We start from the raw sequence: 57,671 nt of genomic DNA on the forward strand, positions 1-57,671 counted from the left end.
AGGAACGCGTGAGGGCGTCGACACGCTCTCCGAGATCATTGCGGAGGGCTGACCGTGCACGACACGACTGCACTGCTGGTGGAGCTGGGCTCCGTCATCCTGGGGCTCGGCATCATCGGCAGGTTCGCCGGGCGGATAGGCCTCTCGCCGATCCCCCTGTACCTGCTGGCGGGTCTCGCGTTCGGGGAGGGCGGGCTGCTGCCGCTCGGCGCCAGTGAGGAGTTCACCGCCATCGGGGCGGAGATCGGCGTCATCCTCCTGCTGCTCCTGCTCGGGCTGGAGTACAGCGCGTCCGAGCTCGTCACCAGTCTCAAGACGCAGTACCCGTCCGGGGCCGTCGACTTCGTGCTCAACGCGACACCCGGCGCCGCCGCCGGCCTGATGCTCGGGTGGGGGCCCGTGGGAGCCGTCGCGCTCGCCGGGGTCACCTGGATCTCGTCGTCCGGCGTGATCGCCAAGGTGATGACCGACATGGGCAGGCTCGGTAACCGCGAGACGCCCGTCATCCTCGGTGTCCTCGTCATCGAGGACCTGGCCATGGCCGTCTACCTGCCGCTGCTCACCGCGATGCTGGCCGGTGTCGGTCTGGCCGGCGGCAGCATCGCCCTGCTGATCGCGCTCGGCACCGTCGGATTCGTGCTGTACCTGGCGCTGCGCCACGGCAGGCTCATCAGTCGCGCGGTGTCCTCCGACAACCCGGAGATGCTGCTGCTCGTCGTCCTCGGACTGACCGTCCTGGTGGCCGGGGTGGCCCAGCAGCTGCAGGTCTCGGCGGCCGTCGGCGCGTTCCTCGTGGGCATCGCCCTGTCCGGCGAGGTCGCGGAGGGCGCGCGCAAGCTGCTGACGCCGCTGCGGGACCTGTTCGCCGCGGTGTTCTTCGTGTTCTTCGGGCTGTCCACCGACCCGGCGGAGATCCCGCCCGTGCTGCTTCCGGCGGCGCTGCTGGCGGTCGTCACGGTCTTCACGAAGATCGGCACCGGCTGGTACGCCTCCCGGCGGGCCGGGATCGGACCGCGGGGCCGTTGGCGTGCGGGCGGCACACTGGTCGCGCGCGGCGAGTTCTCCATCGTCATCGCGGGTCTCGCCGTGGCGACCGAACCGCGCATCGGGCCCATCGCGACGGCGTACGTACTGATCCTGGTGATCGTCGGTCCGCTCACCGCCCGGTGGACGGAGCCGGTCGCCTCGAAGCTGCAGGCGCTGCTCGCGGGCAAGCGGAAGAAGCCGGCCGTCGCGGCCGACCAGCCGATGCCGTCGCACGACGACCTCACTCCGGAGCATGCCGGGCGCGACTCCCGCGACTCCGGCTGACGGGCGGTCGCCGACGGGTCAGAGCGGGGTGGCCGCGTGGAGGATGCCGACGAGCGTCACCGTCGCGTTGAGCGACGACAGCGCCGAGGCCGCCGTCCCCACCGTCGCGGTCACCGCCGCCAGGGCCAGATGCGCGGAGGCCGGTGGCCAGAGCACGGCCGAGGGTTCGGGGTCGAGCAGCGCGGCCACCCGGCGCGGCACCGGGCCGGCGGCCGCGAAGGCGGGGAGCACGGCGGGACCCGGCGGGCGGTGCGAGAACAACGCCGCCTTGCCGACCGCCGTGGCCACGGCCCGGCGGCTGCCGACCTCGTACGCCGCTTCCTCGTCGGCCCAGCGTTCGGTGCTGTACGCCACCGCCGTGCGCAGGGGCAGGAGGAACGGGTTGGCGCGCGCCGCCAGTTGCGTCACCAGCAGATAGCGGTGGTGACGTCCGGCCAGGTGCGCGCGTTCATGGGCGACGAGCGCGCGGCGCTCGCGGGCGTCCAGGCAGTCCATCATCGCGGTGGACACGACGACCCGGCCGTCGCGCCCGCGCCGCCCCGGCAGGGCGTACGCGTACGGGTCGGGGGACGGGACCAGCGTGAGGCCGTCCGCCGCCCCGTCACCGGGGGACGGGGGCAGGGCGCGAGCGGCGCGGGCGCGGGTCCTGGTGTGCCTCAGCAGAGTGCCTCCCCAGGCCACCAGCACCGCTCCCAGGACGCCGATCGCGATCAGGCCCGCCTTCTCCTCGTACGGGACCGCGGCGCGCACCTCAGGGTCCGACCAGCCGTCGGGCAGCGGATTCCCGGGGAGCTGGGCGGTGCCCACGACCATGAGCAGGGCCAGGCACAGCGTGCTGCACAAGGCCAGCGTCGAGCCCACGGCGGCCAGCAGCCGGGTGGCGCTCCTGGGGTGCAGGTGCTGTTCGGCGAGGCGGGCCATCGGCAGTGCGGTCAGCGGCAGGACGAGTGGCAGGTAGACGAAGACGCCCATCGTGGTGGCTCTCAGCCTTCCTGAGCGGTGGCGTCGTCGGGGCGGCCGTCGTCGCGGGGGCTCCCGGAACCGTCGTCCGGGCCGTCCGCCGCGCGGGAGAGCAGTGCGCGCAGCCGGGCCTCGTCGCCCGGGGACAGCGCGGAGACGAAGCGGGCCAGGACCGCCTCCCTGTCGTCCTCACCGTCCAGGACACGGCGCATCCGCAGGGCGGCGAGGCCCGCCTCGTCGGAGGCCGGGGTCCACGCGTAGGAACGGCCCTGCCGGGTGCGGGTCACGGCCTTCTTCGCGTAGAGGCGGGAGAGGATCGTGATGACCGTGGTGTAGGCCAGGTCCCCGTCGAGGTGCTCCTGCACCCAGCCGGCCGTCGCGGGTCCGCCGGCCGAGCGCAGCACGGCCAGGACCTGGGACTCCAGCTGTCCCTGGCCGCGCCTGGGCAGCCGTGGGCCGTCCCGGGTCCCGCCGTCGTCCGTACCTGTGGGCCTGTTCATCCGCCGCATCCTACTGAGTGGCCGCGTCACGGGCCCGTCGGCCGCCGTGCTGCCCGCGGCCGCCCACGCTTCTTCTACACAGCTGTAGAGTTCGACTGGTTCCCGCACCACAGGCAACGCAACGTATGGAGACGTCATGGCCCTTTGGGATCGGATCAAGGAATCCGCGTCGACGATGCAGACGCAGCTGGAGGCGAAGAAGAACGACCTGAAGAGCGGGGCGTTCCGGGACGCGAGCATGGCCATGTGCGCCCTGGTCTCCGCGGCGGACGGCACCATCGACCCGTCCGAGCGGCAGCGCGTCGCCTCGCTGATCGCCACCAACGACGTGCTGCAGAACTTCCCCGCGGACGATCTTCAGCGTCGCTTCAACGACTACGTGAACAAGCTGACCGCGGACTTCGCCTTCGGCAAGGTCAGCGTCCTCCAGGAGATCGCCAAGGCGAAGAAGAAGCCCTCCGAGGCGCGTGCCGTCATCCAGATCGGCATCGTGATCGGTGGCGCGGACGGTGACTTCGACAAGTCGGAGCAGGCCGTCGTGCGCGAGGCGTGCTTCGCGCTCGACCTGCCGCCGCACGAGTTCGACCTGTAGAAGCTGTCCGCGAAGTCCCGCCCGCCCCGCGACGCCCGCCGGGCGCACGGCGGGACTTCGCCGTACGGCCCCCTCCTCGGTGGGCGTCGCGGGCGGTCGGGTGGTGTCAGAGCTGCGTCGCCGGCCAGTCCATCAGCCGGGCGCCGATCACCGCCGTCTGCAGCGCGTAGCGGTGCGCCGGATCGGACGGGTCGGAGCCGGTCAGCTGGTGTATCCGCTCGAGCCGGTACGTCAGCGCGCGCACGCTCAACGACAGCCGGCGGGCCGTCTCGGCGGCGACACATCCCGCGTCGAAGTACACGGACAGTGTCCGCAGGAGGGGCTCCGCGCCGCCCCTCGCCTCCCTGAGCGGGCCCAGCTCGCTGCGCACCAGATCGGCCATCGCCTGCCGGTCCCTGGTCAGCACGGGATAGACCAGCAGGTCGGCTGCGTACAGCACCGGGTCGTCGAGCTTCATGCGCTCGGCGAGATCGAGGGCTTCGAGCGCCTCGTCGTACGAGTGGACCACTCCGCCAGGACCGCGGTGCGGGCGGCCGACCGCGACCTGGTGCCCGTCCGTCGCGGCGTGGGCCTGCTTGGCGAAGTACCGCAGAACGTCGGGCTGGCTGCCGGGGGCTATGCAGACGAGCCGCCCGTCCTTCGTCGTGAGCAGGATCTTCCGGCCGCTGAAACGCGCGAGCAGCGCCGCCTCCACACTGCGGGGCACGGTGTCGGACTCGGTGTACGCCTCGGGGCCCGCCGCCACCGCGACGGCATGGGCACGAGAGAGCCGCAGCCCGAACCGGGTGGCGCGCTCCGCGAGCCTGCCCAGGTCACTGCGCCCGTACAGCAGGTCGTCGATGAACTCCCGCCGCGCCGCCTCCTCCCGCCGCACGGTGAGGCGCTGCGCCCGCTCGTAGCCTTCCGCGAAGGCGTCGACCGCCTGCTCCACGGCGCCCAGCACGGCGTCGCCGGCCGACGCGTCCCACGCGGTGCGCGGCCAGGCGGTGCGGGTCTCCGAGAGATGGCGCCGCACCAGGGCCCGCAGCTGATGTCCGGCCTCCGCGGCCTCGCGGCCGAGGGTGCGCCGCGTCTCCAGCTCGTCCCTCGTGAGCCGTCGGCCCGTCTCCGCGACCTCGGACAGGATGCGGGTATAGCCCCTCAGGAACCTCTCGGGGATCTCGGGCTCCGCCACCGCACACTCCTCCGCGCTCGAATCGACTGTCACCTCACCAACGCACGAGGACCTGTGCCGGTGCCCGGCAGACGGGACCGGCGAAGCCTGCCGGATTCCGGCAATGCGCCCGAGCCGCCCCGACTGGCACGATCACCTCAGCAACACACGGGGGAAGCACGGGGGTCACGGGGGATCACGGGGGAAAGGAACCGGCTGCTGCGGACCGTTCGCGGTGTCGCAGCGCCGGCGCCCCGCCCAGCCGTCGCCCGGGCTCCCGAAGCGCAGGGCGTCAGGTGGGACGGGGGCAGGACCGGATGAGCGAATTCCTCTCCGCGGCGGTCACGTTCCCCGCCGTCGTCCTCGGCGCGGCCCTGGTGGTCGTCGTCTGCTTCTGGCTGCTGGTGCTCGCCGGAGCGGCCGGACACGACTCGTTCGACTCCGACCTGGACACCGGAGCCGTCGGCTTCGGCGGGGTGCCCGTCTCCGTGTCGGTGTCGCTGTTCGTCGTCGTCTCCTGGTTCGCCTGCCTGACCGGCTCCGTCCTGGTGCTCCGGAGCGGAGCCACCGGCACCCTGCGGGCCGTTCTCCACCTCACCGTCCTGGCCGGGGCGTTCCTGATCGCCTGGGGGGTGATCCGCATGCTCGTACGCCGGTTCCGCAGGTACTTCCCCGCAGAACCTCCTCCATCGCGGGAGGACTTCGTGGGTCAGGTGTGCACGATCCGTACGGGATCCGTCGGTGCCGACTTCGGGCAGGCCGAGGTCGCGGCCGTCGACGGATCGACCGCGATCGTGCAGGTCCGGCAGCCGCTGAGGCAGTCCGCTCCGGGTGACGCGTTCACCTACGGCAGTACGGGGCTCCTCTACGCCTACGACGCCGACGGCGAGTTCTTCTGGGTCTCGCCGTACGACGCGGCGCTCGCCCCGCGCCCGCTGCCGCGCAAGGCCGTCTGACCCGCTTTCCCACCCCCCGGGCCCCGGGCCCGTGGTTCCGCGCGCCGTCACTCGGGCGCGCCCTCTTCTTCGTACGTCCCACCAGCCGTCAAGGACTGTCATGGAAGCCATCTCCTTGGGCATCGGCGTGCTCGTCGCCGTTGTCCTGCTCGTCACCATCGCCCTGGTCTTCGTCATCACCCGCCTCTTCCGCAAGGTCGAGCAGGGGAAGGCGCTGATCATCTCCAAGACCAAGAAGGTCGACGTCACCTTCACGGGCGCGGTCGTCCTGCCCGTGCTGCACAAGGCCGAGACCATGGACATCTCGGTGAAGACCATCGAGATCCGCCGTACCGGGCGCGAGGGCCTGATCTGCCAGGACAACATCCGCGCCGACATCCACATCACGTTCTTCGTCCGGGTCAACAAGACCGTCGAGGACGTCATCAAGGTCGCGCAGGCCATCGGCACCGAGCGGGCGAGCGACAAGGCCGCCATCCAGGAGTTCTTCGCCGCGAAGTTCTCCGAGGCGCTCAAGACCGTGGGAAAGCAGCTCGACTTCGTCGACCTCTACACCAAGCGTGAGGAGTTCCGGGACCGGATCATCCGGGTCATCGGGACCGACCTGAACGGCTACCACCTCGACGACGCCGCGATCGACTTCCTCGAGCAGACGCCGATGGCGCAGCTCGACGGCGCGAACATCCTGGACGCGCAGGGCATCCGGAAGATCACCGAACTGACGTCGATCGAGCACGTGCGGACCAACGAGTTCCAGCGCACGGAGCAGAAGGAGATCACCCGCCAGGACGTCGACGCCCGCGAGACCATCCTGGAACTGGAGCGGCGTCAGGCCGAGGCGGAGATCAAGCAGCGCCGCGAGGTGGAGACGCTGCGGGCCCGGGAGGAGTCGGCCACCGCCCGGGTGCAGGAGGAGGAACGGCTCGGTTCGCAGGGCGCGTTCATCCGTACCGAGGAGCAGCTCGGCATCCAGCGCGAGAACCAGGCCCGCGAGGTCGCCGTCGCGCAGAAGAACCGTGAGCGGGTCATCGCGGTGGAGAACGAGCGCATCGAGAAGGACCGGCTCCTGGAGGTCATCGGGCGCGAGCGCGAGACCGAGCTGAACCGGATCGCCGCGACGAAGGAGGTCGAGGCCGAGCGCCGTGAGGTGGCGGACGTGATCCGGGAGCGGATCGCGGTGGACCGTACGGTCGCCGAGCAGGAGGAGTCCATCCTGACGCTGCGGGCCGTCGAGGAGTCGGAGCGCACCCGCAGGTCCGTGATCATCGCGGCGGAGGCGGAGGCCCAGGAGAAGCTGGTCAAGGACATCAAGGCGGCCGAGGCCGCGGAAGCCGCGGCGGTCCACCTGGCGGCCGAGCAGCTGACGCTCGCGGACGCCCGGCTGAAGACCGCCGACCTCGACGCGCAGGCGAAGCTGCGGCTCGCGGAAGGCGTCCAGGCGGAGAGTGCCGCGGCCGGACTGGCCGAGGTCCAGGTCAGGGACGCGGAGGCCGAGGTCATCGAGAAGGCCGGCCTGGCGGAGGCCCAGGCGACCGAGGCCCGGCTCCGGGCCGAGGCGGAGGGCGCGCGCCTCAAGGCGCTGGCAGCCGCCGAGGGCACGCAGGCGCAGGCGACGGCCGACGCCGCCGTGATCGGCGAGAAGCTGAAGGCGGAGGCGGCCGGTCTCACCGAGAAGGCCGCGGCGATGGCCGCGCTCGACGAGGCGTCCCGTGGGCACGAGGAGTACCGGCTGCGGCTGGACGCGGAGAAGGAGATCCGGCTCGCGGAGTTCGACGTCCAGCGGCAGGTGGCCGAGGCGCAGGCGACGGTCCTGGCGACGGGACTGGAGAACGCGGACATCGACATCGTCGGGGGCGACTCCGTCTTCTTCGACCGGCTGGTGTCGTCGGTCTCCCTGGGCCGGAGCGTGGACGGGTTCGTGAAGAACTCGAAGACCGCGCAGGCACTGGCCGGGCCGTGGCTCGACGGGCGTGGGTCGTTCACGGACGACCTGACACGGGTGCTGGGTTCCGTGTCCACGGGGGACGTGCAGAACCTGACGGTGTCGGCGCTCCTGATGCAGCTGATGCGGTCGTCGGGGGCTGCCTCGGGGCAGGTCGAGCAGCTGCTCGCCGCGGCGGAGGAGCTGGGGCTGGCGGGGATGACGGTCACCCCCACCGCGGGAGCGGCCTCGGCGGACGCGCCGGCGGCACCCGCGACGAGCGGTACGGGGGCGCTGCCGGCGAACACGACGGCCTCGCACAACGGGACCGCCGTCGTCTGAGGGGGCCGGTGCCCGTCCGGTGGGTGAGGAGGTCCTCGGCCCGCCGGAGGGGCCCCGGCGGGTCTGCCTCCGGCCGCCGGGGCGGGACCGCCATGAGGAGGGGGCCGCCGGCGGCGGGCGGCCCGGCTTGTTGAACGTCATCTCGTAGGGAGCCTTACGCATGGACCGCGACATCACCCTCACCGATGCCGATGCGGATGCCTACGAGGTGCTCCGGCGAAGGCTCCGCGAGCAGGCCGACGAGCTGGTCCGGCGGGCCGAGGAGCTCAACGGCAGGCGGACCGAGGAGTTCGGCTCCACCGGGCTGCGCCTGCTCGCCACCGAACAGGTGCACACGGAGCACGCCTCGGTGGCCCGCGACCTGGTCGCCGTGGGAGGACGCCTGCTGTTCGGCTTCGAGCGTGGTCCGGGTGCGCGAGCCGACGCCGGGGTCGGTGACGTGCTCGCCCTCCGCGAGCCGGGCCTCGAGGAAGCGGAGGCCGGTCTCCTGGACGACGAGGCCTTCGTTCGGGAGTTCGCCGGCCTGCACCGCTACTACCGCGACGCCCGGCTGCTCCGGCTGCGGCGCGTCAACGGCCGGCTGCTCGCCGTCTTCCGTACCGGCGAGACCGCCGAGGACATCCGTGTCCTGCGCTGGGCGCTGGGCCCCGACGGTGCGCCCGGGGCCTTCCTGGACGCCCGGGGCGACCGCGACCACGTCTTCCCGTCGTCGCACGACTTCGACTGGATCCCCGTGGGGCGCGACGCCCATGTGCCCGGCCGGCACCCGCACATCGCCGTCCTGGACACGGTCTTCCTGGACACGCTGGGAGGCACCCTCACCGTCAGGACCTCCGGCGGCACCGAGTCGCCCGACGGGATCTACGAGGAGCCCGTCGACGAGCCGCTGCAGTCCCTGGCGGACGCCGCCGTCGAGTACGCGGTGGCCGGGCCGCTGATCCTGCTGCGGGTCCGCCCGTACAAGGAGGAGGCCTGGCGTCACCTGGTCTTCAACACGCTGCTGTCCACGGTGCTGCGCCTCGACGCGATCGGCCCGTCCTGCCGCCGACTGCCCGAGGACCAGGGGATCATCTTTCCCGGCGGTTACTACCTCACGACCGGCACGGCCAGGACCTTCGACACCGCCGGGGAGCTCGGCGACCCCGTCTTCGAGGACGCGGTCCGCTCCCCGAACGGCGAGGACGTGCTGTACGTCTTCCGGTCCCGGGACGGAAGCCGCACCCTGCTGCTCCCCTACAACCTGATCCGCCAGGAGGTCGCCACCCCACTGGCCGGCCGGGGCCACGCCCTCCTCGACGACGGCACCCTGGTACTGCTCAAGGACGGTGCCGACGGGCCTGGGCGGGTCCATCCGCTGCAGCGCTGGGCGACCCCCTACGTGTCCGACACCCACGCCGCCTCCCGCCCCGCCGGAACGGGCCCGCTCGCCCGCACCGGCAACGCCGACCTGGTGCGCGGGATCTCCGACTGCCTGGCCCTGGCGCACGGCGTACGGGACATGCCACCGACGGCCGCCGTGTACGACCGGCTCGTCGCCGACTGCGGCCGGGCGGGCGACCGCTACCACTGGCTCACCGACCCGGGGCTGGGCGCGCTCGCCGAGCCGCTGGACGCGCTGCGGGCCACCGCGGTGCAGGTCCTGGCCGAGTTCGAATCGGTCCAGGAGCTGACCGGGCAGGCCGCCGAAGCGCTCGACGAGGCGGCCACCGGGCTGACCGCCCTGGTCCGTCGCATCCGCGGCGAGGCCCCGCGCTCGGCCGCCGCCTGGGTCGGCCGGCTCACCGAACTGCGCCGCGCACACGGCCATCTGGCCACGCTCGCCGAGATGCGGTACGCCGACACGGACCGTGTCGCCGCGCTCCGCGAGGAGACCGAACGGGATCTGGCATCGGCCGCCCAGCGGGCGGTCGCCTTCCTCGCCCGCGAAGACGCGTTCGCCGGTTACCACGAGGACCTCGCGCGGATCACCGAAGACGCCGCAGGACTGGACACCGTCGCCGACGCCTCCTCGGCCGGGGACCGGCTGACGGAGATCACGGACGGCCTCGGGACGGTCACGGACGTCGTCACCGGCCTGGACATGGGTGACGCGACCGTGCGTACGTCGGTCCTGGAGCGGATCGCCGAGGTCCTGGGGGGTGCCAACCGCGCCCGCGCGGCCCTGGGCGCCAGGCGCAGGGAGCTGGTGGCCCGGGAGGGGCTGGCCGAGTTCGCCGCCGAGTTCGCCCTGCTCGGGCAGGCCGTCACGGGGGCGCTCGCCTCGGCGGACTCCCCCGGTGCCTGCGACGAGCAGCTGTCCCGGGTGATGCTCCGGCTGGAGGACCTGGAATCACGCTTCGCGGAGTCCGACGACTTCCTGGCCAGGCTGGCCGAGCGCCGCACGGAAGTGTACGAGGCGTTCTCGGGCCGCAAGGAGATGCTTCAGGATGCCCGCGCCCGGCGTGCGGAGCGGCTCGCGGACTCCGCGGCCCGGGTCATGGAGACGGTCTCCCGGCGGCTGGCGGGGCTGGAGGACCTGGACGCCGTCCACACGTACTTCGCCTCCGACCCCATGGTCGCCAAGGTCCGCCGCACCGCCGACGAGCTGCGCGCGCTCGGCGACCCGGTCCGCGCGGAGGAGCTGGAGGGACGGCTGAAGGCGGCCCGGCAGGAGGCGGGGCGGGCCCTGCGTGACCGGGGTGAGCTGTACGCGGACGGCGGGTCGGTGATCCGGCTGGGCCGGCACCGGTTCGCGGTGAACACCCAGCCGTTCGACCTGACCCTGGTCCCGTCCGGTGACCGGCTGGCCTTCGCGCTGACCGGCACGGACTACCGGGCCCCCGTCACCGACCCGGAGTTCGCGGCGACCCGCCCCTACTGGGACCAGCTGCTGCCCTCCGAGACGGCGGCCGTCTACCGCGCCGAGCACCTGGCCGCCCGGCTCCTCGACGAGCACGGCGCCGACGCCCTGGGCGACGTGCCGGACCTCGCCGCGCTCGTACGGGAAGCGGCGGCGTCCGCGTACGACGAGGGCTACCGGCGCGGTGTGCACGACGAGGACGCCACCGCGATCCTCACCGCCCTGTTGCGGCTCCGCTCCGGCGCGGGCCTGCTGCGCTTCCCGCCCCCGGTGCGCGCGGCGGCGCAGCTCTTCTGGGCGCACGAGGCCGACGATGCCCTGCGCACGTCCTGGCGGCGTCAGGCCCGGTCGCTGGCGCGCGCCCGCGACACCTTCGGTCCCGCCCCCGCCGTCGCCGTGCTCCAGGGGGAGTGGGCGGCGGCGATGGGAGCGCGGGACGACGTCGCCGAGTACCTCTTCGAGGAGCTGACCGGTGGCCCCGCCGGGTTCGTCACGAGCGCCCCGGTCCGCACGTTCCTGGACAAGTTCCGTCGTGCGGTGGGCACCTCGGCGTACGACGAGGATCTGGCCGCCCTCTCCGCGGACCTCCCGGCCCGGCGACGGCTCGTGGAGGGCTGGCTCACCTCCTACGCCGCCGCGAGCGGCTCCGACGCGGACGACGGGGACCTCACGGAGGCCGTCGCCGTTGAGCTGTGCCCGGAGCTGGAGCGGTACGACTGCGAGGGCCCCCTCACCGCCACGGTCGAAGGGCTCCTCGGCGACCACCCGCGTACCGCCGGGGGAAAGCTGCCGGTGCGGCTGGACGAACTCCTCGCCCGTACGGCCGCGTTCCGGACCGGTACCGTGCCCGGCTTCCGTGCCTACCAGCGGCTGCGCACCACGCTGGTCGCCGCGGAGCGCACCCGGCTCCGGCTGGACGACCACCGGCCGCGCGTCATGCCCGCGTTCGTCCGCAACCGGCTGCTCGACGAGGTGTACCTGCCACTCATCGGAGACAGCCTCGCCAAGCAGCTCGGCACGGCCGACGCGGACCGGCGCACCGACTCGCAGGGGCTGCTGCTCCTCGTGTCGCCGCCCGGCTACGGCAAGACGACGCTCATGGAGTACGTCGCCGAACGGCTCGGCATGGTCCTCGTCAAGGTCAGCGGGCCCAACCTCGGCCATGACGTGACGTCCCTCGACCCGGCGCAGGCCCGCAGCGCGACCGCGCGCCAGGAGGTCGAGAAGATCAACTTCGCGCTGGAGTCCGGCAACAACACCGTTCTGTATCTGGACGACATCCAGCACACCTCACCCGAGCTGCTCCAGAAGTTCATTCCGCTCTGTGACGCCACCCGCCGGGTCGAGGGCGTGCGGGACGGCGAGCCGCGCAGCTACGACCTGCGAGGGAAGAGGTTCGCCGTGGTGATGGCGGGCAATCCGTACACCGAGTCCGGCGACCGCTTCCGGATCCCGGACATGCTCGCCAACCGGGCGGACGTCTGGAACCTCGGCGAGGTCCTGAGCGGCAGGGACGAGGTCTTCGCCCTGAGCTTCGTCGAGAACGCGCTGGCCGCCAACCCGGTGCTGGCCCCGCTCGCGGCCCGCTCCCGGAGCGACCTCGACCTGCTCGTCCGCCTCGCCTCGGGCACGGGTCCCCCGGCCTCCGCCGGCCGACTGGAACACTCCTACGCTCCCGCCGAACTCGACCGCGTCCTCGGCGTCCTGCGGCATCTGCTGACCGCCCGGGACACCGTCCTCGCGGTGAACGCGGCGTACATCGCGTCGGCCGCACAGTCCGACTCGGCGCGCACCGAACCGCCGTTCCGCCTGCAGGGCTCGTACCGTGACATGAACAAGATCGCGGAACGGATCGTGCCCGTCATGAACGACGCCGAGCTCGCCGCCGTCATCGACGACCACTACGCGGGCGAGGCCCAGACGCTCACCACGGGCGCCGAGTCCAACCTGCTGGCACTGGCCGCCCTGCGGGGCACGCTCACCCCCGCGCAGGCTGAGCGCCGGGCGGCGGTCAACTCCGCCTACGTACGCGCCCAGGCCCTCGGCGGACCCGATGGCGACCCCGCCGCCCGTGCCGTCGGGGCGCTCGGACTGCTCGCGGACCGGATCGCGGCGGTCGAGGCGGCCATCGAGCGGGCCGCAGGCCCACGCCACCCGGACGCGGATGCACGCACCCGACACGCGATGATCACCGACACGCCCGACTGAACCGGAGGGACCAAGGCATGCTGGGTTACGTGTCATCACTTCCTCAACAGCCCCAACGCCCCCCGAGCAACAGCCACATGGTGGTCTGCGGCGACGACACCCTCGCCCGCCGGCTCGCCGTGGAGCTGCGTTACGTGTACGGGGAGCGGGTCACCCTCCTGGTCCCGCCGGGGCCCGACACCACCGGGCCCGACCTGCCGCTGACCCAACGTGCCCGCGCCGGTGCCCTGTTCGGGCGGATGTCGGCGGCGATGAGCCGCAACGGGACGGCCAACGGCGGCGGCGACACGAACGCCGGGGTCGAGGCCGTCCGCATCATGGAGGCCCGCGAGCCCTCCGACGACGTACTGGCGGAGGCGGGCGTCGACCGGGCCGCCGCGCTCGCGCTCGTCTACGACGACGACGAGCTCAACATCCGCGCCGCCCTGACGGCCCGCCGTCTCAATCCGCGCCTGCGCCTCGTCATCCGGCTCTACAACCGCAAGCTCGGACAGCACCTGGAGACGCTGCTCGACCAGGCGGCCGCCGTCTCCATGCCCGGTCTCGACGCGGCCGCGATGGACGCCTCCACCACCGTCCTGTCGGACGCCGACACCGCGGCCCCCGCCCTGGCGGCCACCGCGCTGACCGGCAGCAGCAAGGTCATCCAGGCCGAGGGCCTGCTCCTTCGCGCCGTCGAACGCACCCCGCCCCGGCCGGGTGAACTCGCCGACCCCGGGCTGTGCACCCTGGCCCTGCTCTCCTCCACCAGCCAGGACCCGGCGGGCACCGAGGGCTCGGACAGCAGCGGCGACGAGGGCCCCCAGCTCCTGCCCGACCTGGCGACCGTGAACGCCGCCACGGGCCGGGGCACGATCGTCCTGGAGGCCATCAGCCAGGCCGGACCCGACCGGGCGCCCACCCGCATGGGAGGCAGGGGAGCACCGCTCGGCCAGGTCTTCTCACGGCGGCTGCGCTGGTCGGCGCTGGGCGTCGCGGCCGCCGTCGTCGCCCTGGCCGTCGCCTCGGTGATCACGACGGGCGACAGCCCGCTGCACGCCGCCTACCTGACCATGCTGGACCTGCTGGCGATGGGCGACCCGGCGGTCGAGGACACCGACTCGGATTCCCGCCAGGTCATCCAGCTGCTCTCCGGCCTGGCCGGACTCCTGCTGCTGCCCCTGCTGGTCGCCGCGGTCCTGGAGGCGTTCGGCACACTGCGCACCGCCTCCTCGCTGCGCCGCCCGCCGCGCGGCCTGTCCGGCCATGTGGTCCTGCTGGGGCTCGGCAAGATCGGCACAAGGGTCCTGGTGCGGCTCCGTGAGCTGGACATCCCCGTGGTGGTCGTCGAGGAGGACCCGGAGGCGCGCGGCATCCCGCTGGCGCGCAGCCTGCACGTACCGACGGTCCTGGGCGACGTGACCCAGGAGGGCGTCCTGGAGGCGGCCAAGATCCGCCGGGCCCGCGCCCTGCTCGCCCTCACGAGCATCGACACGACGAACCTCGAAGCCGCGCTGTACGCCCGCTCGGTGAAGCCGGACCTGCGGGTGGCCCTGCGCCTGTACGACGACGAGTTCGCCACCGCCGTCTACCGCACCCTGCGCACGGCCCACCCGGGCGCCCTGACCCGTTCCCGCTCCGTGTCCCATCTGGCGGCGCCGTCGTTCGCGGTCGCCATGATGGGCCGGCAGATCCTGGGCGCGGTCCCGGTGGAGCGCAAGGTGATGCTCTTCGCGGCACTGGAGGTGGCGGGACACCCTCAGTTGGAGGGGCGGACCGTCGACCAGGCGTTCCGGGCGGGCGCCTGGCGGGTCCTGGCCCTGGACGCCACCCCGCCGGCCGACCGCCTCCCGGACCTGGCCGCCGTACCGCCGTACGACCCCCTCGACCCCGAGGGGCCGGGAGCCCAGGACCGGCCATCCGGGCTGGTCTGGGACATCCACCCGGGGTATGTGCTGCGGCGGGACGACCGGGTGGTGATCGCCGCGACCCGGCGCGGGCTGGCCGAACTGCTGCGCAGGCAGCACTCGGCGGCACGCCGCTGAGCCACGGCACCCCTCAGCGGGCCCGGGCATCCGCCACCGGGCCGGACGGACCGGCGCCGGGCGGGCGGCGCCGGCCCCGAGCGGCTAGCGGAACATGCCCATCGCTTCCCGCACCTCCCGGAGGGTCGCCTCGGCCACGGCGTTCGCCCGCTCGTTGCCGGCGCGCAGCACGTCACGCACGTGCCCCATGTCCTTCGCGTACTCCGCGCGCCGGGCGCGGATCGGGGCCATCGCCGCGTTGACGGCCTCCGTCACGGTCCGCTTCAGACCGGCCGCGCCGCTGTTCCCGATCTCCTCGGCGACCTCGTACGGGTCGCGGCCCAGGCAGAGCGCGGCCAGCAGCACCAGGCTGGACACCCCGGGCCGCGACTCGGGGTCGTAGGTGATGTGCCGGTCGGCGTCGGTGGTGGCGCCCCTGATCAGCCGGGCCGTCTCGTCGGCGTCGGCGCCGAGGGCGATGGAGTTGCCGCGGCTCTTGCTCATCTTGGTGGCGTCGGTGCCGAGCAGCAGGGGCGCGGCGGAGAGCAGCGCGTCGGGTTCGGGGAAGACGTCTCCGTACCGGTCGTTGAAGCGCCGGGCGACGGTACGGGTGATCTCCAGGTGCGGCAGCTGGTCCTGGCCGACGGGCACGAGGTTGCCCTTGCAGAACAGGATGTCGGCGGCCTGGTGCACCGGGTAGGTGTACATGAGGCCGCTGACGGCGGACTGCCGGGAGTGGGCGATCTCGTCCTTCACGGTGGGGTTGCGGCCGAGCTCGGCGACGGAGACGAGGGACAGGAACGGCAGCAGCAGCTGGTTGAGGGCGGGGACCGCGCTGTGGTTGAAGACCGTCGTTCGGGCGGGGTCGATCCCGATGGCGAGGTAGTCGAGGAGCAGCCCCTCCACGTACTCGTCGAGCCGCTCGGCGACGTCCCGGTCGGTGAGGACCTGGTAGTCGGCGATGAGCACGAAGACGTCCACGCCGAGGTCCTGGAGGCGTACCCGGTTGTGGAGGGTGCCGAAGTAGTGGCCGAGGTGCAGGGCCCCGGTCGGCCGGTCCCCGGTGAGGACGCGGAAGCGGCCGGGGTCCAGAGCGAGCTGCTCCTCCAGTTCGGCGCTGCGGCGCTCGGCGGGACCGACGGGCAGGTCGGTGGTCAGGGTCACGGGGCTCTCCTCGCTGCGGTGTATGCGTGGAGGACGGCCCGTCGGGGGGCACCGGGGCACAGGTGAGGGCCGTCCGAAGATCGAACGGCCCTTGTTCCGTGCAGATGGAGGTGGCCGCTCCTAGGAGGAGCGCCACCGGTTCCGGCACGGTACGGAGGTCATGGCGACGAGTGTAACGCGCACCGGTTCTCCGGCACGGAATCTTTCGGGGCGGGCCCTCCGGGGTGGGCGGAATAGGGAAGCGGGGCGCTCCGTTGTAGGGCGTGTTCACATAGTTCAACGTTCAACCACCTGCTCAACGGCACGACACTTCTGGAGGCGGGCGCCATGCAGTTCGGGATCTTCACCGTCGGGGACGTCACCACCGACCCCACGACCGGTACGACACCGAGCGAGAACGAGCGGATCAAGGCGACCCTCGCGATCGCGCTCAAGGCCGAGGAAGTGGGCCTGGACGTCTTCGCGACCGGTGAGCACCACAACCCGCCGTTCGTCCCGTCCTCGCCGACGACCACGCTCGGCTACATCGCCGCCCGCACCCAGAACCTGATCCTCTCCACCTCCACCACGCTGATCACCACCAACGACCCGGTGAAGATCGCCGAGGACTACGCCACGCTCCAGCACCTGGCCGACGGCCGTGTCGACCTGATGATGGGCCGCGGCAACACCGGGCCGGTCTACCCCTGGTTCGGCAAGGACATCCGCCAGGGCATCCCGCTCGCCGTCGAGAACTACGCGCTGCTGCACAAGCTGTGGCGCGAGGACGTCGTCGACTGGGAGGGCAAGTTCCGTACCCCGCTGCAGTCCTTCACCGCGACCCCGCGCCCGCTGGACGGCGTCCCGCCGTTCGTCTGGCACGGCTCCATCCGCTCCCCCGAGATCGCCGAACAGGCCGCCTACTACGGCGACGGGTTCTTCCACAACAACATCTTCTGGCCCATGGAGCACACCAGGAAGATGGTCGACCTCTACCGGCGCCGCTATGCCCACTACGGGCACGGCACCGCCGAGCAGGCCGTCGTCGGCCTCGGCGGCCAGGTGTTCATGGCCAAGAACTCGCAGGACGCGGTACGGGAGTTCCGCCCGTACTTCGACAACGCACCGGTCTACGGCCACGGGCCCTCGCTGGAGGACTTCACCCAGCAGACGCCGCTGACCGTCGGCTCCCCGCAGGAGGTCATCGAGCGGACCCTGTCCTTCCGGGAGGACGTCGGGGACTACCAGCGCCAGCTGTTCCTGATGGACCACGCGGGACTGCCGCTCAAGACGGTCCTGGAGCAGCTCGACATCCTGGGCGAGGAGGTCGTGCCCGTGCTGCGCAAGGAGTTCGCCAACCTGCGCCCGGCCGGAGTGCCGGACGCCCCGGTCCACCCCGCGGTCGCCGCCGCCCGCGCCGCCGCCGCCCCGAAGGAGGTCTGAGTACCGTGTTCGACACCGCTCCCCTGAAGATCGTTGCCGTCGCGGCCGGGCTCAGCAGCCCGTCGTCCACCCGGCTGCTGGCCGACCGCCTCGCCGGGGCCGCCCGCGAGGCGCTGGCGGCCGGGCAGGACCGGCGCGTCGAGGTCGAGGTGGTCGAGCTGCGTGACCTGGCCGTCGACATCGCCAACCACCTGGTCACCGGCTTCCCGTCGGCCGGCCTGAGGAAGGCGCTCGACGCCGTGACCGGGGCGGACGGCCTGATCGCGGTGACACCCGTCTTCACCGCCTCGTACAGCGGGCTGTTCAAGTCCTTCTTCGACCTGGTCGACAACACCGCGCTGACCGGCAAGCCCGTCGTGATCGCGGCGACCGGCGGCACGCCCCGGCACTCGCTGGTCCTGGAGCACGCCATGCGCCCGCTCTTCGCCTACCTGAGGGCCGTCGTCCTGCCGACGTCCGTGTACGCGGCGTCGGAGGACTGGGGTTCACAGGGGGACGAGTACACCGAGGGGCTGCCCTCCCGCATCCGGCGTGCGGGCGGCGAGCTCGCCTCCGCCGTCACGGGGCGGACGGTCTCGGGCGCCACCCGGGCCCCCACCCTCGACGACGGTGAGGACGCCCTCGTCCCGTTCGCCCAGCAGCTCGCGGACCTCCGGGTCGGCTGACCACATCGGCGGGGCCACCCGGCCCCGCCGATGTCCTGCTTGGATACAGTTGATCCCTGTATGCCGTACATGTTCCAACACACTGGAGGCAGACATGGGCAGGATCGTCGTGGGCGTCGACGGATCGGACGCGTCGATCAAGGCGCTGCGCTGGGCCGTACGCCAGGCCGAACTGACCGGCGACACCGTCGAGGCCGTCAACAGCTGGGAGTACCCCGCGACCAGCTGGGGGTCCCTGATGCCAGGCCTGCCTGAGGACTTCGACCCGCAGGCGGTGGCGACCGTCGCGCTCGACGAGGCACTGGAGGAGGCCCTCGGCGTCGAGGGCGCGGCGGCGGTGGAGAAGATCGTCGTGATCGGTAATCCCGCCCTGTCGCTGCTGGAACGCTCCCGCGGCGCGAACCTGCTGGTCGTCGGCGCCCGAGGCTACAGCGGCCTCAAGGCGACCCTCCTCGGCTCGGTCAGCCTGCACGTCACCCAGCACGCCACCTGCCCGGTCACCGTCGTACGCGACTGAGCCGGCCCGCCCCGGACCCCGGGCCCTCGTCCTTGCCGCACACGAACGGGCGGGCCCCTCGCACGAGGTCCCGCCCGTTCGTGGTGCGTCAGCCCCGGGACGTGATGTGGCTGATCACCCGGTCGAACTCCGTCGTCGGTGAGAAGTCCACGAACTCGCAGTCCTCCAGGCCTCGGGGACGTGACCGGGCGGCCAGTGGAACGCCTGGCCCTCCTCGTAGACCCCGTACGCCGCCGGGTCCGCGCCGGTCCGCAGCTTCAGCCGGCCCTTGAGCAGGTAACCCCGGTGCGGGCAGGGGCACATGTCGTCGGGGAGTCCCTTGAGCGCCGGGCCCATGTCCGCGCCCTTGACGAGCGGAATCGAGGCACCACTCAGGTCACCACCGATCGCCTTCCTGCGCAGCTCCGCCTCGTCGGTCCGGATCGCAACGGGCGTGTCGTTCCATGTCGTTGCCGTCATGGCTCCTCCAGAGCCTGTCTCCGCCCCCCCCTTCCGGTCCGGGCCCGGCTCCGGCGGGGCGCGATGTCAGAGCGCGACGACGTCGGCCACGACACAGGCCACGTTGTCCGGGCCGCCCGCGTCACCTGCCAGGGCGACCAGAGCGCGCACAGCCGCGTCCGGGCCGTCCGCCGCGATGACCGTGCGGGTCACGTCGGCCTCGTCCACGACCGCCGACAGCCCGTCCGAGCAGAGCAGGTAGCGATCCCCCGGAAGCGTGTCGTGCAGCCCTACGTCCGGGCGGGCCGGCTGTGCCGGGGCACCGCCCGCCAGGGCCCTGAGCAGCATCGCGCGCTGCGGGTGCGACGACGCCTCCTCCTCGGTCAGCGAGCCGTCGTCGATCATCGACTGCACCAGGGTGTGGTCGTGCGTGATTCGGAACAGCTCGCCGCCACGCAGCACATAGGCCCGGGAGTCCCCGATGTGCACCAGACCCAGCCGCTCACCGGTCCACACCAGCGCCGTGAGCGTGGTCCCGGACTCGGCCGGGGCCCTGTCGCCTCCCACGGCGTCGCGTACCGCCCGCGCCGCGGACTCCGCCGCGTCGTGCAGGGCGCCGAGCAGGTCCGCGGCGTTCACCGCCCCCCGCGCGGCCGGTTTCAGCGCGTCGACCGCCGCCGCACTCGCCCCGGCGCCGCCCGCCCCGAAGCCGTCCGCCACGGCGAGGAGCCGCGCTCCCGCGTACGCCGTGTCCTGCTGAGCGGTGCGCACCGCACCCGGGTGGGCCAGTGCCGCGTAGCGGATTCCCAGGGTGGCCGGCCCCCGGCCCGTCTCGTTGCCGTTCGACATCGCGGTGTTCTCCTTCTCGGAAAGATGCCCGGCGAGGAAGACCGCGAGCTCCCGGCGGGCGGCCGTCTCGGCCTCCACCCCCGCCCAGTAGGCACGGACCTCCGCGGCGGCCGCGCCGTCGTCCAGCGCCACCACCTCGGCGATCCGGGCGAGCGGCATGCCGATCCGGCGCAGCCATGCCACCAGTCGTGCCGCCTCCGCCTGCGTCCGGTCGTAGTAGCGGTATCCGTTGACCGGATCCACCAGTGCGGGGCGGAGCAGTCCCAGTTCGTCGTAGCGGCGCAGGGCCTTCGCGGGGAGCCGGGACAGCCGGGCAAACTCCCCGATCGTCACCAGCCCCGCGCGCCCCGGCGCCCCGCCTTCGTCTCCCACCACGGCCTCCTCGCGCCGGACGGATGCGCCCGGCCCCGCCGATGCTGGGGCTTCCCCCGCGGGGAAGGTCAACCACCGCGGAGCCCGGTGCCGCGGCCGGGGGGTCGGGCCGCCGGCGTCACCTCCGGTTGTACAGCCTCGTCGTCACCGCGCCGAAGACCGTCACGGAGACCGCCGACGCGACGGAACACGGCTGCGACCGCCGGATCGGAACACGGCGGCCGCAACCCCTGCCAGGTCCCGGAGGACGGCCGGGTCAGTCCTCGCGGGTGTAGTAGACGTAGAACATCGTCGCGGCCGTCCCCGCGGCGAGCACCAGCCCGATCAGGGACGAGGACAGCACGCTGTTGTCGTGCAGGCTGTAGAGGAAGCCGATCGCGCCCCCGGTCAGCACGCCGAACGCCCCGGCGCGCAGCTCACGCGGCAGGGACCACCTGATCCGCACGAGTGCGTAGCAGAGCGCGGCGAACACCACACCGGAGACCACACCGAGCCAGATCTGGCCGGCGGTGGTCGCTCCACCGTCCCGTTTGATGAAGAAGGCCCAGAAGCCGACGATCACGCCCAGCACCAGGGGCGTCGCCGAGGCGAGCACACCGTGCCCCCGCCGGACCGGGGTGCGCGCCTGCGTGCGGCGGCGCGTCGGCATCGTTGCGTGTGTGGCCATGGCGCACAACTCCTTCCGTCGCCCCCGTCCCCGTGTTCCTCCAGCGCACACCCGAGCGGGCCGCCCGGCAACTCGAACGGCGTACGGCCCGGAGCGCGCCGATGCCGTACGGGATTGGCTGGTGCCTGTGCGGACCTATCTCTCAGCGGCTCTGTCGGCGGTACTGCTCGTCCTGCTCACCGTGCTGGTCCCGGTGAGCGCGCTCTCGGCCTGGGTCGATCTCGAACTCGACGACACGGACCGCTATCTCGCAGCCGTGTCCCCGCTGGCCTCCGATCCGGATGTCCGGAGCACCGTGGCCACACTGGTCACGGACGAGGCGATGAAGAACATCGACGTCGGGCCGCTCCAGGAGACCGTCGGGCAGTTCCTGCACGAGACCGCGCTGTCGTTCACGACGACCGAGGCCTTCCGGCGGGCCTGGGACAGCGCGAACCGGGCGGCGCACCGGGAGGTGACCGCCGCACTGCACGGGGACGACGGGCAGGCGGTGACCATCGACCTGGCGCCGGTGATCGCTGAGGTCAAGAAGGAGCTGGTCGGCAACGGAGTTCCGTTCGCCGACCGGATCCCGGTCCGGGAGACCTCGATCACCGTGCTGTCCCCCGACCGCGCCGACGACCTGCGGTCCTCGTTCCGGTGGCTGCGGTACTGCAGCATCTGGCCGGCGGTCGGGACGGTTCTGCTGCTCGTCCTCGTGCTGGGTCTCACGCTCCTGCGCGGTGGTCTGCGGGCCTGCCTGACGGCCGCGGCCGTGGCAGGCGCCGGGCTGCTGCTCGGCACGGCCCTGCTGCGGATCGCCGTCGCCGTCGGCCGAGCCCGGGTCCTCGACCAGGTGCCCGGAACGGACCGGGCGGGGGCCGCCGCGGTCTACGACGCGCTGACCGCCTCGCTGCGGACGACCGTGTGGATCGTGCTCCTCGTGGGGGCGGTCCTGGCGGTCGGCGGCCTGGTGGGCCGGGCCCTGGCGCCCGGGCACGGCCGGGCCGGGCGCCCCCACCACGGCTGATTCCGCGCCCGGGGCCCGACGTGCGCGGGTGGGTGGGCCGGGCGACAGTGGGATGCGTGAGAGCAGGGGGCAAGCGAGAGGTCTGCCGATGCGAGCCATCGCCGTCAGCACGTTCGGTGCGGAACCCTGTCTCGTCGAGGTGCCGAAGCCCGGCCCCGCGACGGGCGAGGTACGGGTGAAGGTCGAGTACGCGGCGCTCAACCCGCTCGACTGGCAGACCGGGGACGGCGTCCGGGACGAGGCCGTCCCGCATGTGTTCCCGCTCGTCCTGGGCACCGATTTCGCGGGCCGCGTGGACATGATCGGCAGTGGCGACAACACCTTCCGGGTCGGTGACCCCGTGTTCGGCCGGGTGACGGCACCGCCCCTCGGGCGCTGCGGGGCGTACGGCGAATACGTGTGCGTCCCCCAGGACTCCCCGATCGCCCTGGTCCCGTCCGGCCTGCCGCTCCAGGTCGCCGCGGCTCTCCCCACGGCCGGTTCGACGGCCGCACAGATCCTTTCGAGCACGGCCGTACGCAGCGGGCTGACCCTGTTGGTCGTCGGGGCGACGGGCGGTGTCGGCAGCTTCCTGACCCAGCTCGCGGCTGCCCGCGGGACAGCGGTCGTCGCCGCCGTGCGGGGCGACGAGGGACGGCGGATGAGGGCCCTCGGAGCCATCGCCACCGTCGATACGGCCTCCGGCTCCGCAGCGCTGGAGGCCGCCGTGCGGGACCTGTACCCGGACGGCGTCGACGCGCTCGTCGACCTCGTCTCCACGGACACCGCCTCGTTCGCCGCGTACACCGCACTGGTGCGCGACGGCGGTGTCGCCGTCACCACGCGGGGTGTCGCGGCGCCCGGGGGCATCGCCTGGGCGGACTTCCGGCTCGCACCGACCGCCGCGCTGCTGGACGAACTGGCCTCGGCGGTGGCGAGCGGGGAGCTGACCGTGCCCATCGACATGGAACTCCCCCTGGAGAAGGCGCCGCAGGCACTCGTCCAGAACCGCGCCGGCGGGGCGCGCGGCAAGACCGTCTTCACCATCTGAACGACGACCGGGAGGGGCTCCTGACCGACCGGGGCGCGGAGACGACGAGCCCGCCGCGCTCCATGACGTGCGCACGGTCGGCAGCCGGCGGACGAGGGCGCTCGGCGCCCCCGCCCTCGGAGAGTCAGGTCAGGGCCGCGCGTCCGGATCGTGAGGGGTGCGCGCGCCCTGGAGGCGTTCCATCTCACGGCGGTCGCGCTTCGTCGGGCGGCCCGCGCCCCGGTCGCGGACCGGGACCTGGAGAACCGCCTCCCGTGGCGGCGGGGGCGGGCTGTTGTCGACGAAGCACTCGGCCGCCACCGGGGGCCCCACCCGCTTCTTCACGATTCTGGAAACGACGACGATCCGGTCCCGGCCCCCATGCCGCAGCCGCACCTCGTCGCCCGTACGCAGGGCCTGGGCGGGCTTCGCCCGATCGCCGTTGACCCGCACGTGCCCCGCGCGGCAGGCGGCGGCCGCCTGCGACCGGGTCTTCGTCAGCCGGACCGCCCAGATCCAGGCGTCGACCCGGACGCTTCCCTCCGCCTGAGGCGCCTCACCGGAAACCATGCGTACGACTTTAGACCGTCCCCCCGTCGCCGGGCGGTCTTCGTCCGATGCGGTGCCTTCGGGGTCTCAGGAGCCGAAGGCACCGCACATGACGTCGCCCATGTCGTAGGCGTACAGCTCCCGCTTGCACGCCCCGCACCTGCCGGGCGCGTGCTCGCTGAGCGACCACAGCTACGGGGCGACCCCGCCGCCCCGCCCCTGCGCGAGGTACAGGTCCTCGGGGCCGAACGAGCTCTCCAGGATCTTCGGGTTGCCGACGAGCCGCGTCGTACCGGGGCCCTCGTGGGTGCGCGGACGGATCGGCCGGCATGCCTGATCCATCGTCAGACACACCGGCCGGTCACGCCGGCGCCGCGCGGCGGTTCCCCCCGGGCACATCCGGACGACGCCCATCGGACGCCCATCGGGCACGCACCGCACGGACACAGGCCGCAGGAGGGCTTCCGGTTCAGACGCCGATGTCGCCGCCGTCCTTGCGCCAGACGGCGACGACCGAGGGGCGGACGATCCTGCCCGGCCCGTCGGGCCAGGTGCTGGCCGGCTTCTCGACGGAGGCGCCGTCGACCTCGCCGGGGTGCTGCACGGCGACGAGCACGCGGCGGTCCTGAATCACCGGGCCACAGGTCTCCGCCCCGGTCGGGACGGTCAGGAACTGCCGGAGCTCCCCGCGTCGTTCGCCCTGCGTCGCCACGCCGAACAGTCCGTCGTGCGAGCCGAGCTGGTTGCCGTCCGTGGAGATCCACAGATTGCCGTGGTCGTCGAAGGCCACGTTGTCCGGGCAGGAGATGGGGCTGACCTTCTCCTTGGGGAAGCCGGAGAAGTACGTCGCCGGGTCCTCCGGGTCCCCCGCGACGAGGAAGAGCCGCCAGGCGAACCCGTCGCCCGCCGGGTCGTCCCAGTGCTCCGCGAGCTCCAGGATCTGGCCGTGCTTGTTGGCGTTGCGCGGGTTCGCCTCGTCCGCGCCGGCCTTGCCCGCCTTGCCGCGGTCGGTGTTGTTCGTCAGGGCGACGTAGACCCGGCCGGTGCGCGGCGAGGGCTCGACGTCCTCGGGGCGGTCCATCTTCGTCGCGCCGACCTTGTCACCGGCCAGCCGGGTGAAGACGTACACCTCCTCGGCCGTCATGCCCGGGACGTGCGAGGTGGTGCCCGTGGCGAGCGGGATCCAGACGCCGCTGCCGTCGAACTCGCCGTCCGAGGGGAGCTTGCCCGTGCCGTCGAGCTCCGCGGCCGGGGAGTCGCCGGTCAGCTTGGCGACGTACAGCGTCCCCTCGTCCAGCAGCGTCAGGTTGTGCTCCCTGTCCGCCCTCGAGTTCCCCTTCCTCATCCGCTTGCTGGAGACGAACTTGTAGAAGTAGTCGAACCGTTCGTCGTCGCCCATGTAGACCACCGGGCGCCCGTCGGCGGTCAGCCGGGGCTGCGCGGCCTCGTGCTTGAACCGGCCGAGCGCGGTCCGCTTGCGGGGCGTCGAGTCGGGGTCGTACGGGTCCAGCTCGACGACCCAGCCGAAGCGGTGCGCCTCGTTGGGCTCCTGTGCCAGGTCGAAGCGCTTGTCGAACCGCTCCCACTTGCGCTCGGTCGCGGCCGTGCCGATGCCGTACCGCTTGTCGGTGTCGCTCGAACCGTTGGCGAAGTACTGGTTGAAGTTCTCCTCGCCGTGCAGCGTGGTGCCCCACGGCGTGGTGCCGCCGGCGCAGTTGTTCAGCGTCCCGAGCACCTTGCGGCCGGTGCGGTCCGCGGAGGTGCGGAGCAACGGGCTGCCGGCGGCCGGGCCGGTGACGCGGAATTCGCTGGTCGCGGTGAGACGGCGGTTCAGCGGGTGGCGGCTGACCGGCGCGAGTTTGCCGGTGCGGTTCTCCTCCTGGACGACCACCACGGAGAGTCCGTGCGCCGCCCAGGCGATCTCGACCTGCTCACGGGTCGGACTGGCCGGATCGTATCCACGGAACATCAGGATCTCGTCCGTGTACTCGTGGTTGGCGACCAGCACCTGACGGCCGCGCTCACCGCGGAGGGGGAGCAGGGAGAGGAAGTCGTTGTTGTAACCGAACTGGCCCGCCTGCGCCTTGGCGGACTGCTTGTCCGGGTCGAAGGCGGGAGCGCCGCGCAGAATCGGTTCGCCCCAGCGGATGACCACGTTCTGGCCGTAGCCGTCGGGGATCGTGACCCGGTCGTCCTTGTTGGGCGCCACGGCGGTGAAGCGCAGGCCCCGGGCGCCCGAAGGGGTGGGCTTCGGCTTTCCGCCGGGACGGCCGGCGAGCGGCGCCGCCTCGGCGGCCGGCGCCGTCGGGCCGGCGAGAGCGGCGGTCCCGGCGGCGGTGGCCACGGTGACCACGGCGGCGGCGCGCATCAGCGAACGGCGTGACAGGGCACCGGCGATGATGTCGCCGGCGTACTCGTTGTCGCTGGTGTTGGGGACCTCCTGGAAGCAGGCGTCACCGCAGCGGTAGCGGCAGGTCAGCGCAGAGCGCCCGCCCGGGTGCGAGCCGATGAGCGGCAGCAGATCGCGCACGTTTTCGTCCCTCCGTCTGTGTGTCACGCGTGACGGTAGGTGCGTATCCACGCCGTACGTGGGACGGCCGGTGAACAGAGGGTGAAGTCCGGGACACCGATGCGCTCCCGGCCGTCCGGGCCGCCGTCCAGGACTCGGTGACGACTCGGTTGGAGCTCGGTTGACACAGGGGCGGGCCGCGCCACCGAACGGCCGGATCCGGCCGCTAACCTTACGTATCCGCCCTGGCCAGGGATCAATTCCCGCAGTACGGACATTTATTGCAACCAACTCATGCGAAAGGCCTCGCCCATGGGCATTCGGAGCTTGCTGCGTAAGGTGTTCGGCCGGACGGAGCAGGACGAGCCGACCACGGCCACCGTCCCGCCCCAGGCCGAGCGCACCCAGCCCACGGAGACGGAGCCGGAGACCGCCACCTCGGCGGCCGAGCCCGCGAAGGCCTCGGTACCGGCCCCGGCCTCCTCGGACCGCTCGGCCGGCGCCGAGCACGACAGCGGCCAGGCGTCGGACCTGGTGGCTGCGGCATTCGACAAGACGACCGCGGCCTCCGCGGACACGTCGAGCGCCACGCCCGCGCCGAGGGTTCCGGCCCAGGGGTCGGACCCGGAGGCGGCTGCGGACACCGCGGGCGCCGGGAGCGACACGGCCGCCGAGTCCGCCGCCGAGCCCGAACCGGTCGTCGTGGCACCGATCACGATCGACATGGACCCGGAGCCGGAGGCCGGGACGGCGTCCGTCGCGGCACCTGTCGTGGCGGTCGAACCGGTGACGGAGAAGGCCGGGCCCGCGGGGGAAGAGGCGGAGGCCGCGGCCGAGACAGCTCCGGCCTCCGGCGTAGCGCCGGAGGCGTCACCTGCGGTCGAGGAGCCTGCCACCACTGAGGCGCCTGCTGACGGAACGCCTGTCGAGGACACGACCGACGCGCCCGCTGCCGAGGCCTCCGTCACTGACGCGTCCGCTGCCGACGCGCCTGCTGCTGAGACGCCTGTCGCCGAGGCGGCAGCCGAGCCGAAGACCGAGCCCGCCGCCGAGCCCGCCGCCGCGTCCGAGCCGGAAGCCGTGCCGGAGCCGGTCGCCGCGTCCGAGCCGGAAGCCGTGCCGGAGCCGGTCGCCGCGTCCGAGCCGGAAGCCGTGCCGAAGGCACAGAAGGCAGAACCGCCGGCCGCGCCCGAGCCCGCCACAGCCGAGCCCGTCGCCGAGCCGGTGGCGGCTCCCGAGCCGGTCACCGCACCCGAACCGGCGGCCACCGCCCAGCCCGTCGCCGAGCCGGTCGCCACCGTCGCCGAGCCGGTCGCCGCACCCGCCCCCACCCCCGAGGCTGCCGCCCCCACCGGGAAGCCCGCCGTCACCCTCGCCCGGGTCAAGGCGGCGGCGCCCGGGCTCGTCGCGCCGTACAAGGCCGCTGAGGCCGGGCTCAAGGCCCACGGGCTGACCGGGCTGCGTGCCACCGTGTATCTGGTGCTCGACCGGTCCGGGTCCATGCGGCCGTTCTACAAGGACGGCAGCGCCCAGCACCTGGGCGACCGCACCCTGGCGCTGGCCGCGCACCTCGACGCGACCGCGACCGTGCCCGTCGTCTTCTTCTCGACCGACATCGACGGCACCGGGGCGATCGACCTCACCGCCCACGACGGCCGGATCGACGAGCTGAACGCGGGCCTCGGCCGCCTGGGCCGTACGAACTACCACCGGGCCGTCGAGGAGATCGTCGCGCACTACGAGAAGTCCGGTGCCACGGGCCCGGCCCTGGTGGTCTTCCAGACGGACGGCGCCCCGGACGCCAAGGTGGCGGCCAAGCAGGCACTGGCGGACGCGGCACGGCTGCCGCTGTTCTTCCAGTTCGTCGCGTTCGGCGACGAGGACGCGAAGGCGTTCGACTTCCTGCGCAGGCTGGACGTCGAGAACGCCGGCTTCTTCCACGCGGGCCCCGCCCCGCGCGAGGTGCCGGACGCGACGTTCTACCGCGAGGTACTCGCCGGACTCCCCACCTGGGCCACCGCTCGAGGATTCGTCGCGGAGGACTGATCCACCGGCAGTTGTACGGTCACGGCGAGCCCGCCCTCCGGGCCGGGTGCCGCCGTGGCCGTACCGCCGTGGGCCACCGCGATGGAACGCACGATCGACAGGCCGAGCCCCGAGCCCTGTCCCATCCGGTCCCGCCCCTCACCGCGCCGGAACGGCTGGAAGAACCCGGCGATGTCCCCCTCGGCCACCACGGGTCCGGTGTTACGGACCACCAGGACCCCGTCCGCCGACAGTGACACCTCCACCCGCCCGCCGGGCACGTTGTACCGCACCGCGTTGGACAGCAGATTCGCCACCAGCTGCGCGAGCAGCTGCCGGTTCCCGCGGACGAGGCAGGGGCCGGACGCGACCGTGATCTCCGGGCCGGACGCCGACACCCGTTCCGCCGCCGACAGGGGCCGGGCGGCCTCCTCCGCGACCACCCGAGCCAGGTCGACCGCCGTGCGCTCGCTCTGCGCCAGCCCACCTTCGCTGCGCGCCAGCACCAGCAGGCCCTCGATGAGCCGTTCGCTGCGCCGGTTGTTGTCCAGAAGCGTCTGCCGGGTCCGTGCGAGGTCCTGCGGCGACGGATCGTCGAGGCCCACCTGGATCGCGGCCCGCTGGGTGGCCAGTGGGGTCCGCAGCTCGTGCGAGGCGTTGGCGATGAACCGCCGCTGGCTGTCGAACGCCTTCTCCAGCCGCGCCAGCAGCGAGTCCAGCGTCTCCCCCAGCTCCTTCAGCTCGTCGTCGGGACCACTGGAGGCGATCCGCTCGTGCAGGGTGTGTTCGGAGAGCCGCCGCGCCTTCGCGGTCATGGCGTGCACGGGCCGCAGCACCCGCCCCGCCGTCCACCAGCCGACGCCGACCGCGCACCCCGTCATGACGAGCAGCGCGGCGACCGACCAGTACAGGAGTTCCCGGCTCGCCGCATCGCTGACGTCGTCGGTGACGTCGTAGACCGTGGGCGGGCCGACGAGCCCACGCCGGTGCAGGGGGCCGTTGACCGCGAAGCCCGGCTGGGCGACCGCGGCGGACGTGGCGATGGCGCGTGCCTGCGAGTCCGTACCGGCACGCGAGGCCAGATTGACCGTGGCGAGCAGCGCCGTACCGAGGATGAGGAAGACCCCTCCGTACACGAGGGCGATCCGCATCCGGATCGTCGAGTGCCGGACCTGCTCGGGCCCGGTCGCCCGCACCAGCCTCAGCAGCCGGTTCACAGGGCGTACCCGACGCCCTGCACGGTGCGGATCAGCGCCGGTTCCCCCAGCTTGGCGCGCAGCTTGCTCATGCAGACGCGCACAGCGCCCGTGAACGGGTCGGCGTTGGCGTCCCAGGCCCGCTCCAGCAGCTCCTCCGCGCTGACCGTGCCGCCGTCGGCCTCCAGCAGCAGCTGCAGCACGGTGAACTCCTTCGGCGACAGGTCCAGGTCCCGCCCGTCCCGGGTGGCGGCCCGGCGCACACTGTCGAGCCGGATGCCGTGCCTCTCCAGCTGCGGCGGCACGGGCCGGGCGCTGCGCCGTCGCAGGGCGCGCACGCGGGACACCAGTTCTGGGAATTCGAAGGGTTTGCTCACGTAGTCGTCGGCTCCGAGGTCGAGCCCTTCCACCCGGTCCTCCGTGGTTCCGGAGGCGGTGAGCATCAGGATCCTGGTGCGCGACCCGGCGGAGACGAGCCTGCGGGCCACGTCGTCGCCGTGCACCCGGGGCAGGTCACGGTCCAGGACGACGACGTCGTAGTCGTGCAGCCCCAGATAGGCGAGCGCCGCGTCCCCGCTGTACACGGTGTCGACGGCGAATCCCGCCCGCCGCAGCCCGGTCGCCACCAGCTCCGCCAGGATCTCCTCGTCCTCGGCGACCAGTACCCGCATCGTGTTGTCCCCTGCCTCGTGCACGCGTGCCCACTCCTCCCAGGATGCGTCTTTGGTACGGGAAGGCATGTTTCGCAAAGCTCTCCGCGGCCGGGGCGGTCCTTGTCGATGTGAGTGGATCTTCCACGGACCGTTAGGATTTCGACCATGGCGGCCACTGGATCCGAGAAGCAAGGGGGCGACGGCGTGAAGAGTTTCTACGTATCGACCCCCATCTACTACGTCAACGACGCTCCTCACCTGGGCCACGCCTACACGACCGTCGCAGGCGACGTGCTCACCCGCTGGCACCGCCAGCGCGGCGAGAAGGTGTGGTACCTCACCGGCACGGACGAGCACGGTCAGAAGATCATGCGCACGGCCGAGGCGAACAACGTCACCCCCCAGGCCTGGTGCGACAAGCTCGTCGAGGAGTCCTGGAAGCCCCTCTGGGAGCACCTCGACATCGCGAACGACGACTTCATCCGCACGACGGAGAAGCGGCACACCGACCGTGTGCAGGAGTTCGTGCAGGACCTGTTCGACAAGGACCAGATCTACAAGGGCGGGTACGAAGGCCCGTACTGCGTCGGCTGCGAGGAGTACAAGCTCCCCGGCGACCTGATCGAGTCCGAGGACGGCACGAAGCTGTGCCCGATCCACAAGAAGCCGGTGGAGCTCCTCAAGGAGGAGAACTACTTCTTCAAGCTGAGCGAGTACGGCCCGAAGCTCATGGAGTTCTACGCGGCCAACCCGGGCTTCATCCAGCCCGAGTCGGCCCGCAACGAGATCGTGAACTTCGTGAAGCAGGGTCTGCAGGACCTGTCGATCTCGCGCTCCACGTTCGACTGGGGCGTCCCGGTGCCGTGGGACCCGAAGCACGTCATCTACGTGTGGATCGACGCGCTGCTCAACTACGCGACGGCGGTCGGCTACGGCGCCAACCAGGAGAAGTTCGACGGCACCTTCCCGGCGGACGTGCACCTGATCGGCAAGGACATCCTGCGCTTCCACTCGGTCATCTGGCCGGCGATGCTGATGGCGCAGGGCCTGCCGGTCCCCGGCAAGGTCGTCGCCAACGGCTGGCTGATGGTCGGCGGCGAGAAGATGTCCAAGTCGAACCTGACCGGCATCAAGCCGCAGGACCTGACCTCGCACTTCGGCGTGGACGCGTACCGCTGGTACTTCCTGCGGGCCATCGCGTACGGCAGCGACGGCTCCTTCTCCTGGGAGGACTTCAGCGCCCGCTACACCTCGGAGCTGGCCAACGACTACGGCAACCTCGCCTCGCGCGTCGCGGCCATGGTCGGCAAGTACTTCGGCGGCGCGCTCCCGGAGGCCACGGCGGCCGGTGACGCCGAGCGCGCGGTCCAGGAGGGCCTGGCCCGGGCGGTCGCCTCCGCCGATCAGAAGATCGGCGAGGAGCTGGACTTCCAGGGCGGCATCCTGGCGGTCTTCGACTTCGTGAAGCAGGTCAACGGCTACATCACGGAGCAGGAGCCGTGGAAGGTCGCCAAGGACACCTCGCCCGAGGGCCAGGCCCGGCTGGCGACCATCCTGTACACGGCGGCCGAGTCGCTGCGCGGCGTCGCGGTCCTGCTCAACGCGGTGATGCCGGACACCTCGCAGAAGCTGTGGGACTCCCTGGGCGCCGAGGCGTCCCTGGGCGCCCTGGCCGACCAGCGGGTGCAGGACGCGGGCGACTGGGGCCGGCTGCCCGTCGGCTCCACGGTGACGAAGGGTGCGGTGCTGTTCCCCCGCCTGGAGGAGAAGCCCGCGTAAGCGGCGCACACGGCGCAGGAGCCCGGGCCCCGGAGACAACGGGGCCCGGGCTCCTGGCTCGTCCCGGTGCGATTTCCCCGGTTCACCGGGCCAGGGATGCGGCGTCCCCCATCACGATCACGGGGTACTTGGCGGGATCCAGGGTGAGCAGGAGTTCGCGCATCCGGTCCTCGGTCAGCGAGACGCACCCCTGGGTGGGGCCGCCGTGGTCCACGTGGATCCAGATGCCGCCGCCCCGCTCCGCGCCGAGCGGCCGGGTACGGTCCAGCGGACTGGTGCCGGGGGTGCGGTTGTAGTTGATGGCGACGACGTAGTCGAAGGAGCCTTCGAGCGGCTCCCCCAGGAAGCCCTCGCCGCTCACCGCGAAGCGGGACTGTTCGTCGTACGGGAGCAGCGCGCCCGGGTCGGGCAGTCGTCCGCCCGCGTCGGTGAGGCCGAAGACCCCCGCGGGGGACCTGAGGTCGTCCGCGAGATGGTGGTCCGTCCAGCCCTCCATGCCGTTGTGGGCGGGCCAGGGGCCTGCCCCGGGTCTCCAGCCGAGGGCGGGGTCGTCGAGGTCGTAGAGCACCACCTCGGAGCGGTTCGAATCGGGGCCCTGCCCGGTCACCACGACGGCTTGCCGGGCCTCCGCAGGGATCTGCGCCCGGGTCTGCGGACCGAGATCCGGAATCTCCGCAGGATGGCGGAGTGGTTCCACGGACCAAGGCTGCCCGGCCGAGGCACCGGGGCCTGCCGCAGCGCGGGGCCCGGCCGGGTCGGTAGTCTGCACCGCTCCTGCGGAACAGCCGATGACGAGCAGGAACAGGACGACGAGCAGGGCGTACGGGCGACGCGTGACGGACACGGTGCGGAACTCCTCGGTGAGGGCGGACGAGCACTTCCCGTGCCAGTCCTTGCCGGGCCCGACGGAGCCGGACCGGAACCGGGGGCCATCGGGATGTACCCGGTTCGGGTGCCCGAGGTCCGCAAAGTCCCACATGGTCCACCCGTACGCAGGAAGAGCCCGGAACCGTCGCGCTGGTACGCCGCGGTTCCGGGCCCTGCCCCGGGGGCTTCCGTATCCCTAGAGGCCGGTGCCGTCGTGGGTGCCGTCCGGGTCGACACCCATGGTGATCGACCCGACCACGCCACGTGCCATCTTTCCCTTGCGGTACGAGAGTTTCAGCAGCCCGCCCGTCACACCGCTCCGGTCGTAGACGGTGTCCTCGGTCAGGGTCGTCCGGGTGGTGGTGCTCGTCGAGTACGGCTCTTCCTCGGCGGAGTCGAGGACCGCCGACTCGGCGAAGAAGAACTGGCCGGTGTGGCAGGTGTGCCCGCCCTCGTACCCGGCGTCGGTCATCTTGCCCCCGACGTGCACCTTGGTGTGGATGTGCACGGCGCGGCCCTGGTACCAGCCGGGGAAGAGCGTCGTGAACTCCACGTACCCGTGCTGGTCGGTGAGTTGGGTACCCCGCAGATAGCGCTCCTCATCGGTGGGTTCGCTGTGGCCCCCGCCGCCGCCCGGGCCACCGGAAGGCGGTGTCCCGGTGGGGGTTCCGGTCGGTGCGTCCGTGGGGGTTCCGCTCGGCGGGGTGCCGCCGCCGGGGCCGCCCTGGCTCATGCTTTCGTAGCCGGAGTAGATCCCCAGGGCGTCGCAGTGCCAGATGTCGACGGCCGCCCTCTTCAGCGGCTTGCAGGTGTCGGAGTCGATCACCTTCAGACGCAGGGTCAGCGGGATGCCCTCCTTGTCCTCCGTGATGTCCTTCCGGATCCTGTCGGCGTCGATGTAGTACGGGCCCTCGGTGGTTTCCGAGGTCAGCCGGTAGCACGCCTCGCCGGCCGCAGCGCTGCTCTCCTCGTCGGCCGAGGCGGTGGCGGCGACCCCGGCCCCGACCGTCGCGGCTGCCACGACCGCCCCACCGGCGAGGATCACCCGGCGTCGGGTCAAGTCCTTCTTGTGCGCGGGTCCCTGGTTCTCTGTCATGACGCGAGAGGTTAGGGAGCCCAGCTGGCAGGAACATGGGTGTCAGCTGTGCGTTCCTGTGCGCATGACATCGCCACCGGCAGCGCCGGGAAGTGAAACAGTCCCCGGCCGGGTGGCCGGGGACTGTTTCACGTGGAACCGGAGCGGAACCGCCGACGCCTACTTCGCGCCGGTGTCCCTCGCCACGGAGTCCTTGGCCTCCGCCTTGTCCTTCGTCGTCGCGACGGGCTTGCGGAGCTGGATGTTCAGCTCGCGCAGGCGGGTCTCGTCGAGCTCGCTCGGGGCGCCCATCATCAGGTCCTGGGCGTTGCCGTTGAGCGGGAAGGCGATCGTCTCGCGGATGTTGGGCTCGTCGGCCAGCAGCATCACGATGCGGTCAACGCCCGGGGCGATGCCACCGTGCGGCGGGGCGCCGAGGCGGAACGCGCGCAGCATGCCCGCGAACTCCCTCTCGACGGTCTCCGCCTCGTAACCGGCGATCGCGAAGGCCTTCAGCATGACCTCGGGCTCGTGGTTACGGATGGCGCCGGAGGACAGCTCGATGCCGTTGCAGACGATGTCGTACTGCCACGCCAGGATGTCGAGCGGGTCCTTCTCCTCCAGGTCCTTCATGCCGCCCTGGGGCATGGAGAACGGGTTGTGCGAGAAGTCGATCTTCCCGGTGTCCTCGTCCTTCTCGTACATCGGGAAGTCGACGATCCAGCAGAAGCGGAAGACGCCCTCCTCGAAGTGGCCGGCGCGCTTGGCGGCCTCGACGCGGACGACGGACATGATCTTGGAGACCTCGTCGAACTCGCCCGCGCCGAAGAAGACGGCGTGGCCGGGGACGAGGGAAAGACGCTCGGTGAGGGTCTTGGTGTCCGTCTCGGTGAGGAACTTGGCGATCGGACCCGCCAGCGTGCCGTCCTCGCCGACGCGGACCCAGGCGAGGCCCTTGGCGCCGTGCTCGACCGCGTACGCACCGAGGCCGTCGAAGAACTTCCGGGACTGGCCCGCGGTGTCCGGCACCGGGAGGGCGCGGACGTGCTTGCCGGCGAAGGCCTTGAACTCCGAGTCCGCGAAGATGTCGGAGATGTCCACGAGCTCCAGCTGGGCCCGCAGGTCCGGCTTGTCGTTGCCGTACTTCAGCATCGACTCACGGAACGGGATGCGCGGGAAGGGCGAGGTCACGTGGCGGCCGTTGCCGAACTCCTCGAAGAGCTCGGTCATGAGCTTCTCGATCGGCCGGAAGACGTCCTCCTGCTCGACGAACGACATCTCGACGTCGAGCTGGTAGAACTCGCCCGGCGAGCGGTCGGCGCGTGCGTCCTCGTCGCGGAAGCACGGCGCGATCTGGAAGTAGCGGTCGAAGCCGGAGATCATCAGCAGCTGCTTGAACTGCTGCGGCGCCTGCGGAAGGGCGTAGAACTTGCCCGGGTTCAGGCGGGACGGGACCACGAAGTCGCGGGCGCCCTCGGGGGACGTCGCGGCGAGGATCGGGGTCGCCATCTCGTTGAATCCGAGGGCCACCATCTTGGAACGGATGGAGGCGATGACGGACGAACGCAGCATGATGTTGCGGTGCATGCGCTCGCGGCGCAGGTCGAGGAAGCGGTACTCGAGGCGCCGCTCCTCGTTGACCCCGTCCTCCGCGTTGATGGTGAAGGGCAGCGGGGCGGCCTCGCCCAGCACCTCGACCTCGGTGACCTCGATCTCGATCTCACCGGTCGGGAGCTCCGGGTTGACGTTGTCGGCGCCACGCGCCGAGACCTTGCCGTCGATCCGGACGACGGTCTCCTTGGTCAGCTTCGACAGCGCCTCGTTGCCGGGGGTGCCGGGGCGGGCGACGAGCTGCACCAGACCGTAGTGGTCGCGCAGATCGATGAAGAGGATGCCACCCAGGTCTCGGCGATTGTGCAGCCAGCCGCTCAGCCGGACGTCGGAGCCGACGTCAGAGGCGCGGAGCTCGCCGCAGGTGTGGGACCTGTACCGATGCATCGTCGTTCATCCAGTCTTCGCGGTTCGGGGTGGATTGACACCCCAGGCTACCGCCCGTGGACGCACCGCTTCATTGCCATTGTTGCCGCACGGTCTTCCGCGACGTGCCCGGCGGCCTCCGGAGGACGGCCTCCGGAGGCCGTCCCTCGGTGGCGACCGTCGAGAACATCTTCCTAAAGTGGGGCAATGCGTACCGAGGAGATCCTGGCTGCGATCGGGACGGGGCTGTGGAGCTGGGACAGCTCCGCGGGCACGGTCTCGCTCGACGCCGAGGCGGCCCGGCTGCTGGGACTGCCCGCCGAGCCCGTCGTACGCCCCGGCGACGAGGTGCGTCCCCGCTTCCACCCCGCCGACTGGAACGAGATCGACGGCGTGGTGAACTTCGCCGTCGCCGAGGACACCGTCGCCGAGGCGCGCCTGCGGATCGTGGACGAGCACGGCGTGGTGGTGCGGACGGTGCGAAGCCGGTCGAAGCCGGTCCCGGTCGACTCGCCCGGCCGCCACCAGTACGTACTGATGGGCATCCTCCAGGAGGTCGCACAGCCCCCGGACGCTTCGGCGGCGCAGACCCCTCTCACGGGCGACTGGCGACGTTCGCGCGAAGCGTTCCTGCTGGACGCCGGGCGGGCGCTGGCCGAGGCGGGGTCCACCGAGGAGGTGCTGCGGGTCGCCGGTTCACTCTCCATGCCCGGCTTCTCGCCCGACGGGCTCGCCGTCTTCGGGGTCTCGGGAGAACGGCTGACGGTCGTCGGGCACCACGGGCACAACGTCGGGGACGAGAAGCCGTTCACCGACATGCCCCTGCGGACGGACTATCCGGCCGCCGAGGTCGTACGCACCGGGCAGGCCATCTATCTGGCGTCGCCCGAGGAGTACCGGCAGCGCTTCCCGGCGACCTGGCCCCTCGCGCGTGACTTCGGCCGCCGCTCCTGGGCGTTCCTGCCGCTGATCTCGTCGGGAATCACCATGGGCGCCTGGATGGCCGGGTTCCGGCACAGCGTGGCCTTCTCGCCCGACGAGCGCTCCGTGCTGACGACGGTGGCCAGGATGCTCGCCCAGGCCCTGACCCGCGCCGGTGCCGCCGAGACCGAGCGTGAGCTGTCGCTGGGCCTCCAGAGGGCGATGAGACCGTCCCTGGGACCCGGGGTGCCCGGGCTGGCGGTCGCCGCCCGCTACATCCCGACGGGAGGCGGACTCCAGGTCGGCGGCGACTGGTACGACGCGATCCCGCTCCCCAACGGCCGTATCGCCCTCGTCATCGGCGACGTCCAGGGCCACGACGTGCGGGCGGCGGGCCTGATGGGCCAGCTGCGGATCGCGCTGCGCGCGTACGCCTCCGAGGGGCACCGGCCGGACGCCGTGCTCTCCCGCGCCTCCCGCTTCCTGTCGGGGCTGACGGAGACGTACGACCTGGCCGACGGCGAGGAGCCGTCCGACGCGACGCGCTTCGCGACCTGCCTCTACGCGGAGGCCGACCCCGAGACCGGGACCCTCGACGTCGCACGGGCGGGCCACCCCGACCCCGTGGTCGTCAGCGTCGACGGCACCGCGGTGATCCGGCAGACGGCCGGAGGGCTGCCCCTGGGCGTGGAGAAGGACGCCGACTACCCGACGACCCGCGTCGTCCTGGGGCCAGGCGAGACGATCATGCTGTGCACGGACGGGCTCATCGAGACCGGCGGACACGACATGGCCACGGGATGGACCAGGCTGAAGCCCGTCCTGGAGAAGCCCGCCGAGGATCTGGAGGAGCTCGCCGACGCCCTCGTACAGGCGGTGCACGGTCCGGGCTCGCACTACACGACCGGACCGCTGGTGGACCGCCGGGAGGACGACATCGCGGTGCTGCTGCTGCGCCGCGACGGACTGCGCACCCGCAGGACCCCGGGGCGGCGCTCGGCCATGACCATCGCCCAGGCGGAGCCCGAGCGCGTCGCGGCCGCCCGGCAGCAGCTGCGGGAGCTGCTGCACGACTGGGCGGACGCGGAGCAGGTCGACTCCGCGGAGCTGATGGTCTCCGAGATGTCCACGAACGTGCTCGTGCACACGGACGGGGACGCGCTGCTCGTGGCGGAGGTGACGGGTGAGCGGGGCGAGCGGCGGCTGCGCGTCGAGGTGGCCGACGCCAGCGACGAGCTGCCGCACAAGCGGCGGCCGGGGGAGATGGCGTCCAGCGGCCGGGGGCTGTTGCTGATGGAGATGCTCGCCGACGCGTGGGGGGTGGACCCGAGGGGCGAGGGGAAGTCGATCTGGTTCGAGCTGTACGAGTCGGCGGAGCCGAGCGTCTTCGCCGGCTCATGAACTCCCGGGAACAGCGGGCCCGTCGTCGCCGGCCCCGTACCCCTTGCGGAGTTCTCCGATCACCCCGAAGGCCGCGGCGCACAGAGGCACCGCCAGCAGCATGCCCAGCAGCCCCGCGACGCTCGCACCCGCGGTCAGCGCGATCATGATCATGGCGGGGTGCATCTGGACGGTCCGGCTCTGGATGACGGGCTGCAGCACATGGCCCTCCAGCACCTGCACGGCGAGCACCACCCCCAGCACCCAGAGCGCGATGACGAAGCCCCGGTCCGCGAGCGCGACGAGCACGGCGACGGCGCCGGAGAGGAACGCCCCCAGGTAGGGGATGTAGGCGCCGACGAACACCAGCGCACCGAGTCCGGCCGCACCCGGCACCCGCAGGATCAGCAGGCCCACCGTGATGCACAGCGCGTCGATCAGGGCGATGAAGGTGGTCCCGCGCATGAACCCCTCGACAGCCTCGAAGGCCCTGCGCCCCATGGCTTCCACGAGGTCACCCGTGCCGCGCGGGGCGATGCTGTGGGCGAGATTCGCGGCCCGGTCGGAGTCGCGGAGGAAGAAGAAGGTCAGCAGCAGCGCCAGCACGCTCGTGGCCACGAGCGACCCGATGAGGCTGATCCCGCTGAGCAGTCCGCCCGCCGCACTGGCGCCGAACTTTCCGACGAGGTTCTTGGCGTTGTCCGCGAGATCGTCCACATCGGCGACGCCCGCGATGTCGAAGTGGTCGATGACCCACTGCGCGGTGTCCTTCAGCGAGTCCACGATCTGGTCGCCGCTGTTGACGAGCGCGGTGACGACGATGTAGCCGGCGCCCCCGACCACCGCGACGAGCGCGGCGCAGGTGAGCCCGGCCGCCACGGACCGGTTCACCCTGTGGGCGGTCAGCCAGCGCTGGACGGGCCCGAGCAGCGCCGTGCCGAGCAGCGCCAGCAGGACGGGGGTGACGGCCGTCTTGAGTGCGACGCACAGCCAGATGGCCACCGCCGCGACACCGGCGGCCAGGAGCAGGACGCCGCACCAGGCGGCCGTCCGCCGCGCCACGTCGGGCAGGAGGGGCTTGCGGGTAGGCACCCTCCCACCCGATCACGGGCCGGGAGTGGTGTCCCTTCCCCAGGGGCGTACGGGTGACGCCGCCCGCCGGACGCCACGTCACACACGTCTGCCCGCCGGGAGAACGCGCCCCGCCGTCCGGGGATCCCCTGGACGCGTCGGTCCCGCACGGTGCGGGCCCGACGTGACGTCACCGCGGCCAACACCTCCGCAGAACGGCGCGGTTGCGCGGAACCGGCACCGCTCCGGCGCCGTACGCCCCTGCCGGGGCACGGACGGGGTGGTGATCCGCATCGGCGGCGCGGACGGCGTCCGCCACCTCGGCCACCGCCCCCGGAGGGACGGCTGCCGCTACGTGCGGCAGCCGTCCGCGCCGAAGCTCCGCTACATCCCGTGCACGGCGGGAACGGTGCCCGGCAGGCCCTTCTGGAAGTCCTCGAAGGCCTGCTTCAGCTCGTCCTGGGTGTTCATGACGAACGGTCCGTAGTGCGCCATGGGCTCACGGATCGGACGCCCGCCGAGCAGCACGACCTCCAGGTCCGGCGTGTGGCCGTCCTGCGCCTCGTCGGCGCGGACGGTCAGCGAGGACCCCTTGCCGAAGACGGCGGTCTGGCCGGTGTGGACGGGGCGGCGCTCCACACCGACACTGCCGCGCCCGGCGAGGACGTACGCGAGGCCGTTGAAGTCCTCGCGCCAGGGCAGTGTGACCTCGGCCCCCGGCCGGACCGTCGCGTGCACCATCGTGATCGGGGTGTGCGTGATGCCCGGGCCCTCGTGGCCGTCGAGCTCACCGGCGATGACGCGCAGCAGCGCGCCGCCGTCCGGGGAGGCGAGGAGCTGCACCTGACCGCCACGGATGTCCTGGTAGCGCGGCGCCATCATCTTGTCGGACTTGGGCAGGTTCACCCAGAGCTGGAGGCCGTGGAAGAGGCCGCCGGACATGACGAGGGCCTCGGGCGGCGTCTCGATGTGGAGAAGGCCGGAGCCGGCCGTCATCCACTGGGTGTCGCCGTTCTCGATGGAGCCACCGCCACCGTTGCTGTCCTGGTGGATGAAGCTTCCGTCGATGATGTACGTGACGGTCTCGAAGCCGCGGTGCGGGTGCCAGGGAGTCCCCTTCGGCTCGCCCGCGGCGTACTCCACCTCACCCATCTGGTCCATCATGATGAACGGGTCGAGGTGCCGGTAGTTGATCCCGGCGAAGGCGCGCCGCACCGGGAACCCCTCGCCCTCGAAACCGCTCGGTGCGGTCGTGACGGTCAGCACGGGACGGGCCACGGCCTCGGCCTGGACCGCGACCTTCGGCAGGGTCAACGGGTTTTCGACGGTCACTGCGGGCATGGGAGCCACCTCCGGGAGTCTTCTGATCCCAATTTAGTTGAACGGTGAACATCCCGCAAGGCGGCATCCATTCCCGGTGCCCCCGGACAGCAACGAGGGCCCGCACCGGACGGTGCGGGCCCTCGCGCAGCCTCGGGCGGCGGACGCTCCTCAGCCGTACATGCGGCGCATCGCGAAGTCCACCATCTGCTCGACCGCCTTGGCGTCGAAGACCATGCGGTGTTCGCCCTCCATGTCCAGGACGAAGCCGTAGCCGGTCGGGAGCAGGTCGATCACCTCGGCCCCGGTGATCACGAAGTACTTGGACTCCTTGCCCGCGTAGCTCCGCAGCTCCTTGAGCGTGGTGAACATGGGAATCACCGGCTGCTGGGTGTTGTGGAGGGCCAGGAAGCCGGGATTGTCACCGCGCGGGCAGTAGACCTTCGCCGTGGCGAAGATCTGCTGGAAGTCCTCCGCGGACAGCGAACCGGTCGTGAAGGCCCGTACCGCGTCGGCCAGGGACGGCGGCGAGGGCTCGGGGTACAACGGCTGCTCGCCGTAGCCGCCGCCCATCTGCTGCTGTGCACCCGGGTTCTGGTCGTAGCCATACATGCGGCAAAGAGTAATCGGACACATCTGTGCCTTGAGGGGTTGCGTCTTATTACTGACGGGTAGCATCATCGTGGGGGTCAGGTGATATACCCACGCCAGGCCGTCCGTCGCCCGAACCTCACTCCTCCACGGGGCGCTGCCGCGCCACTGCTATTGATTACGGAGCCTTCCCATGGGGCACTACAAGTCGAATCTCCGCGACATCGAGTTCAACCTCTTCGAGGTCCTCGGGCGCGACAAGCTGTACGGCACCGGTCCGTTCGCGGAGATGGACGTCGACACCGCGAAGAGCATCCTCGACGAGGTCACCCGCCTCGCGGAGAACGAGCTCGCCGACTCGTACGCCGACGCCGACCGCAACCCGCCGGTCTTCGACCCCGAGACCAACACCGCGCCGGTCCCGGCTTCCTTCAAGAAGTCGTACCAGGCGTTCATGGACTCCGAGTACTGGCGCCTGGGCCTCCCCGAGGAGATCGGCGGCACGACCTCCCCGCGCTCCCTGATCTGGGGCTACGCGGAGCTGCTGCTCGGCGCCAACCCGGCCGTCTGGATGTACTCCTCCGGCCCCGCCTTCGCCGGCATCCTCTTCGACGAGGGCAACGAGGCGCAGAAGAAGATCGCCGAGATCGCCGTCGAGAAGCAGTGGGGCTCGACCATGGTGCTGACCGAGCCGGACGCCGGTTCGGACGTCGGCGCCGGCCGCACCAAGGCGGTCGAGCAGGAGGACGGCTCCTGGCACATCGAGGGTGTGAAGCGCTTCATCACCTCGGGCGAGCACGACATGTCCGAGAACATCATCCACTACGTGCTGGCACGCCCCGAGGGTGCCGGACCGGGCACGAAGGGCCTCTCGCTCTTCATGGTCCCGAAGTTCCACTTCGACTGGACCACGGGCGAGCTCGCCGGGCGCAACGGCGTGTACGCGACGAACGTCGAGCACAAGATGGGCCTCAAGGCGTCGAACACCTGCGAGATGACCTTCGGCGACCAGCACCCCGCCAAGGGCTGGCTCATCGGCGACAAGCACGACGGCATCCGCCAGATGTTCCGCATCATCGAGTTCGCCCGCATGATGGTCGGCACGAAGGCCATCGCGGCCCTGTCCACGGGTTACCTCAACGCGCTGGAGTACGCCAAGGAGCGCGTCCAGGGCACCGACCTGTCGCAGTTCATGGACAAGACGGCCCCCAAGGTCACCATCACGCACCACCCCGACGTGCGCCGCTCCCTCATGACGCAGAAGGCGTACGCCGAGGGCATGCGCTCCCTCGTGCTGTACACCGCCTCGGTCCAGGACGCGATCCAGGCCGAGGAAGCCGCGGGCGGGGACGCCAAGGCGCTCAACGGCCTCAACGACCTGCTGCTCCCGATCGTGAAGGGCTACGGCTCCGAGAAGTCCTACGAGCAGCTCGCCCAGTCGCTCCAGACCTTCGGCGGCTCCGGCTACCTCCAGGAGTACCCGGTCGAGCAGTACATCCGCGACGCCAAGATCGACACCCTGTACGAGGGCACCACGGCGATCCAGGGCCAGGACTTCTTCTTCCGGAAGATCGTCCGCGACCAGGGCGCCTCGCTGAACGCCCTCTCCGAGGAGATCAAGAAGTTCCTCGCGGGCGCCCAGGGCGACGAGGAGCTGTCCGGCTCGCTGGACAACCTCGCCAAGGCCGCGGTGGACCTGGAGGCGATCGTCGGCACGATGATCACCGACCTCACCGCGACCGGCGAGGACGTCAAGAACATCTACAAGGTGGGCCTCAACACCACCCGCCTGCTGATGGCCTCCGGCGATGTCGTCGTCGGCTACCTGCTGCTCAAGGGCGCGGTCGTGGCCTCCGAGAAGCTGCGCAACGCTTCCGCCAAGGACGCGGCCTTCTACCAGGGCAAGATCGCCGCGGCGAAGTTCTTCGCCACGAACATCCTCCCGGGTGTCTCCGCGGAGCGCGCGCTGGCCGAGACCGTCGACAACTCGCTGATGGAGCTGGACGAGGCCGCTTTCTAGCCCCCTCGGCCCGACCACGACGAAGCCGCCGCCCGGATCCCTCCGGGCGGCGGCTTCGTCGTGGTCGTGGGCAACTTTCCGGACACGGACCGCGGGGGGCCGCCGCACACAGTGAATCGCCCCTGTCCGCCGTCGTTACAGTGAGGAACATGAGCTCTCCCCTCCGCTTCGACCGCGGGCACACCGACGATCTGATGGCCTTCCTGATGGCCGCGCCCTCCCCGTACCACGCCGTCGCCGCGGCCGCCGCGCGCCTGGAGAAGGCCGGATTCCGGCAGGTCGAGGAGACGGACGCGTGGGACGGCTCCGAGGGCGGGAAGTACGTCCTGCGGGGTGGTGCGATCGTGGCCTGGTACGTGCCGGAGGGCGCCGGCGCCCACACCCCGTTCCGCATCGTGGGGGCCCACACGGACTCCCCCAACCTGCGGGTCAAGCCGCTGCCCGACACGGGTGCCTACGGCTGGCGCCAGATCGCCGTCGAGATCTACGGCGGGACGCTCCTGAACACCTGGCTCGACCGGGACCTCGGTCTCGCCGGCCGCCTGTCCCTGCGCGACGGCACGCACCGGCTGATCGACATCGACCGGCCCCTGCTGAGGGTCCCCCAGCTGGCCGTGCACCTGGACCGGTCGGCCAACCCCGACGGTCTGAAGCTCGACCGCCAGAAGCACATGCAGCCGATCTGGGGGCTCGGTGAGGTCGAGGAGGGCGACCTCATCCGCTTCGTCGCCGAGGAGGCGGGCCTCGACCCCGCGGAGATCACCGGCTGGGACCTCATGCCGCACCCCGTCGAACCTCCGGCCTACCTGGGCCGGGACCGTGAGCTGCTCGCCGGCCCCCGCATGGACAACCTGCTCTCCGTGCACGCCGCGACGGCCGCACTCGCGGCCGTGAGCACGCAGCCGGACGCCGAGATCCCGTACATCCCCGTGCTGGCCGCCTTCGACCACGAGGAGAACGGCTCGCAGTCCGACACCGGTGCCGACGGCCCGCTGCTCGGCACGGTGCTGGAGCGCTCCGTGTTCGCCCGCGGCGGTTCGTTGGAGGACCGCGCCCGGGCCTTCGCCGGGACCGTCTGCCTCTCCTCGGACACCGGCCACGCCGTCCACCCCAACTACGCCGAGCGGCACGACCCGACGCACCACCCGGTGGCCAACGGCGGGCCGATCCTCAAGGTCAACGTCAACATGCGCTACGCGACCGACGGCGGCGGACGTGCCGTGTTCGCCGCCGCCTGCGAGAAGGCGGGCGTCCCCTGGCAGACGTTCGTCTCCAACAACTCGATGCCGTGCGGCACGACGATCGGCCCCATCACCGCGGCGCGGCACGGCATCCGGACCGTCGACATCGGTGTGGCGATCCTCTCGATGCACAGCGCACGCGAACTCTGCGGCGCCGACGACCCGTATCTCCTGGCCAACGCGCTCGCGGCGTTCCTCGCCGGCTGATCCCACCACCGTCCCAACCGCCCGCGCGGACATGGTTGTTGCCGGGCCGGGTACGCGACCCGTACACCGGCCCGGATTCACCGGGCCGTCGAGGAGGCGGAAATCATGGGACTCGGAGGATGCATTCTCCTGATAGGTGCCGGGGCGATTCTGGCGTTCGCGACCGACTGGGAGATGGATACCGTCAACGTCGACCTGGTCGGCTGGATCATGATGCTCGTCGGCCTCGTCGGGGTCTTCGTCTACGTGAGCATCGCGCGTCGCCGCCGCATGGTCGTGCCGCCCACCACCACCGTCGTATCGGAGGACGAGCGCCGCTACCGGTGATCTGACGGCGGGTCGGACTCCCGCCCGCGGGCCGTCCGTGACCGCGCGTCGGCCCGGCGTGGGCCCGATATTCTGGGTACCTGTCCGTGCCCCCGCCCGGGTGCGTCCTGCCCGGAAGGAATGCCGCTCGTGGAGTTCCGGCTGCTCGGCACGGTCTCCGTCGACACCCGCACCGGGCCACTGCCGCTCGGGCCCGCCAAGAGGCGCGGCCTGCTCGCCGCCCTGCTGTTGTCGGCCAACACCCCCGTGCCGGTCGCCCGGCTGACGGACTGCCTGTGGGGCGAGGCACCCCCGCGGCGCGCCCGTGGCGTCATCCAGGGGCACGTCTCACGCCTCCGCGCACTCCTGGCCGGCGCGGAGGCGGAGGCGTACGGGGTGGAGCTGCTCACACTCGACGACGCCTACGTGCTCCGTGTCCCGGAAACCCTGCTGGACTACCAGCGGTTCGAGGAACTGCTGATGCTGGCACGGCAGCAGCGCGGCGCCGACGACACCGTGCGCATGCTCGACGACGCCCTGTCCCTGTGGCAGGGACCCGCGCTCGGCGGAGCCTTCACCGAAGGGCCGCTCCAGGCCGCGGCACACACGCTGGAGGAGTCGCGGCTGGCGACCGTCGAGGAGCTGGCCCGGGCCTACGGGAATCTCGGCGAGCACCACCGGGCCGCATCCGTGCTGCGGTCGGAAGCGGTCGCGCACCCGATGCGGGAGTCGCTGGCGGCGGCCCTGATACTGGCGCTGTACCGGGCGGGACGCCAGTCGGAGGCCCTGGACTGGTTCCACCGCACGAGGCGGCTGCTCGCCGACGAGCTGGGCATCGACCCCGGACACGAGCTCGCCGACGCGTACGCGCTGATCCTGCGCGGCGATCCCCGGCCCGGCGCGTCCCCGGCAGGCGGCCCTGGTGCGGCCACGCGTGACCCGGAGCGGTCCGGGGGCGGTCCGGAGGTGCCCGGCACCACTGGGGCCCCGGCCCCCGGCCCCCGTATCGCCGCCGCGCACGGTCCCTCGCTGGTTCCGCACCCCACCGATCTGCTGCCCCGCGCCCCTCGTGGCTTCCACGGCCGCAACGCCGAGCTGGCGGCGCTCACCCGGGCGGCAGCGGGTGAGGCACCCGTCTGCCTGGTCACCGGCCCGGCGGGGGTGGGCAAGACGTCACTGGCCCTCCAGTGGGCGCACCACAACCCCGCCGCCTTCCCGGACGGGCGGCTCTTCGCCGATCTGCGCGGCTTCAGCGAGACGGGCGAACCCGCTCTCATCGACGTCCTGCGTGAGTTCCTGCTGGCCCTCGGCGTCGCACCACGCCGCGTCCCGGAGTCCGTGACCGCGGCGGCCGCGCTCTTCCGGTCCCTGACCGACCGGCGCCGGCTGCTCGTGGTCCTCGACAACGCCCGGGACTCCGCCACCGTCCGGCCCCTGCTCCCGGGCGGTAGCGACTGCGTCACCCTCGTCACCAGCCGCCACCGGCTGGAGGGCCTCATCGCCTCGGACGCCGCCCGGCCCGTCCCTCTCGACACCCTCGAACCCCAGGACGGTACGGCTCTGCTCGCCGGGGTGCTCGGTGAGGAGAGGATCCTCGCCGAGCCCGTGGCGGCCCTCCGGCTCGCCGAACTCTGTGGAGGGCTGCCACTCGCCCTGCGCGTCACGGCGGCCCGGCTGGCCGGACGCCCGCAGTGGACGCTCGCCGGTCTGGCCGACGAGCTGGCCGACGAGCGCAGCCGGCTGATGTTCCTCGACGTGGACGACACCGGTGTCTCTGCCGCTCTGCGGCTGACCGTCCAACAGCTCCCGGCGGACGCCGCGCGGCAGTTGGCCCGGCTCGGCCACCATCCCGGCGGCCACTTCGACCCGTACACCTGCGCCGCTCTCGCGGGGACCGATCCCGTCGCCGCCACGGCGGCCCTGGAGCGTCTCGGCTCCGCACACCTCGTCACCGAGACCGCGCCGGGACGCTGGGTGCTGCACGACCTGGTGCGCCTGTACGCCCGGGGCCTCGACCCGGCGTCCGGGCCCGAGGCGCTGGTCAGCGTCCTCGACCACTACGTCGCCACCGCACTCGCCGCCGCCGACACGGCCGAGCCCGGCGGTGAGCCCTGCTTCGTCCTGCCGGAGGACCATCACCGGCCCGCCGCCGTGAGGGACTTCGCCGACCGGACCGCGGCGATGCGCTGGCTGGCAGCCGAACGCGACGACCTGGCACGGGCGGCCGTGGCGGCCCGGAGCGCCCGCCTCCACGACCGGGCCTGGCGGATCATCCTGCTCCAGTGGCCGCAGGTGGTGTGGCGGGTGCGGGACAGCTGGGCGCCGCTGCTCGAGCTGGCGCTCGACTCCGCCCGCGCGGAGAGGGACCCGTACGCCGAGTCGAGGGTGCTGAATCTGCTGGGCTGGGTGCTGACCGAAGAGGGCAGAACCGCCGAGGCCCTCACCCTCCTGGAGCGCTCGCCGGGCCTTGCGCGGCGGGCCGGCGACCGGCTGGGCGAGGCGACGGCCCTGATCAACCTGGCCGTCGTCCAGGCCGGCCAGGGTGAGCTCGACAAGGCGCTGGAGGGCTGCTCCCGGGCCGTCGCGCTGGCGCGCGAGGAGAAGGACCGGCACACGGAGATGCTCGCCCTCCAGCACCTGGCCAGGATGCAGCTCGCCGCCTTCCGCCCCGGGGACGCACTCGAATCCGCGCACACGGCGCTGGCCCTGGGGCCCGAGCACGAGGAGGCGGCCCGCCGCTCCCTGCTGCTGGCCGTCGCCGGTGAGGCGCGGCTGGCGCTCGGCGAGGAGGAGGAAGGCGTCCAGCTGCTGGACAGGGCGGCCGAGGAAGCGGAACGCGCTGGTTACGACGAGGGCGCCGTACGGGCGCTGGAGGCCCTGCTGCGGGTGTCGGCGCGTGCGGAGTACCGGACACGGCACGCCCAGGCACTCGCCCGGCTCACCGACTCCGTCTGATCCGGCACCGCGCCGGCTCTGTTCGGGCCCTGTCCCCGGGCGGAGGCGATCCCGGAGGGCCGCGCGGGGCCGGAGGGAGAGACGTCAGCGGGACGGCAGCGGGACAGCAGCGGAACGTGAGCGGCGCACTCCAGACTCAGGGATGTCAGCAGCTCACCGGCGCTTCGGTCCCGACCGGCCGACCGCCTCGTCCTCACTCCGGGGGAGTCTCCATGCGTACCTTCCGCACCCGCACCACCGTCCTCGCCACCACGGCCACCGCCGTACTCGCCCTCTCCCTCACCGCCTGCGGTGACGACGGCACCGGCACGAAGTCCGCCGGCCCGGCGGGGAGCGGCTCCACGGCGGCGGCCGCCGGCGTGGAGCCCGCGCAGAACGCGGGCTCCTCGGAGAAGGACGGTGCGAAGCAGGACACCGGCGACGCGGCTACCGCGAAGACCACCGGCACCGCGAAGAACACCAGCACCGCGAAGACCGCGGGCGGCACGAAGACCGGCGGCGACGTGGCGGCCTGCACCACCAAGGGCCTGGCGATCAGCGCCGAGGTCCAGGACGGCCCGCCCTACACCCACATCGTCCTGACGGCGAAGAACACCTCGGGCCACAGCTGCCTGATGCAGGGCTTCCCCGAGATCCGGTTCCTGGAGAACGCCCGTGGCACCGTCCCGGCGGTCGACAGGAGCAAGCCCGCGGGCCCGGTCGTCCTCGCCGCCGGTGCTCCCGCGTACGCGGCCGTGAGGCTGTCGGACGGCGGTATGGACGAGGACGTCGAGACCGTGAAGGACTTCTCCGTGACGCTCCAGGGCAACGCCGGAATGGCCATCGTGAAGGCGCCCGGCGCCGAGGGCATCGCCGTGGACCCGGCGAAGTGGGCGACCGGCTACTGGACGCCCGAGCTGCGCAACGGCGCCGACGACTTCTGAGCCCGTCAGCCCTGCTCGTCCATCCCCGCCAGCACCAGCGGGAGCCTGGACGTCCCTGAGGCGGTGATGCTCACGGGGACACCCCAGTCCTGCTGGTGCACGTGGCAGGCCGGGTACTCGTTCGCCGGGTCGTCGTCGCAGGAAGCCGCCATCGCGGACACGTGCAGGACGCCCTCGGTGACCCCGTCCGCCAGGACCAGATCACGGCTCAGGTCCGTGCCCGGCCCCGATCCCCCGGCCAGCAGCTCCGGCGGGGTGGAGGAGACGAGCAGCCGGGTGGAGGGGCCGTACCGGGTGTCCAGCTTCTGACCGGCGGGGGCCTGGAAGACCACGTCCAGCCGCAGCGTGCCGGCCGCGACCTCGGTGGCCGCCCGCTGGGTGCGATGGGCACGGTCCGCGACCCGCACGGCCTCCTCGGGAAGCCTCAGCCGGGTCAGCCGGTGGCGTGCGGACTCGACGACGACCAGGTCGCCGTCCACCAGCACCGCGTCGCTGGGCTCCCGCAGGTCCGTGGCCAGTGTGGTGACCTCACCGCTCTCCGGGTCGTAGCGCCGCAGCGCGTGGTTGTAGGTGTCGCTCACGGCGACGGATCCGTCCGGCAGCGCGGTGACGCCCAGCGGGTGCTGGAGGAGTGCCTGCCCGGCGGGGCCGTCGCGGTGGCCGAAGTCGAAGAGGCCGGTACCGACGGCGGTGTGGACCGCGCCCTCCAGGTCCACGTAGCGCAGTGCGGAGGTCTCGGAGTCTGCGACCCAGAGCCGTTCGCCGGCCGCGGCCAGGCCGGACGGCTGCGCGAACCAGGCCTCGTCCGCGGGCCCGTCGACCAGGCCCTCGTTGGTCGTTCCCGCGGCGACCCGCACCGTGCCCTGCTCGGGGTCGTACGTCCACAGCTGGTGCACGCCGGCCATCGCGATCCACAGCCGGTCGCCGAACCAGGCGATGTCCCACGGCGACGACAGGTCCACCTCCGTGGCCGGCCCGCTGGTGGCGGAGCCCTGCCACCACTGCCGACCGGTCCCGGCGAGCGTCAACGTCACACCCGTCGCGAGGTCGAGCGCCCTGATCGCGTGGTTGACCGTGTCCGCGACGGCGATCCGGCCGTCGGGCAGGACGGCGAGGCCCTGCGGCTCGCTGAACCGGGCCTCCTGGCGGCCCCCGTCCGCGAATCCCCGCTCACCGGCGCCGAAGTGGCCCCGTACGGTCTCGCCGTCGGCGTCCAGCTCCACCAGGCGGTGCCGGGTGGTGTCCGAGACCAGGAACCCGCCGTCGGGCAGGGCGAGCGCCTTGCCCGGGAACCGCAGGTGCGTGGCGACCGGCTCCGGAGCGACGTACGGACCGTCGCCGCGACGCAGAGTGCCCTTCGCCGCGTGCTCGGACTCCAGCTCCTCGACCAGCTTCTCGATGGCGTGCGCGTGCCCCTCACCGGCGTGCTGCGCGACGACATAACCCTCGGGATCCACGACGACGAGCGTGGGCCAGGCCCGGACGGCGTACTGCTTCCAGGTGGCGAGTTCGGGGTCGTCCAGGACGGGGTGGTGCACCTCGTACCGCTCGACGGCGTCGACCACCGCCCGGTGCTCCGCCTCGTGCACGAACTTCGGCGAGTGCACACCGATGATCACCACGGTGTCGCGGTGCTTCTCCTCCAGCTCACGCAGCTCGTCGAGCACGTGCAGACAGTTCACGCAGCAGAATGTCCAAAAGTCCAGGATGACGATGCGTCCCCGCAGGTCAGCCAGGGTGTACTGCCGGTCGCCTGTATTGAGCCAGCCGCCCTTGCCGATCAGTTCGGGGGCGCGGACACGTGCACGTGCTGTCATGCCACCAGTCAACAGCACCGTGGCCTGCCCGCATTCCGGCAGAACGTCGGGGAACCTGTGATCCATGAGACTTCTCGTACGTGAGCGCGTGTTCGGCATCGGTGACGACTACTGGATCGAGGACGCGGACGGGCGGAAGCTCTTCCTCGTCGACGGCAAGGCCATGCGGCTCCGGGACACCTTCGAGCTGAAGGACACCGACGGCCGGGTGCTGGTGGAGATCCGCCAGAAGATGATCAGCCTCCGCGACACCATGCTCATCGAACGCGACGGCGACGAGCTCGCCAAGGTCAAACGGAAGCGGCTGTCACTGCTGCGCAACCACTACCGGGTGACCCTGGTGGACGGCACGGAGCTGGACGTCAGCGGCAAGATCCTGGACCGCGAGTTCGCCATCGACTACGACGGCGAGCTGCTCGCCCAGATCTCCCGGCGCTGGCTGACCGTCCGCGACACCTACGGCGTCGACATCGTGCGGGAGGACGCCGACGTGCCCCTGCTCCTCGCGGTGGCGGTGTGCGTGATCGTCCTGGCGGACAAGGAGAACGGCGAGGACTGAGGGACGAACGCGTCCCGGTGGCCCGGTTTCACGTGAAACCGGGCCACCGGGACGCGTCGTACGACCTCAGGCCAGGCGTCGCCGGGCGAGGCCCAGGCGGCGGTCCTTGAGGGCCGGGAACTGGTCGCGGGTGGCGGCGACCCTGGCCGGGTCGAACTCCACGGTGAGCACCTCTTCGTCCGCCCCGGCCTCGGCGAGCACCTCGCCCCACGGGTCGACGACGATGCTGCGGCCCGCCTGTTCGACCCCCCCGTGGGTGCCCGAGCACCCCACCGCCAGGACGTAGGCCTGGTTCTCGACGGCGCGGGCCTGCGCCAGCAGCGTCCAGTGCGAACGACGGCGCTCGGGCCAGCCGGCCGAGACGACCAGCGTTTCGGCCCCCGCGTCGACGAGGCCCCGGAACTGCTCGGGGAAGCGCAGGTCGTAGCAGGTCGCGAGGCCGAGCACGGTCTCCGGCAGGGCGACGGTGACGAGTTCCTCACCGGCCCCCATCAGCACGGCCTCGCCCTTGTCGAAGCCGAAACGGTGGATCTTGCGGTACGCGGCGGCCCTCTCACCCTCGGGCGAGAACACCAGCGACGTGTTGTAGAGGGCACCGTCCTCGGCGCGCTCGACGAAGGACCCGGCGTGCAGCCAGACACCGGCCTCGGCCGCCGCCTTCGCCATGATGTCGTGCGTGGGCCCCTGCAGTGGTTCGGCCTCATCGGCGAACACGGTGTAGGCGAAGGCGCCGACCGGCCAGAGCTCGGGGAGGACCACGAGGTCCGCACCTCGCTGGGACGCGACCAGCGAAGCCACGCGCTCTCTACGGGAATTGACCGATTCATCCGGGTTTATTGCGATCTGGATGAGGGAGGCGTGCACACTACCACCGTCCTGGCATGGGAGCCGTCAACGCGGGCCTACGATCGTCACACGAAAGCACTGCCGGGGTGCCTGCTCGCAGCGTAACTTAGCGAGCGAACCTCCCACGCAGCCCGCAGACAGCACCTCGGTGCCGGCCCACCCGTCGGCACTCCTGCTCTCCAGCCCATGCACCGCAGAACCGCACGAGGGGTCCCGTGACCGTCCATCCCAGCCTCCAGACCTATGCCGATGCCTGGACCCACTCCGTCGAGTCCATATCCGAGCTGGTCAAGCCGCTCGCCGAGGGGGAGTGGAACCGCCGGACACCCTGCCCGGGCTGGTCGGTGCGCGACGTCATCTCGCACGTCATCGGCATGGAATGCGAACAGCTCGGCGACCCCCGTCCGATCCACACGCTGCCTCGCGACCTGTACCACGTGCAGAACGACCAGCAGCGCTACATGGAGATGCAGGTCGACGTACGGCGCCACCACACCGCGCCGGAGATGACCTCGGAGCTGGAGTACACGCTGATCCGGCGCATGCGTCAGCTGCGCAACGAGTCGCGCTCCCCCGAGACCATGGTGCGGGCGCCGCTCGGCGCCGAGCAGACGCTGGAACTGGCACTGCGCATGCGGGCCTTCGACGTCTGGGTGCACGAGCAGGATCTGCGTGCGACTCTGGGGCAGCCCGGCAATCTGGATTCCCCCGGCGCCCTGATCGTCCGGGACACACTGCTGATCGGCCTGGCGAAGGTGGTCGCCAAGGACGCGGGCGCACCGGCCGGTTCGGCTGTCGTCCTCGACGTGCACGGCCCGCTGGAGTTCCTGCGGACGGTCAGGGTCGACGCCGAGGGCCGCGGCACGGTCGACGGTGCGCCGTCCCTGGGCCCCGCGGTGACCCTGTCGATGGACTGGGAGACGTACTACCGGCTCGCCTGCGGACGCGTCCGGGCGCAGGCCGTCGAGGACCGGATCAAGATCGACGGCGACCGGGACCTGGCGGCCGAGATCCTGCGCCACTTCGCCGTGACGCCGTAGCGCGACGACCGGGGCGCCCGTCCGGCGACGGACGGGGACGGGCGCCCCGCCGCACCGGGAGAAACGTCAGACGGGCACGTGTACGGCTTCCACCCGGCTGACGACGTGGTGGTCGCGTTCCCTGTGCGTGGCGCCTGCGTAGAGCCGCAGGATCTGCACGACGCCGAGGGCCTCCAGGACGAACACGGAGGCGAACGCGATGCGGTAGTTGTCGCCGGTCGCGTCCAGCAGGACACCGACCGCGAACAGCGTCGTCATCGAGGCGACGAATCCGCCCATGTTGACGATGCCGGAAGCGGTGCCCTGGCGTTCCGGCGGGTTGGCCGGCCGGCCGAAGTCGAAGCCGATCATCGAGGCCGGTCCGCAGGAGCCGAGCACCAGGCACAGGGTGACCAGCAGCCACATCGGCGCGTGGTCGCCGGGGTAGAAGATCGTGGACGCCCAGAGCAGCGCGGTCATCGCGACCGTGCCCAGGGCCAGGGGGGCGCGCGCCGCGTGGTGGCGGGCGATGACCTGCCCGTAGACGAGCCCGACCACCATGTTGGACAGCACCACCAGGGTGAGCAGCTCACCGGCCGTACCCCTGCTGAGCCCCTGCGCCTCGACCAGGAACGGCATGCCCCACAGCAGCAGGAAGACCATGGCGGGGAACTGCGTGGTGAAGTGCACCCACATGCCCAGGCGGGTACCGGGCTCCCGCCAGGAAGCCGCGATCTGCTTGCGCACGTACGCCGCTCCGGCGTGCTCGGCGGGGGGCGGCTCATGGCCCTCGGGGTGGTCCTTGAGGAAGAGCAGCAGCAGGACCAGCACCAGCACGCCCGCCAGCGAGCTGCCGACGAAGGTCGCGGTCCACCCGAACCCGTGCAGCGCGCGGGCGATGAAGAGGGTCGAGACGAGGTTGCCCGCCATCCCGAAGAGCGCGGCCACCTGCCCGATCAGCGGCCCGCGACGGGCCGGGAACCACCGGGCGCCGAGCCGCAGCACGCTGATGAACGTCATCGCGTCGCCACAGCCGAGCAGCGCGCGGGAGGCGAGCGCCATGCCGTACGAGGGGGAGAGCGCGAAGCCCAGCTGCCCCAGCGTGAAGAGCACCACGCCGATGGTGAGGACCCTCTTGGTGCCGAGCCGGTCGACCATCAGGCCCACGGGTATCTGCATACCGGCGTAGACGAGCAGTTGCAGGATGGAGAACGTCGACAGGGCCGAGGCGTTGACGTCGAACCGGTCGGCTGCGTCGAGTCCGGCGACGCCGAGGCTCGTCCGGAAGATGATCGCGACGAAGTAGACGGCGACTCCGATGCCCCAGACCCATGCGGCACGCCGGCCGCCGGGCGGGTCCCCGGGCAGGGAGAGGGTGGGGGCCGCGGAGGTCATCGGTCATCACCCCGGACCAGCACCCTGACGCGGCTGACGTGGCGCCGGACGACCTGCGCGGCGCCCTCGGCGTCCCCGGCCCTGATGGCTTCCAGCAGCTCAGCGTGCTCGGTGATGTTGGCGGCGATCCGGCCGGGGTGCGCCTCCATCACGGCGACACCCATCCGCAGCTGCCGGTCACGCAGCTGGTCGTAGAGACGCGAGAGGATCTCGTTGCCCGCGTTCTTCACGATCTCGGCGTGGAAGCAGCGGTCCTTGACGGACACCGCGGCCAGATCGCCCGCCTCGGCGAGCTCCCGCTGCTCCTCCAGGAGCTGTTCGAGGCGTGAGATCAGCTGTGCCGGTGCGGGCACGGCCTTGCGTGCGGCGAACTCCTCCACGAGCAGCCGCGTCTCCACCACGTCGGCGATCTCCTGCGCGGAGACCGCGAGCACCAGCGCGCCCTTCTTCGGGTAGAGCTTGATCAGCCCTTCGACCTCGAGCCGCAGCAGCGCTTCCCGCACCGGGGTCCGGGATACGCCCACGGCCTCGGCCAGGTCGCCCTCGGTGAGGAACGTGCCGCCCTCGTACCGGCGGTCGAGGACCGCTTCCTTGATGTGGGTGTAGACACGCTCGGCCGCGGGCGGCGGCTTCGGATCGACCTTGCGGGTGGTGGGTGAGGTGGTGGGTGCGACGGGCATGCACACAGCATAGATACAAGATGAGTACGTCCGCTCGCTCGTCCGCGATCCGGACCGGGTGCGCGATGCGGGCCCCACCGGAATCCGGACCGGGTGTGCCCACAGCACCACGCGCCCGGTGTGCGCGCCGTTCGGCACCCCCGCCGCACCCCGGCACCGCAGCGCTTCATATGATCCGTCCGCCCCGCAACGATTCACCCGTGCGGGAGCACATCCATCCGGCCTCCTCGCGAGTCTCACCACCGAGCGGCACCCTCATGTAGCCGCATTTCGGGTGTATTTGGAGCGTTCGACTTGAAAATCGGCCTTAAGGCACTTAACCGCGCCAGCGTTGCCGCCACCGTCAGCCTCACCGCGGGTGCGGTCCTCGCGGGCAGCGCGTTCGCCTCCACGGCGCAGGCAGCGACACCCCCGACGCCCACGATCACCGCCAAGGGCGGCTTCGTGATGAACAACGGCACCGCGAAGACGCTCTACGGAAAAGCCGCGGACACCCGCCGCTCCACCGGCTCCACGACGAAGATCATGACCGCCAAGGTGGTGCTGGCGCAGAAGAACCTGAACCTCGACGCCAAGGTCACCGTCCAGAAGGCGTACAGCGACTACATCGTCTCGAAGACCGCCTCGTCCGCCCGGCTGATCGTCGGCGACAAGGTCACGGTGCGTCAGCTCCTGTACGGCCTGATGCTGCCGTCGGGCTGCGACGCCGCGTACGCACTGGCCGACAAGTTCGGCTCCGGTTCCACGCGCGCGGCCCGGGTGAAGTCCTTCATCGGCAAGATGAACGCCTCCGCGAAGGACATGGGGCTGAAGAACACGCACTTCGACTCGTTCGACGGCATCGGCAGCGGCTCGAACTACTCCACGCCGCGCGACCTCACGAAGATCGCCAGTAGCGCGATGAAGAGCTCGACGTTCCGCACGATCGTGAAGACGAAGTCGACGAAGCAGAAGGTCACCACCAAGTCCGGCGGCTACCGCTACATGTCGTGGTCCAACACCAACGCCATGCTGGGCAGCTACACAGGCATGATCGGTGTGAAGACCGGATCGGGCCCGTCGGCCAAGTACTGCCTGGTCTTCGCCGCGACCCGCAGCGGCAAGACGGTCATCGGGACCGTTCTCACCTCGTCGTCCGCGACCACCAGGACGGCCGACGCGAAGAAGCTCCTGGACTACGGCTTCAAGAAGTAGCCCACCCGCACGCGCCCGGAGCGCGTGGGGGAACGAGCGACGAGCATGCGAAGAGGGGCCTGGCCGCATTGCGCGGCCGGGCCCCTCTTCTCTGCTGCCCATGGGCGGGCCAGACCTCAGCCCCAGGTGATCAGGCGCTTCGGCTGCTCCAGGATCGCCGCGACGTCCGCGAGCACCTTCGAGCCGAGCTCGCCGTCGACCAGCCGGTGGTCGAAGGAGAGTGCCAGCGTGGTCACCTGACGGGGCTTCACCTTGCCCTTGTGGACCCACGGCTGGAGCTTGATCGTCCCGACCGCGAGGATCGCGGACTCGCCCGGGTTGAGGATCGGCGTACCCGTGTCGACTCCGAAGACGCCGACGTTCGTGATGGTCACCGTGCCGCCCGCCATGGCAGCGGGGGACGTCCTGCCCTCGCGCGCCGTGGAGACCAGCTCGCCCAGTGCCGCCGCCAGCTCCGGCAGGGCCTTGTCGTGCGCGTCCTTGATGTTCGGCACGATCAGACCGCGCGGGGTGGCGGCCGCGATACCCAGGTTGACGTAGTGCTTCTGCACGATCTCCTGGTTGGCCTCGTCCCAGGCTGCGTTGACCCCCGGGTTGCGCTTGATCGCGACCAGGAGCGCCTTGGCGATGATCAGGAGCGGATTGACCCGGACTCCCGCCATGTCCTTGTCTTCCTTGAGCTCCGCCACCAGCTTCATCGTGCGCGTCACGTCGACGGTCACGAACTCGGTGACGTGCGGCGCGGTGAAGGCGCTGCCGACCATGGCCTGCGCGATGGCCTTGCGCACACCCTTGACCGGGATGCGGGTCTCCCGGCCCGCCGGGGCCTGCGGAACCACTCCCGGTGCGGGGGCCTCGGCGCTCGCCCCGTCAGGTGCGGGGGCGGCCTCGGCGGGAGCCGGCGCGGCGGCCGCGTGCACGTCCTCGCGGGTGATGACACCGCCCTCGCCGGTCGGAATCACCGTGGCCAGGTCGATGCCCAGGTCCTTCGCCAGCTTGCGCACCGGCGGCTTGGCGAGCGGACGGCTCTCCGCGGCCTTCGCGCCGTGGCCGTTGATCTCGGCCTGGACCGCGGCGGCGGCGGGACCGGGGATCTCGGCGCCCCTGCGGGCACGCCGCTTGGTGGAGGACTCGGCCACGCCATAGCCGACGAGCACCGGCTGGCGGCCCTTGGGCGCCTCCGGCTCGGCCTCCTCGACGGGCTGCTGGACGACCGCCGGGGCGGTCTCGGCGGCCGGCGCGTCGTCAGTGCCCGGTGCCACGTCCACCGCGATGATCACCTCGCCGACGTCGACGGTCGTGCCCTCGGGGAAGCGCAGCTCGTGCACCACCCCGTCGAACGGGATCGGCAGCTCCACGGCGGCCTTGGCCGTCTCGACCTCGCACACGACCTGGCCGTCGGTGACGGTGTCGCCGGGCTGGACGAACCACTTGAGGATCTCCGCCTCGGTCAGCCCTTCGCCCACGTCGGGCATCTTGAACTCACGGAAACGAGCAGACGTTTCGGTCATCGTCGTCACGACCCTCTCCTCAGTACGCCAGCGAGCGGTCGACGGCGTCGAGCACCCGGTCGAGACCCGGAAGGTACTCGTCCTCGAGCCTGGCCGGCGGGTAGGGGGCGTGATAGCCGCCGACCCTCAGCACCGGCGCTTCGAGATGGTAGAAGCAGCGCTCCGTGATCCGGGCCGCGATCTCGGCC

47 protein-coding genes (2 of these 47 running past the window's edge) are annotated in these 57,671 nt (G+C 71.8%); 23 read left to right on the forward strand and 24 right to left on the reverse strand.

Translation table 11 applies throughout. The annotated features are described in order from the left end of the window. Together JOC24_RS05845 and JOC24_RS05850 are read left to right on the forward strand one after the other, a co-directional pair. A protein-coding gene (locus JOC24_RS05845) for a cation:proton antiporter regulatory subunit (RefSeq protein ID WP_205019030.1) crosses the window boundary here: on the forward strand, positions 1 to 52 show its 3' end. The gene continues 419 nt to the left of window position 1, outside the view; the window shows 52 of its 471 coding nt (coding positions 420-471); the start codon falls outside the window, past its left edge; its stop codon occupies positions 50 to 52. Positions 53 to 54: 2 nt separating this feature from the next. Beyond that, entirely contained in the window at positions 55 to 1,311 is a 1,257-nt protein-coding gene (locus tag JOC24_RS05850) for a cation:proton antiporter (protein ID WP_205019031.1), read from the forward strand. An 18-nt stretch (positions 1,312 to 1,329) separates the two neighbouring features. Here the strand turns inward: JOC24_RS05850 and JOC24_RS05855 are convergent, their stop codons facing one another. Continuing rightward, positions 1,330 to 2,283, reverse strand: coding sequence for a M56 family metallopeptidase (locus tag JOC24_RS05855; RefSeq protein ID WP_205019032.1), 954 nt, complete (start codon positions 2,281 to 2,283; stop codon positions 1,330 to 1,332). An 11-nt stretch (positions 2,284 to 2,294) separates the two neighbouring features. Further along, the gene (locus JOC24_RS05860; protein ID WP_205019033.1) at positions 2,295 to 2,771 is read right to left on the reverse strand and encodes a BlaI/MecI/CopY family transcriptional regulator; all 477 of its coding nucleotides are present in this window, start codon (positions 2,769 to 2,771) and stop codon (positions 2,295 to 2,297) included. Between the two features lie 136 nt (positions 2,772 to 2,907). Between JOC24_RS05860 and JOC24_RS05865 the strand changes: the two genes are divergently transcribed. Continuing rightward, the gene (locus tag JOC24_RS05865) at positions 2,908 to 3,363 is read left to right on the forward strand and encodes a tellurite resistance TerB family protein (RefSeq protein WP_031090594.1); all 456 of its coding nucleotides are present in this window, start codon (positions 2,908 to 2,910) and stop codon (positions 3,361 to 3,363) included. Positions 3,364 to 3,469: 106 nt separating this feature from the next. Here JOC24_RS05865 and JOC24_RS05870 read toward each other — a convergent pair whose 3' ends face one another. Continuing rightward, complete coding sequence (locus tag JOC24_RS05870) at positions 3,470 to 4,537, reverse strand: PucR family transcriptional regulator (RefSeq protein ID WP_205019034.1); 1,068 nt, start codon at positions 4,535 to 4,537, stop codon at positions 3,470 to 3,472. Positions 4,538 to 4,833: 296 nt separating this feature from the next. On the opposite strand from JOC24_RS05870, the gene JOC24_RS05875 reads away from it, so the two are divergent. The 4 genes from JOC24_RS05875 (at position 4,834) to JOC24_RS05890 (ending at position 14,806) form a co-directional block, all read left to right on the forward strand. Further along, on the forward strand, positions 4,834 to 5,472 hold the full coding sequence (locus JOC24_RS05875) for a hypothetical protein (RefSeq protein ID WP_205019035.1): 639 nt from the start codon (positions 4,834 to 4,836) through the stop codon (positions 5,470 to 5,472). Positions 5,473 to 5,572: 100 nt separating this feature from the next. Next, positions 5,573 to 7,735 (forward strand): flotillin family protein, encoded by a 2,163-nt coding sequence (locus JOC24_RS05880; RefSeq protein ID WP_205019036.1) that lies wholly within the window; start codon positions 5,573 to 5,575, stop codon positions 7,733 to 7,735. 160 nt (positions 7,736 to 7,895) lie between these two features. Further along, complete coding sequence (locus JOC24_RS05885; RefSeq protein WP_205019037.1) at positions 7,896 to 12,782, forward strand: DNA repair ATPase; 4,887 nt, start codon at positions 7,896 to 7,898, stop codon at positions 12,780 to 12,782. Between the two features lie 17 nt (positions 12,783 to 12,799). After that, the gene (locus tag JOC24_RS05890; protein ID WP_205019038.1) at positions 12,800 to 14,806 is read left to right on the forward strand and encodes an NAD-binding protein; all 2,007 of its coding nucleotides are present in this window, start codon (positions 12,800 to 12,802) and stop codon (positions 14,804 to 14,806) included. 84 nt (positions 14,807 to 14,890) lie between these two features. Here the strand turns inward: JOC24_RS05890 and trpS are convergent, their stop codons facing one another. Further along, positions 14,891 to 15,949: a tryptophan--tRNA ligase gene (trpS, locus tag JOC24_RS05895; RefSeq protein ID WP_205019039.1), complete on the reverse strand. Its 1,059-nt coding sequence runs from the start codon at positions 15,947 to 15,949 to the stop codon at positions 14,891 to 14,893. A gap of 327 nt (positions 15,950 to 16,276) precedes the next feature. On the opposite strand from trpS, the gene JOC24_RS05900 reads away from it, so the two are divergent. From JOC24_RS05900 to JOC24_RS05910, 3 genes are all read left to right on the forward strand, one after another. Beyond that, entirely contained in the window at positions 16,277 to 17,371 is a 1,095-nt protein-coding gene (locus JOC24_RS05900) for an LLM class flavin-dependent oxidoreductase (protein ID WP_205019040.1), read from the forward strand. A gap of 5 nt (positions 17,372 to 17,376) precedes the next feature. Further along, complete coding sequence (locus JOC24_RS05905) at positions 17,377 to 18,036, forward strand: FMN reductase (protein ID WP_205019041.1); 660 nt, start codon at positions 17,377 to 17,379, stop codon at positions 18,034 to 18,036. A gap of 94 nt (positions 18,037 to 18,130) precedes the next feature. Next, positions 18,131 to 18,553: a universal stress protein gene (locus tag JOC24_RS05910; RefSeq protein ID WP_205019042.1), complete on the forward strand. Its 423-nt coding sequence runs from the start codon at positions 18,131 to 18,133 to the stop codon at positions 18,551 to 18,553. A 114-nt stretch (positions 18,554 to 18,667) separates the two neighbouring features. Here the strand turns inward: JOC24_RS05910 and JOC24_RS05915 are convergent, their stop codons facing one another. The 3 genes from JOC24_RS05915 to JOC24_RS05925 form a co-directional block, all read right to left on the reverse strand. Next, a complete protein-coding gene (locus JOC24_RS05915; protein WP_307792640.1) occupies positions 18,668 to 19,012 on the reverse strand; it encodes a cupin domain-containing protein in 345 nt (114 codons plus the stop codon). Positions 19,013 to 19,078: 66 nt separating this feature from the next. Then, positions 19,079 to 20,212 (reverse strand): MerR family transcriptional regulator, encoded by a 1,134-nt coding sequence (locus JOC24_RS05920; RefSeq protein ID WP_205019043.1) that lies wholly within the window; start codon positions 20,210 to 20,212, stop codon positions 19,079 to 19,081. 256 nt (positions 20,213 to 20,468) lie between these two features. Continuing rightward, the gene (locus JOC24_RS05925) at positions 20,469 to 20,879 is read right to left on the reverse strand and encodes a hypothetical protein (protein WP_205019044.1); all 411 of its coding nucleotides are present in this window, start codon (positions 20,877 to 20,879) and stop codon (positions 20,469 to 20,471) included. Positions 20,880 to 21,006: 127 nt separating this feature from the next. Between JOC24_RS05925 and JOC24_RS05930 the strand changes: the two genes are divergently transcribed. Together JOC24_RS05930 and JOC24_RS05935 are read left to right on the forward strand one after the other, a co-directional pair. Next, positions 21,007 to 21,888, forward strand: coding sequence for a hypothetical protein (locus JOC24_RS05930; protein ID WP_205019330.1), 882 nt, complete (start codon positions 21,007 to 21,009; stop codon positions 21,886 to 21,888). A gap of 88 nt (positions 21,889 to 21,976) precedes the next feature. Then, a complete protein-coding gene (locus JOC24_RS05935) occupies positions 21,977 to 22,918 on the forward strand; it encodes an NADP-dependent oxidoreductase (RefSeq protein ID WP_205019045.1) in 942 nt (313 codons plus the stop codon). A gap of 129 nt (positions 22,919 to 23,047) precedes the next feature. On the opposite strand, the gene JOC24_RS05940 is transcribed toward JOC24_RS05935, so the two are convergent. The 3 genes from JOC24_RS05940 to JOC24_RS05950 all read right to left on the reverse strand — a co-directional run bounded on the left by JOC24_RS05940 (position 23,048) and on the right by JOC24_RS05950 (position 25,976). After that, the gene (locus tag JOC24_RS05940; RefSeq protein WP_205019046.1) at positions 23,048 to 23,467 is read right to left on the reverse strand and encodes an RNA-binding S4 domain-containing protein; all 420 of its coding nucleotides are present in this window, start codon (positions 23,465 to 23,467) and stop codon (positions 23,048 to 23,050) included. Positions 23,468 to 23,638: 171 nt separating this feature from the next. After that, complete coding sequence (locus JOC24_RS05945; protein WP_205019047.1) at positions 23,639 to 23,788, reverse strand: hypothetical protein; 150 nt, start codon at positions 23,786 to 23,788, stop codon at positions 23,639 to 23,641. Positions 23,789 to 23,915: 127 nt separating this feature from the next. Continuing rightward, on the reverse strand, positions 23,916 to 25,976 hold the full coding sequence (locus JOC24_RS05950) for a PhoX family protein (RefSeq protein ID WP_205019048.1): 2,061 nt from the start codon (positions 25,974 to 25,976) through the stop codon (positions 23,916 to 23,918). A gap of 291 nt (positions 25,977 to 26,267) precedes the next feature. Here JOC24_RS05950 and JOC24_RS05955 point away from each other — a divergent pair, with 291 nt between their 5' ends. After that, positions 26,268 to 28,001, forward strand: coding sequence for a VWA domain-containing protein (locus JOC24_RS05955; RefSeq protein WP_205019049.1), 1,734 nt, complete (start codon positions 26,268 to 26,270; stop codon positions 27,999 to 28,001). On the opposite strand, the gene JOC24_RS05960 is transcribed toward JOC24_RS05955, so the two are convergent. Together JOC24_RS05960 and JOC24_RS05965 are read right to left on the reverse strand one after the other, a co-directional pair. After that, the gene (locus JOC24_RS05960; RefSeq protein ID WP_205019332.1) at positions 27,935 to 29,131 is read right to left on the reverse strand and encodes a sensor histidine kinase; all 1,197 of its coding nucleotides are present in this window, start codon (positions 29,129 to 29,131) and stop codon (positions 27,935 to 27,937) included. The genes JOC24_RS05955 and JOC24_RS05960 overlap by 67 nt on opposite strands. Positions 29,132 to 29,193: 62 nt before the next feature. Next, positions 29,194 to 29,847: a response regulator transcription factor gene (locus tag JOC24_RS05965; protein ID WP_205019331.1), complete on the reverse strand. Its 654-nt coding sequence runs from the start codon at positions 29,845 to 29,847 to the stop codon at positions 29,194 to 29,196. 147 nt (positions 29,848 to 29,994) lie between these two features. Here JOC24_RS05965 and metG point away from each other — a divergent pair, with 147 nt between their 5' ends. Continuing rightward, positions 29,995 to 31,608 (forward strand): methionine--tRNA ligase, encoded by a 1,614-nt coding sequence (gene metG, locus JOC24_RS05970; protein ID WP_205019050.1) that lies wholly within the window; start codon positions 29,995 to 29,997, stop codon positions 31,606 to 31,608. 82 nt (positions 31,609 to 31,690) lie between these two features. Here the strand turns inward: metG and JOC24_RS05975 are convergent, their stop codons facing one another. The 3 genes from JOC24_RS05975 to aspS form a co-directional block, all read right to left on the reverse strand. Next, positions 31,691 to 32,452, reverse strand: coding sequence for a hypothetical protein (locus tag JOC24_RS05975; RefSeq protein ID WP_205019051.1), 762 nt, complete (start codon positions 32,450 to 32,452; stop codon positions 31,691 to 31,693). Positions 32,453 to 32,671: 219 nt separating this feature from the next. After that, positions 32,672 to 33,571, reverse strand: coding sequence for an intradiol ring-cleavage dioxygenase (locus JOC24_RS05980; protein WP_205019052.1), 900 nt, complete (start codon positions 33,569 to 33,571; stop codon positions 32,672 to 32,674). Positions 33,572 to 33,730: 159 nt separating this feature from the next. Continuing rightward, positions 33,731 to 35,548, reverse strand: a complete 1,818-nt coding sequence (aspS, locus tag JOC24_RS05985) for an aspartate--tRNA ligase (protein WP_205019053.1) — start codon at positions 35,546 to 35,548, stop codon at positions 33,731 to 33,733. Positions 35,549 to 35,734: 186 nt separating this feature from the next. Here aspS and JOC24_RS05990 point away from each other — a divergent pair, with 186 nt between their 5' ends. Continuing rightward, complete coding sequence (locus JOC24_RS05990) at positions 35,735 to 37,849, forward strand: ATP-binding SpoIIE family protein phosphatase (RefSeq protein ID WP_205019054.1); 2,115 nt, start codon at positions 35,735 to 35,737, stop codon at positions 37,847 to 37,849. Here the strand turns inward: JOC24_RS05990 and JOC24_RS05995 are convergent. The 3 genes from JOC24_RS05995 to JOC24_RS06005 all read right to left on the reverse strand — a co-directional run bounded on the left by JOC24_RS05995 (position 37,844) and on the right by JOC24_RS06005 (position 40,831). Continuing rightward, complete coding sequence (locus JOC24_RS05995; protein ID WP_205019055.1) at positions 37,844 to 38,920, reverse strand: AI-2E family transporter; 1,077 nt, start codon at positions 38,918 to 38,920, stop codon at positions 37,844 to 37,846. The genes JOC24_RS05990 and JOC24_RS05995 overlap by 6 nt on opposite strands. Before the next feature lie 363 nt (positions 38,921 to 39,283). Continuing rightward, on the reverse strand, positions 39,284 to 40,240 hold the full coding sequence (locus JOC24_RS06000; RefSeq protein ID WP_205019056.1) for a pirin family protein: 957 nt from the start codon (positions 40,238 to 40,240) through the stop codon (positions 39,284 to 39,286). Between the two features lie 150 nt (positions 40,241 to 40,390). Beyond that, entirely contained in the window at positions 40,391 to 40,831 is a 441-nt protein-coding gene (locus JOC24_RS06005; RefSeq protein WP_205019057.1) for an SseB family protein, read from the reverse strand. A 172-nt stretch (positions 40,832 to 41,003) separates the two neighbouring features. On the opposite strand from JOC24_RS06005, the gene JOC24_RS06010 reads away from it, so the two are divergent. From JOC24_RS06010 to JOC24_RS06030, 5 genes are all read left to right on the forward strand, one after another. Further along, on the forward strand, positions 41,004 to 42,830 hold the full coding sequence (locus JOC24_RS06010) for an acyl-CoA dehydrogenase (RefSeq protein ID WP_205019058.1): 1,827 nt from the start codon (positions 41,004 to 41,006) through the stop codon (positions 42,828 to 42,830). 149 nt (positions 42,831 to 42,979) lie between these two features. Further along, positions 42,980 to 44,278 carry a M18 family aminopeptidase gene (locus JOC24_RS06015; protein ID WP_205019059.1) on the forward strand — a complete coding sequence of 433 codons (1,299 nt, stop codon included), beginning with the start codon at positions 42,980 to 42,982 and terminating at the stop codon, positions 44,276 to 44,278. A gap of 105 nt (positions 44,279 to 44,383) precedes the next feature. Then, positions 44,384 to 44,605 carry a DUF6458 family protein gene (locus tag JOC24_RS06020; RefSeq protein ID WP_099173346.1) on the forward strand — a complete coding sequence of 74 codons (222 nt, stop codon included), beginning with the start codon at positions 44,384 to 44,386 and terminating at the stop codon, positions 44,603 to 44,605. 129 nt (positions 44,606 to 44,734) lie between these two features. Beyond that, the gene (locus JOC24_RS06025) at positions 44,735 to 47,539 is read left to right on the forward strand and encodes an AfsR/SARP family transcriptional regulator (protein WP_205019060.1); all 2,805 of its coding nucleotides are present in this window, start codon (positions 44,735 to 44,737) and stop codon (positions 47,537 to 47,539) included. Positions 47,540 to 47,751: 212 nt separating this feature from the next. Next, positions 47,752 to 48,462 carry a DUF4232 domain-containing protein gene (locus tag JOC24_RS06030; RefSeq protein WP_205019061.1) on the forward strand — a complete coding sequence of 237 codons (711 nt, stop codon included), beginning with the start codon at positions 47,752 to 47,754 and terminating at the stop codon, positions 48,460 to 48,462. A gap of 5 nt (positions 48,463 to 48,467) precedes the next feature. Here JOC24_RS06030 and JOC24_RS06035 read toward each other — a convergent pair whose 3' ends face one another. Further along, on the reverse strand, positions 48,468 to 50,279 hold the full coding sequence (locus JOC24_RS06035) for an NHL domain-containing thioredoxin family protein (RefSeq protein ID WP_205019062.1): 1,812 nt from the start codon (positions 50,277 to 50,279) through the stop codon (positions 48,468 to 48,470). A gap of 64 nt (positions 50,280 to 50,343) precedes the next feature. On the opposite strand from JOC24_RS06035, the gene JOC24_RS06040 reads away from it, so the two are divergent. Next, positions 50,344 to 50,838, forward strand: a complete 495-nt coding sequence (locus tag JOC24_RS06040; RefSeq protein ID WP_205019063.1) for an LURP-one-related/scramblase family protein — start codon at positions 50,344 to 50,346, stop codon at positions 50,836 to 50,838. Positions 50,839 to 50,904: 66 nt separating this feature from the next. On the opposite strand, the gene JOC24_RS06045 is transcribed toward JOC24_RS06040, so the two are convergent. Continuing rightward, positions 50,905 to 51,702 (reverse strand): carbon-nitrogen family hydrolase, encoded by a 798-nt coding sequence (locus JOC24_RS06045; protein ID WP_205019064.1) that lies wholly within the window; start codon positions 51,700 to 51,702, stop codon positions 50,905 to 50,907. Between the two features lie 197 nt (positions 51,703 to 51,899). Between JOC24_RS06045 and JOC24_RS06050 the strand changes: the two genes are divergently transcribed. Beyond that, a complete protein-coding gene (locus tag JOC24_RS06050) occupies positions 51,900 to 52,724 on the forward strand; it encodes a maleylpyruvate isomerase family mycothiol-dependent enzyme (protein ID WP_205019065.1) in 825 nt (274 codons plus the stop codon). Positions 52,725 to 52,790: 66 nt separating this feature from the next. Here JOC24_RS06050 and JOC24_RS06055 read toward each other — a convergent pair whose 3' ends face one another. Both JOC24_RS06055 and JOC24_RS06060 read right to left on the reverse strand, forming a co-directional pair. Continuing rightward, positions 52,791 to 54,098, reverse strand: coding sequence for an MFS transporter (locus JOC24_RS06055; RefSeq protein ID WP_205019066.1), 1,308 nt, complete (start codon positions 54,096 to 54,098; stop codon positions 52,791 to 52,793). Then, the gene (locus JOC24_RS06060; RefSeq protein WP_205019067.1) at positions 54,095 to 54,778 is read right to left on the reverse strand and encodes a GntR family transcriptional regulator; all 684 of its coding nucleotides are present in this window, start codon (positions 54,776 to 54,778) and stop codon (positions 54,095 to 54,097) included. The genes JOC24_RS06055 and JOC24_RS06060 overlap by 4 nt, the downstream gene beginning before the upstream one ends. A 294-nt stretch (positions 54,779 to 55,072) precedes the next feature. On the opposite strand from JOC24_RS06060, the gene JOC24_RS06065 reads away from it, so the two are divergent. Further along, on the forward strand, positions 55,073 to 55,972 hold the full coding sequence (locus tag JOC24_RS06065) for a D-alanyl-D-alanine carboxypeptidase family protein (RefSeq protein ID WP_205019068.1): 900 nt from the start codon (positions 55,073 to 55,075) through the stop codon (positions 55,970 to 55,972). Between the two features lie 116 nt (positions 55,973 to 56,088). Here the strand turns inward: JOC24_RS06065 and JOC24_RS06070 are convergent, their stop codons facing one another. Both JOC24_RS06070 and JOC24_RS06075 read right to left on the reverse strand, forming a co-directional pair. Beyond that, positions 56,089 to 57,492 carry a dihydrolipoamide acetyltransferase family protein gene (locus JOC24_RS06070; protein WP_205019069.1) on the reverse strand — a complete coding sequence of 468 codons (1,404 nt, stop codon included), beginning with the start codon at positions 57,490 to 57,492 and terminating at the stop codon, positions 56,089 to 56,091. A gap of 10 nt (positions 57,493 to 57,502) precedes the next feature. Next, on the reverse strand, positions 57,503 to 57,671 hold the 3' end of the coding sequence (locus JOC24_RS06075; protein ID WP_205019070.1) for an alpha-ketoacid dehydrogenase subunit beta. Its footprint extends 812 nt past the window's final position; the window shows 169 of its 981 coding nt (coding positions 813-981); the start codon falls outside the window, past its right edge; its stop codon occupies positions 57,503 to 57,505.

It is taken from the genome of Streptomyces sp. HB132 (assembly GCF_016909575.1).
Classification (GTDB): Bacteria; Actinomycetota; Actinomycetes; order Streptomycetales; family Streptomycetaceae; genus Streptomyces.

Bases quoted from the DNA above. Each gene is read 5' to 3' on its own strand.
- JOC24_RS05855 (WP_205019032.1), bottom strand. From the start codon at position 2,283: ATGGGCGTCTTCGTCTACCTGCCACTCGTCCTGCCGCTGACCGCACTG.
- JOC24_RS05860 (WP_205019033.1), bottom strand. From the start codon at position 2,771: ATGAACAGGCCCACAGGTACGGACGACGGCGGGACCCGGGACGGCCCA.
- JOC24_RS05865 (WP_031090594.1), top strand. From the start codon at position 2,908: ATGGCCCTTTGGGATCGGATCAAGGAATCCGCGTCGACGATGCAGACG.
- JOC24_RS05875 (WP_205019035.1), top strand. From the start codon at position 4,834: ATGAGCGAATTCCTCTCCGCGGCGGTCACGTTCCCCGCCGTCGTCCTC.
- JOC24_RS05880 (WP_205019036.1), top strand. From the start codon at position 5,573: ATGGAAGCCATCTCCTTGGGCATCGGCGTGCTCGTCGCCGTTGTCCTG.
- JOC24_RS05885 (WP_205019037.1), top strand. From the start codon at position 7,896: ATGGACCGCGACATCACCCTCACCGATGCCGATGCGGATGCCTACGAG.
- JOC24_RS05890 (WP_205019038.1), top strand. From the start codon at position 12,800: ATGCTGGGTTACGTGTCATCACTTCCTCAACAGCCCCAACGCCCCCCG.
- JOC24_RS05900 (WP_205019040.1), top strand. From the start codon at position 16,277: ATGCAGTTCGGGATCTTCACCGTCGGGGACGTCACCACCGACCCCACG.
- JOC24_RS05910 (WP_205019042.1), top strand. From the start codon at position 18,131: ATGGGCAGGATCGTCGTGGGCGTCGACGGATCGGACGCGTCGATCAAG.
- JOC24_RS05915 (WP_307792640.1), bottom strand. From the start codon at position 19,012: ATGACGGCAACGACATGGAACGACACGCCCGTTGCGATCCGGACCGAC.
- JOC24_RS05925 (WP_205019044.1), bottom strand. From the start codon at position 20,879: ATGGCCACACACGCAACGATGCCGACGCGCCGCCGCACGCAGGCGCGC.
- JOC24_RS05935 (WP_205019045.1), top strand. From the start codon at position 21,977: ATGCGAGCCATCGCCGTCAGCACGTTCGGTGCGGAACCCTGTCTCGTC.
- JOC24_RS05940 (WP_205019046.1), bottom strand. From the start codon at position 23,467: ATGGTTTCCGGTGAGGCGCCTCAGGCGGAGGGAAGCGTCCGGGTCGAC.
- JOC24_RS05945 (WP_205019047.1), bottom strand. From the start codon at position 23,788: ATGGATCAGGCATGCCGGCCGATCCGTCCGCGCACCCACGAGGGCCCC.
- JOC24_RS05955 (WP_205019049.1), top strand. From the start codon at position 26,268: ATGGGCATTCGGAGCTTGCTGCGTAAGGTGTTCGGCCGGACGGAGCAG.
- JOC24_RS05960 (WP_205019332.1), bottom strand. From the start codon at position 29,131: ATGCGGATCGCCCTCGTGTACGGAGGGGTCTTCCTCATCCTCGGTACG.
- JOC24_RS05965 (WP_205019331.1), bottom strand. From the start codon at position 29,847: ATGCGGGTACTGGTCGCCGAGGACGAGGAGATCCTGGCGGAGCTGGTG.
- metG (WP_205019050.1), top strand. From the start codon at position 29,995: ATGGCGGCCACTGGATCCGAGAAGCAAGGGGGCGACGGCGTGAAGAGT.
- JOC24_RS05980 (WP_205019052.1), bottom strand. From the start codon at position 33,571: ATGACAGAGAACCAGGGACCCGCGCACAAGAAGGACTTGACCCGACGC.
- aspS (WP_205019053.1), bottom strand. From the start codon at position 35,548: ATGCATCGGTACAGGTCCCACACCTGCGGCGAGCTCCGCGCCTCTGAC.
- JOC24_RS05990 (WP_205019054.1), top strand. From the start codon at position 35,735: ATGCGTACCGAGGAGATCCTGGCTGCGATCGGGACGGGGCTGTGGAGC.
- JOC24_RS06000 (WP_205019056.1), bottom strand. From the start codon at position 40,240: ATGCCCGCAGTGACCGTCGAAAACCCGTTGACCCTGCCGAAGGTCGCG.
- JOC24_RS06005 (WP_205019057.1), bottom strand. From the start codon at position 40,831: ATGTATGGCTACGACCAGAACCCGGGTGCACAGCAGCAGATGGGCGGC.
- JOC24_RS06010 (WP_205019058.1), top strand. From the start codon at position 41,004: ATGGGGCACTACAAGTCGAATCTCCGCGACATCGAGTTCAACCTCTTC.
- JOC24_RS06015 (WP_205019059.1), top strand. From the start codon at position 42,980: ATGAGCTCTCCCCTCCGCTTCGACCGCGGGCACACCGACGATCTGATG.
- JOC24_RS06020 (WP_099173346.1), top strand. From the start codon at position 44,384: ATGGGACTCGGAGGATGCATTCTCCTGATAGGTGCCGGGGCGATTCTG.
- JOC24_RS06030 (WP_205019061.1), top strand. From the start codon at position 47,752: ATGCGTACCTTCCGCACCCGCACCACCGTCCTCGCCACCACGGCCACC.
- JOC24_RS06035 (WP_205019062.1), bottom strand. From the start codon at position 50,279: ATGACAGCACGTGCACGTGTCCGCGCCCCCGAACTGATCGGCAAGGGC.
- JOC24_RS06040 (WP_205019063.1), top strand. From the start codon at position 50,344: ATGAGACTTCTCGTACGTGAGCGCGTGTTCGGCATCGGTGACGACTAC.
- JOC24_RS06055 (WP_205019066.1), bottom strand. From the start codon at position 54,098: ATGACCTCCGCGGCCCCCACCCTCTCCCTGCCCGGGGACCCGCCCGGC.
- JOC24_RS06060 (WP_205019067.1), bottom strand. From the start codon at position 54,778: ATGCCCGTCGCACCCACCACCTCACCCACCACCCGCAAGGTCGATCCG.